This window comes from Streptosporangium sp. DT93 (assembly GCF_049844535.1).
In the GTDB taxonomy this organism is placed as follows: Bacteria; Actinomycetota; Actinomycetes; order Streptosporangiales; family Streptosporangiaceae; genus Streptosporangium.
In genome coordinates, this window is the sequence record NZ_JBNCLF010000034.1 from 1 (window position 1) to 41,639 (window position 41,639).

At 72.1% G+C, this 41,639-nt stretch carries 28 protein-coding genes; 15 read left to right on the forward strand and 13 right to left on the reverse strand.

All coding sequences use genetic code 11. The features are described from left to right. Window positions 1-163: 163 nt before the first annotated feature. From ACLQ2R_RS38460 to ACLQ2R_RS38470, 3 genes are all read left to right on the forward strand, one after another. Window positions 164-5,347 carry an SDR family NAD(P)-dependent oxidoreductase gene (locus ACLQ2R_RS38460; RefSeq protein ID WP_425966406.1) on the forward strand — a complete coding sequence of 1,728 codons (5,184 nt, stop codon included), beginning with the start codon at window positions 164-166 and terminating at the stop codon, window positions 5,345-5,347. 112 nt (window positions 5,348-5,459) lie between these two features. Then, window positions 5,460-7,013, forward strand: coding sequence for a phenylalanine aminomutase (D-beta-phenylalanine forming) (locus ACLQ2R_RS38465; RefSeq protein WP_425966358.1), 1,554 nt, complete (start codon window positions 5,460-5,462; stop codon window positions 7,011-7,013). A 267-nt stretch (window positions 7,014-7,280) separates the two neighbouring features. After that, window positions 7,281-8,198 (forward strand): helix-turn-helix domain-containing protein, encoded by a 918-nt coding sequence (locus ACLQ2R_RS38470; RefSeq protein ID WP_425966359.1) that lies wholly within the window; start codon window positions 7,281-7,283, stop codon window positions 8,196-8,198. 120 nt (window positions 8,199-8,318) lie between these two features. Here ACLQ2R_RS38470 and ACLQ2R_RS38475 read toward each other — a convergent pair whose 3' ends face one another. Both ACLQ2R_RS38475 and ACLQ2R_RS38480 read right to left on the reverse strand, forming a co-directional pair. Continuing rightward, window positions 8,319-8,975 carry a response regulator gene (locus tag ACLQ2R_RS38475; RefSeq protein ID WP_425966360.1) on the reverse strand — a complete coding sequence of 219 codons (657 nt, stop codon included), beginning with the start codon at window positions 8,973-8,975 and terminating at the stop codon, window positions 8,319-8,321. Beyond that, window positions 8,972-10,285: a sensor histidine kinase gene (locus tag ACLQ2R_RS38480; RefSeq protein ID WP_425966361.1), complete on the reverse strand. Its 1,314-nt coding sequence runs from the start codon at window positions 10,283-10,285 to the stop codon at window positions 8,972-8,974. The genes ACLQ2R_RS38475 and ACLQ2R_RS38480 overlap by 4 nt, the downstream gene beginning before the upstream one ends. Before the next feature lie 344 nt (window positions 10,286-10,629). Between ACLQ2R_RS38480 and lon the strand changes: the two genes are divergently transcribed. The 7 genes from lon to ACLQ2R_RS38515 all read left to right on the forward strand — a co-directional run bounded on the left by lon (window position 10,630) and on the right by ACLQ2R_RS38515 (window position 22,277). Then, a complete protein-coding gene (lon, locus tag ACLQ2R_RS38485; RefSeq protein WP_425966362.1) occupies window positions 10,630-13,044 on the forward strand; it encodes an endopeptidase La in 2,415 nt (804 codons plus the stop codon). A 384-nt stretch (window positions 13,045-13,428) separates the two neighbouring features. Further along, window positions 13,429-14,025 carry a hypothetical protein gene (locus ACLQ2R_RS38490; RefSeq protein WP_425966363.1) on the forward strand — a complete coding sequence of 199 codons (597 nt, stop codon included), beginning with the start codon at window positions 13,429-13,431 and terminating at the stop codon, window positions 14,023-14,025. Between the two features lie 212 nt (window positions 14,026-14,237). Then, on the forward strand, window positions 14,238-15,776 hold the full coding sequence (locus ACLQ2R_RS38495) for an acyl-CoA synthetase (protein ID WP_425966364.1): 1,539 nt from the start codon (window positions 14,238-14,240) through the stop codon (window positions 15,774-15,776). 216 nt (window positions 15,777-15,992) lie between these two features. Then, window positions 15,993-16,157, forward strand: coding sequence for a hypothetical protein (locus ACLQ2R_RS38500; protein ID WP_386237524.1), 165 nt, complete (start codon window positions 15,993-15,995; stop codon window positions 16,155-16,157). A 715-nt stretch (window positions 16,158-16,872) separates the two neighbouring features. Next, complete coding sequence (locus tag ACLQ2R_RS38505) at window positions 16,873-20,028, forward strand: DEAD/DEAH box helicase (protein ID WP_425966365.1); 3,156 nt, start codon at window positions 16,873-16,875, stop codon at window positions 20,026-20,028. Between the two features lie 743 nt (window positions 20,029-20,771). Then, entirely contained in the window at window positions 20,772-21,842 is a 1,071-nt protein-coding gene (locus ACLQ2R_RS38510) for a cellulose binding domain-containing protein (RefSeq protein ID WP_425966366.1), read from the forward strand. Window positions 21,843-22,139: 297 nt separating this feature from the next. After that, window positions 22,140-22,277, forward strand: coding sequence for a hypothetical protein (locus tag ACLQ2R_RS38515; protein WP_425966367.1), 138 nt, complete (start codon window positions 22,140-22,142; stop codon window positions 22,275-22,277). Between the two features lie 265 nt (window positions 22,278-22,542). On the opposite strand, the gene ACLQ2R_RS38520 is transcribed toward ACLQ2R_RS38515, so the two are convergent. Beyond that, on the reverse strand, window positions 22,543-23,085 hold the full coding sequence (locus ACLQ2R_RS38520; RefSeq protein WP_425966368.1) for a DUF664 domain-containing protein: 543 nt from the start codon (window positions 23,083-23,085) through the stop codon (window positions 22,543-22,545). 305 nt (window positions 23,086-23,390) lie between these two features. Between ACLQ2R_RS38520 and ACLQ2R_RS38525 the strand changes: the two genes are divergently transcribed. Further along, entirely contained in the window at window positions 23,391-24,788 is a 1,398-nt protein-coding gene (locus ACLQ2R_RS38525; protein WP_425966369.1) for a S1C family serine protease, read from the forward strand. A gap of 113 nt (window positions 24,789-24,901) precedes the next feature. Here ACLQ2R_RS38525 and cydC read toward each other — a convergent pair whose 3' ends face one another. From cydC to ACLQ2R_RS38545, 4 genes are read right to left on the reverse strand one after another with little or no spacing between them, the layout of a single operon-like run. Beyond that, window positions 24,902-26,620, reverse strand: a complete 1,719-nt coding sequence (gene cydC, locus ACLQ2R_RS38530) for a thiol reductant ABC exporter subunit CydC (RefSeq protein WP_425966370.1) — start codon at window positions 26,618-26,620, stop codon at window positions 24,902-24,904. After that, window positions 26,617-28,500 carry a thiol reductant ABC exporter subunit CydD gene (cydD, locus tag ACLQ2R_RS38535; RefSeq protein ID WP_425966371.1) on the reverse strand — a complete coding sequence of 628 codons (1,884 nt, stop codon included), beginning with the start codon at window positions 28,498-28,500 and terminating at the stop codon, window positions 26,617-26,619. Before cydD ends, cydC begins: the two co-directional genes overlap by 4 nt. A gap of 17 nt (window positions 28,501-28,517) precedes the next feature. Then, the gene (locus ACLQ2R_RS38540) at window positions 28,518-29,285 is read right to left on the reverse strand and encodes a cytochrome d ubiquinol oxidase subunit II (RefSeq protein ID WP_425966372.1); all 768 of its coding nucleotides are present in this window, start codon (window positions 29,283-29,285) and stop codon (window positions 28,518-28,520) included. An 11-nt stretch (window positions 29,286-29,296) separates the two neighbouring features. Further along, on the reverse strand, window positions 29,297-30,481 hold the full coding sequence (locus ACLQ2R_RS38545; protein WP_425966373.1) for a cytochrome ubiquinol oxidase subunit I: 1,185 nt from the start codon (window positions 30,479-30,481) through the stop codon (window positions 29,297-29,299). A 166-nt stretch (window positions 30,482-30,647) separates the two neighbouring features. Here ACLQ2R_RS38545 and ACLQ2R_RS38550 point away from each other — a divergent pair, with 166 nt between their 5' ends. Next, window positions 30,648-30,977 carry a PadR family transcriptional regulator gene (locus ACLQ2R_RS38550; protein WP_425966374.1) on the forward strand — a complete coding sequence of 110 codons (330 nt, stop codon included), beginning with the start codon at window positions 30,648-30,650 and terminating at the stop codon, window positions 30,975-30,977. A 30-nt stretch (window positions 30,978-31,007) separates the two neighbouring features. Here ACLQ2R_RS38550 and ACLQ2R_RS38555 read toward each other — a convergent pair whose 3' ends face one another. Beyond that, window positions 31,008-31,652: a TetR/AcrR family transcriptional regulator gene (locus ACLQ2R_RS38555; protein WP_425966375.1), complete on the reverse strand. Its 645-nt coding sequence runs from the start codon at window positions 31,650-31,652 to the stop codon at window positions 31,008-31,010. Window positions 31,653-31,718: 66 nt separating this feature from the next. On the opposite strand from ACLQ2R_RS38555, the gene ACLQ2R_RS38560 reads away from it, so the two are divergent. Then, window positions 31,719-32,483 (forward strand): SDR family NAD(P)-dependent oxidoreductase, encoded by a 765-nt coding sequence (locus tag ACLQ2R_RS38560; RefSeq protein WP_425966376.1) that lies wholly within the window; start codon window positions 31,719-31,721, stop codon window positions 32,481-32,483. A 102-nt stretch (window positions 32,484-32,585) separates the two neighbouring features. On the opposite strand, the gene ACLQ2R_RS38565 is transcribed toward ACLQ2R_RS38560, so the two are convergent. Next, a complete protein-coding gene (locus tag ACLQ2R_RS38565) occupies window positions 32,586-33,758 on the reverse strand; it encodes a macrolide family glycosyltransferase (protein WP_425966377.1) in 1,173 nt (390 codons plus the stop codon). Window positions 33,759-33,799: 41 nt separating this feature from the next. Between ACLQ2R_RS38565 and ACLQ2R_RS38570 the strand changes: the two genes are divergently transcribed. After that, a complete protein-coding gene (locus ACLQ2R_RS38570) occupies window positions 33,800-34,420 on the forward strand; it encodes a TetR/AcrR family transcriptional regulator (protein WP_425966378.1) in 621 nt (206 codons plus the stop codon). 89 nt (window positions 34,421-34,509) lie between these two features. Here ACLQ2R_RS38570 and ACLQ2R_RS38575 read toward each other — a convergent pair whose 3' ends face one another. From ACLQ2R_RS38575 to ACLQ2R_RS38590, 4 genes are all read right to left on the reverse strand, one after another. Beyond that, a complete protein-coding gene (locus tag ACLQ2R_RS38575) occupies window positions 34,510-35,910 on the reverse strand; it encodes a family 43 glycosylhydrolase (protein ID WP_425966379.1) in 1,401 nt (466 codons plus the stop codon). Window positions 35,911-36,250: 340 nt separating this feature from the next. Beyond that, window positions 36,251-37,078, reverse strand: coding sequence for a sugar nucleotide-binding protein (locus ACLQ2R_RS38580; RefSeq protein ID WP_425966380.1), 828 nt, complete (start codon window positions 37,076-37,078; stop codon window positions 36,251-36,253). A 76-nt stretch (window positions 37,079-37,154) separates the two neighbouring features. Continuing rightward, window positions 37,155-37,838 carry a permease prefix domain 1-containing protein gene (locus ACLQ2R_RS38585; protein ID WP_425966381.1) on the reverse strand — a complete coding sequence of 228 codons (684 nt, stop codon included), beginning with the start codon at window positions 37,836-37,838 and terminating at the stop codon, window positions 37,155-37,157. Further along, a complete protein-coding gene (locus ACLQ2R_RS38590; protein ID WP_425966382.1) occupies window positions 37,805-38,986 on the reverse strand; it encodes a pentapeptide repeat-containing protein in 1,182 nt (393 codons plus the stop codon). Before ACLQ2R_RS38590 ends, ACLQ2R_RS38585 begins: the two co-directional genes overlap by 34 nt. A gap of 163 nt (window positions 38,987-39,149) precedes the next feature. Between ACLQ2R_RS38590 and ACLQ2R_RS38595 the strand changes: the two genes are divergently transcribed. Next, window positions 39,150-41,519 (forward strand): ExeM/NucH family extracellular endonuclease, encoded by a 2,370-nt coding sequence (locus ACLQ2R_RS38595; protein ID WP_425966383.1) that lies wholly within the window; start codon window positions 39,150-39,152, stop codon window positions 41,517-41,519. Window positions 41,520-41,639 lie beyond the last annotated feature (120 nt).

A 41,639-nucleotide genomic window follows, 5' to 3' on the forward strand; every position in this document is an offset into this window, starting at 1 on the left:
GGTGTCGTTGGTGGATGTGGGGTTGTCGTTGGGGACGACTCGGTCGGTGTTTGAGCGGCGTGCTGTGGTGGTGGCGGGGGATCGTGTGGGTGGGGTGGCGGGGTTGGTGGAGTTGGCGTCGGGTGGTGGGGGTGTGGGGTCGGTGTGTGAGGGGTTGACGGCGGTGTTGTTTAGTGGTCAGGGGTCGCAGCGGGTGGGGATGGGTCGGGAGTTGTATGGGGCGTTTCCGGTGTTCGCGGCGGCGTTCGATGAGGTGTGTGCGGGGTTTGATCGTGCGGCTGCGTCGTTGAGTGGTGTGCTGGGTGGGGTGCTTGATGGTGCGGGGATGACCTCGGGTGCCGGTGCTGGGGTGAACGCGGGTGCGGGTGCGGGTGCGGGCGTGACCTCGGGTGTGGGTGTGGGTGAGGTGTTGCGGGAGGTGGTGTTCGGTGGTGAAAGTGTGCAGCAGCAGGGGGAGGGTGTGCAGGAGGGTGTGCTGGGGGAGACGGGGTGGGCTCAGCCGGGGTTGTTTGCTTTTGAGGTGGCGTTGTTTCGGTTGTTGGAGGGGTGGGGGTTGCGGCCTGATTTTGTGGGGGGTCATTCGTTGGGTGAGGTGGTGGCGGCGTATGTGGCGGGGGTGTTTTCGTTGGAGGATGCGTGTCGGGTGGTGTGGGGGCGGGCGTGGTTGATGCAGGGGTTGGGTGGGGGTGGGGTGATGGTGGCGGTGGAGGCGTCTGAGGGTGAGGTGGTGTCGTTGCTGGGTGATGGTGTGGGTGTGGGTGTGGGGGTTGCGGCGGTTAATGGTGGGCGGTCGGTGGTGGTGTCGGGTGAGGCGGCGGGGGTGGCTGCGGTGGTGGAGGGCCTGCAGGGCCTGGATGGTGTGGACGGCGTGGACGGGGATGGTGTTGGTGTGCAGGGTGTGGGTGGTGGGCGTCGGAGTCGGGTGTTGCGGGTGTCGCGTGCGTTTCATTCGCCGTTGATGGAGCCGATGTTGGCTGATTTTGGTGTGGTGTTGCAGCAGGTGGGTTTTGGTGAGCCGGTGGTGCCGTTGGTGTCGAATGTGTCGGGTGGGTTGGTGGGTGTGGGTGAGGTGGGTGTGGAGTATTGGGTGCGGCATGTGCGGGAGGGGGTGCGTTTTGCTGATGGGGTGCGGTGTTTGGTGGGTGAGGGGGTGCGGCGGTTTGTTGAGGTGGGGCCGGATGGGGTGTTGTCGGCGATGGTGGGCCAGGTGTTGGAGGAGATCGCCGCGGAAGCAGCCGGCGGGGCAGCGGTAGGGGCCGCCCCGGTAGTGGCCGCTCCGGTAGCGGAGGCGCGGTCGGCAACAGAAGCGAGCCCGGCAACGAGCCCGGCAACGAGCACGGCAACGAGTCCGGCAACGAGTTCGGCAGGAGTGGCGAACCCGGTGGAGGAAGCGAACCGGGTGGCGGAGCCGGTAGCAGGCTCGGGGACGACAGCGAAGCCGGCGACGGCCGGGCCGGCGGAGTGGGCACCGGGCTCGGTGCGATCGACGCGGGCGGAATCGCCGGTGAGTCCGGAAGGGATGCCAGGGACAACAGGATCAGCGACGGGGGGGTCGGTGGTGGTGGCGGTGCAGCGCAGGGATCGGGGTGAGGCGTCGGGGTTGATGGAGGCGCTGGGGCGGTTGTTCGTGGCGGGGGTGGAGATCGATTGGCGGGCGGTCTTCCCGGGGGCTCGGCGGGTGGATCTGCCGACGTATGCCTTTCAGCGGGAGCGGTATTGGGTGGATGCGGTGTCGGGTGTGGGGGATGTGGGGGCGGCGGGGTTGGAGGTGGTGGGGCATCCGTTGCTGGGGGCGGCGGTGTTCTCGCCGGATTCGGATGGGGTGGTGTTCACGGGGAGGTTGTCGGTTCAGGCGCAGCCGTGGCTGGCCGATCATGTGGTGCTGGGGCGGATGCTGTTTCCGGGGACGGGGTTCGTCGAGATGGTCGTTCGGGCGGCTGATGAGGTCGGTTGCGGGGTGCTTGAGGAGTTGACCCTGCACGCGCCGCTGGTCGTTGCCGAGGACGGCGTTCAGGTGCAGGTCATCGTCGGCGGAGCGGATCAGGAGGGGGCGCGAACGGTCAGCGTCTACTCCCGCGACGGGGAGGAGTGGATCCAGCACGCCGAGGGCGTCCTGGCCGACAGGAGTGCGGAGCCCGAGTTCGACCTGGTCGAATGGCCGCCACCGGGAGCCGCCGAGATGGACGTGACCGGGGCCTACGAGCGGATCGCCGACCGTGGTTACGGTTACGGGCCGGCGTTCCAAGGCCTGCGGAAGGCATGGCGGCGCGGTGACGAGATCTTCGCCGAGGTCGCTCTTCCCGAACGGCTACGGGCCGAGGCCAAGCGGTTCGGCATGCACCCGGCCCTGCTCGACGCCACGATGCACGCCGAGGTTCTCCTCGAAGAGGACGGCCGGACGTTGCTGCCCTACTCGTGGAGCGGAGTCACCCTGCACGCCACGGGAGCGACGAGGCTGCGAGTCGGCGTCCGCAGGCACGCCGACACCTCCACGATGCTGATCGCGGACGAGTCCGGCCGACCGGTACTGACCGTCGCGGCCCTGGTGGGGCGTCCGGCAGGCACCCTCACGACGGCCTCGGCCCTGGACCGGGAACTGTTCCGGGTCGCCTGGGAACCGCTGGAGTCGAAGCGGCCCGACGGGGACACCCGGGCGGTGCCGGGTGATGCCCCGGCCAGGACCGTCCTGTTGCCGGTCGTGCCCGACGCGAGCGGTGAGGTGCCCGGCGCGGTTCGGCGGGCGACCACCGAGGTGCTGGCCAGGGTCCAGGCGTGGCTCGCCGATCCGGAGTCCGCGGAGTCCCGGCTGGTCGTGCTGACCCAGGGCGCGGTGGCGCTGGACGGCGAGGACGTCACGGACCTCCCCGGAGCCGCGGTCTGGGGTCTGGTCCGGGCCGCGCAGGCGGAGAACCCCGGCCAGATCGTTCTGCTCGACACCGACGACCGGGACGCCGCGGCCGGGATGCTGGCGGCGATCACCGCGTCCGGCGAGCCGCAGGTCGTTGTCCGGGCCGGTGCCGCCCACGTGGCCAGGCTGAGACCCGCGAGGACGACGGCAAGCCTCGTTCCGCCGCGGGACGGGCACTGGAGGCTTCAGGCCACCGGCGGTGGCGGCGTGGACGACCTGGCCCTGGTGCCCTCCCCGGAATCGGCCGCGCCGCTGGCGGCCGGCGAGGTCCGGGTCGCGATCCGCGCGGCCGGCATGAACTTCCGCGACGTGCTGATCGTCCTGGGCCTGTATCCGGGGGGCGGGAAGATCGGTGGCGAAGGCGCCGGCGTCGTCCTCGAAGTCGGCGCCGACGTGACGGACATGCGGCCGGGCGACCCCGTGATGGGTATCTTCACCAACGCCTACGGACCGGTGGCGGTCGCCGACCACAGGTTGCTGGCCAAGGTTCCGGCGGGCTGGTCGTTCGAGCAGGCCGCGACGGTCCCGCTGGTGTTCCTCACCGCCTGGTACGGCCTGGTCGACCTGGGGCGGCTCCGCGCGGGACAGCGGGTCCTGATCCACGCGGCGGCGGGCGGCGTCGGCATGGCGGCGGTCGCCATCGCCCGGCACCTCGGCGCCGAGGTCTTCGGCACGGCGTCACCGGGCAAGTGGGACACGCTCACCGGCCTCGGTATCGACAGGTCGCACCTCGCCGGCTCCCGTACGCTCGACTTCGAGGCCGAGTTCCGTTCGGCGACCGGCGGGCACGGCATGGACGTCGTGCTGAACTCGCTGGCCCGTGAGTTCCTCGACGCCTCCCTGCGGCTGATGCCGCGCGGCGGCCGGTTCGTGGAGATGGGCATCACCGACGTCCGCGACGCGGGACAGGTCGCCGAGGAACACGAGGGGGTCGCCTACCAGGCGTTCGACCTGCTGGACGCCGGCCCGGACCGCATCAGGGAGATGTTCGCCGAACTGCTGGTCCTGTTCGGCACCGGCGCGCTGAAGCCGTTGCCGCTCAGGACATGGGACGTCCGCAGGGCGCCGGAGGCCTTCCGCCACATGAGTCAGGCGCAGCATGTGGGCAAGATCGCGCTCACCATGCCGCCGCGGCTCGACCCGGACGGCACGGTGCTCATCACCGGGGGCACGGGAGCGCTGGGCCGTCTGACGGCCAGGCATCTGGCCGGTGAGCACGGCGTGCGCAACCTGCTCCTGGTCAGCCGGCGCGGACGCGAGGCCGAAGGCGCCGAGGAGCTGGTGGCGGAGCTGGCCGCGTACGGCGCCACCGCGCGGATCGAGGCGTGTGACATCGCGGATCGTGCCGCCCTGGCCGCGCTGCTGGCCGGTGTGGAACAGCCGCTGACGGCGGTCGTGCACACCGCGGGCGTGCTCGACGACGCGGTGTTCTCCGCCTTGACGCCCGATCGGATCGACGCCGTGCTGCGTCCCAAGGTGGACGCGGCCTGGAACCTTCACGTGCTCACCCGGGACACGGACCTGGCCGCGTTCGTCCTGTTCTCCTCCAGCGCCGGGATCCTGGACGGCGCCGGGCAGGGCAACTACGCGGCCGCCAACACCTTCCTGGACGCGCTGGCCCAGCACCGGCGTGCCCGGGGCCTTCCCGCGCAGTCCCTCGCGTGGGGCCTGTGGGCGGGCGACGGGATGGGCGGCGGGCTCGGCGAGGGCGACCTGCAGCGGATGAGGGCCAAGGGCGCCAAGGCGCTGACCGCCGAACGGGGACTCGCGCTGCTCGACGCCGCCGGGAGCTTCGACGAACCGGTCCTGCTGCCGGTGCCGTTGGAGTTCGGGGCGCGGGACGCGGACGTGCCGCCGATGTTCCGCGGGCTGGTCCGCACGCGTGCCCGCAGGGTCGTCGAGAACGGGCCCGTGGCAGAGCGGTCCCTGACCGAGAGGCTGGCCGCGATGCCCGCGGAGCACCGCGCGCCGTTCGTTCTGGAGCTGGTCAGAACGGAGGCGGCGGCCGTCGTCGGGCACTCCGGCGCGGCCGCCGTCGAGCCGGACCGGGCCTTCAAGGATCTCGGCTTCGACTCGCTCACCACCATCGAGCTGCGCAACCGGCTGAGCGCCGCCACCGGTCTGCGGCTTCCCGCGACGCTGGTCTTCGACCATCCCGACCCGCAGTCGCTCGCCGCGCACCTGCTCGCCGAACTGCTTCCAGGGGTGGGCGCGTCCCCGGTCGTGGACCGCGAGGAGGCCGAGCTCCGCGAGACGATCACCGGAATCCCGATTTCCCGGATGCGTGAGGCGGGCCTGCTCGACGCGCTCCTCGAACTCGCCGGACGCGCCGAGCGGCCGGACGCGACGGAAACAGACAACGTCGACAAAACGGACAACATCAAGAACATGGGCCTGGCCGAGCTGCTCCAGATGGCGCAACGCACAGGACGCGACTGACGGCCGGAGGCCCTTCCTCCCGTCACCGGCGTACCGGTCCGACCGGCATCGGCCGAGCTCCGTCGTCGAACACATCTTCGTAACCGCAACCCAGGAAGTGGGGACCGACATCGTGACATTCACGCTCTCCGTGGACCAGCGCGTCAGGCTCGACGAGTTGGAGTCGGTGGTGAGGAACGCGTCTCCCGTCGCCCTCGACGCCTCCGTGCGCCAGCGGGTCACCACCTCGCGCCGGACGCTCGAGAAGCTCGTCGTCGACGAGCGGGTCATCTACGGCGTCAACACCAGCATGGGCGGTTTCGTCGACTGGCTCGTGCCGGTCACGATGGCGCAGCAGCTTCAGGAGAACCTCATCAACGCGGTGGCCACCAACGTCGGGCCCGTACTCGACGACACCACCGTGCGGGCGATCATGCTGTCCAGGATCGTGTCGCTCGCCCGCGGCAACTCCGCGATCTCGCTGGAGAACCTGGACAAGTACATCGAGATCCTGAACGCGGGCGTCGTGCCGTGCGTGCCGGAGAAGGGGTCGCTGGGCACCAGCGGCGACCTCGGCCCGCTCGCCGCGATCGCACTGGTGTGCATCGGCCAGGGGAAGGCCCGCTTCGGCGGCGAGACGCTGCCGGGCGGTGAGGCGCTGCGGCGTGCCGGTGTCGAGCCGATGACGCTCAGTTTCAAAGAAGGCCTCGCCATGATCAACGGGACGTCCGGCATGGTCGGGCTCGGCGGCATGGTCTTCGAGCGGGCCCGCCGGCTGCTGGACGCGTACATGCTGGTCTCGGCCCTGTCGGTGGAAGGGCTGCGCGGCATGACCAAGCCCTTCGACCCGCGCGTGCACCTGCTGAAGCCGCACCGCGGCCAGCGCGCGGTCGCCGCCAGGCTGTGGGACGCGCTGCACGACTCCCGGCTGGCGGTCAACGAGGGGGACACCGAGACGGTGCTCGCCGGAGAGATGGGGGAGGAGACCAGGCACGGCTCCCAGCCGATCGAGGACGCCTACTCCGTCCGGTGCACGCCCCAGATCCTCGGCCCGGTGCTGGACATCTTCACCTCGGTCGGCGCGACCCTCGAGGACGAGCTGAACTCCTCCAACGACAACCCGCTGATCCTTCCGGACGAGGTCGAGGTGTTCCACAACGGTCACTTCCACGGCCAGTACGTGGCGATGGCGATGGACCAGCTGATCCTGTCACTGGCCACGATCACGAACCTGGCGAACCGCCGGATCGACCGGTTCCTGGACGAGTCAAACAGCAACGGGCTGCCCGCGTTCCTGTGCCGGGAGGACCCGGGACTGCGGCTCGGCCTGATGGGCGGGCAGTTCATGACGGCGTCGGTGACCGCGGAGACCCGTACGCTGACGATCCCCATGTCGGTGCAGTCGCTGAGCACGACCGGCGACTTCCAGGACATCGTCTCGTTCGGTTTCGTCGCGGCCAGGCGCGCCCGCGAGGTGCTCACGAACGCCAGCCTGGTGGTGGCCTTCGAACTGCTCTGCGCCTGCCAGGCGGTGGACATCCGGGGCAGCGAGGGCCTGTCGACCGCCACCCGGCGGCTCTACGACCGCACCCGCCAGATCGTCCCGTATCTCGACCGCGACATCACGATCACCGACTACGTCGAGGCGATCGCCGCCGACCTGCTCGACCCGGTCGCGTCGCCCTGAACCCGGCCGGCCGGGTTCCGGAGCTCGTCCAGCGTTCCCGGGACCCGGCCGCCCGCCGGCACCTCCGTCACCCATCGAGGAGAAGCCGGATCGGCGATGGATCTCGCGCCCTGCCCGGTGCCGGCACCGGGCGTGTGGAAGCCGGCCCGCGGGCGGGGGAGAGGGCCGTCCGGCTCACCACATGACGCTCGGGTGCTCATCACACCATCGAGAACATGACCCCCTGGGCCTTGGTGCCGGACAGGGGGGAGACGGGGGTGGTCAGAAGTGGGGTCGGCGTGCGAACGGAGTTCCCTTCGCCCCAACGAGTTCGGGCTGCTGCTGCGGGCCCTCCGGGAGAATGCCTGCCTCACCCAGGAGGAACTGGCGGAACGGTCGGGCGTGAGCGTCCGGGCGATCTCCAACCTGGAGTGCGGCCGGACGGGAAGGCCGCACCGGAAGTCGGTGAACCTGCTGGCCGAGGCCCTGCGGATGCGGGACGACGCGTCGGAGAGATTCCGGCAGGTGGCCCGGCGCCCGGCGGTCGCCCCACCCGGGCCGGCACACCCGCTCGCGGGCCCGGAACCCCTCCCCTCGCAGACGTGTCACCGGGGCGAACCGTGGCGGGGGGGCAGGAGCGCGCTGATCGAATGGATGCGCCAGATCCTCGTCGAGGAGCCGGTCTGCTGCCGGGAGGAGGACCCCGGCTCGCATGGCTTCAAGGTGGTGCAGCTCATCAGTGACTCCGAGACCGAGAAGGCGGCGGTCGTGGTGCGGGCGTCCGCGTACTTCCACGAATACTTCCCGGACGGCCGGTTCTACGTCGACGTCGGAGGCGGCGCGCGCGGCCCGGCCGCCCTGGTCGACCGCCTGTCGCACCTTCTCGGCGTCGCCCCGGGACCCTGGCGCCCACTCGACCAGCAGGTCCTCGCCCTGCGCGACACGGTACGGTCACGCAGGGTGCTGCTGGTGCTGGACAACGTGGCGGACGCGGAACAGGTGCGCCCCTTGCTGCCGGTCGGCGGCGGGAGCGCGGCGATCGTGATCGCCTCCCGGGGACTCGACCTGTTCGAGGGCGTCTGGACGGTGGACGTCCGCTCCGGCCACCACGGCCTCACCACGTGCGGCTCTCGCGCGGCCGTGGGACCCGGCCGGCCGGAGGCGAACGGAGGACACCGGCTCGCGGAGGGTTCCCGGAGGATGTGAGCACATCGCGACCCGGACCGGCCGGGACGGACGTTCCACCGGGAGACCGGAGGCACGGGGCCCTGCCGGGGCGGCTTCCCGCCGCGTCTGGGTCCGGGCGGCGGTCAGGCCGCGGGGGTTTCACTCCCCCGGTCGGACCAGGCCCGTCTCGTAGGCGTACACGATCGCCTGGGCGCGGTCGCGCAGGTTCAGCTTGGCGAGGATCCGGCCCACGTGGGTCTTGACGGTCTGCTCCGACAGGACGAGGTCTCCCGCGATCTCCTGGTTGGACCTGCCCCGCGCGATGAGCGCGAGCACCTCGGTCTCACGTTCGGTGATGTCGTCCAGCCGGCCGCGCGGCCGGCGCGGGCCGACGCGGGCGAACTCCGCGATCAGCCGCCGTGTCACCGAGGGCGCCAGCAGCGCCTCCCCGGAGGCCACCACGCGGACCGCCTCGGCGAGCTGCTGGGCCGAGGCGTCCTTGAGCAGGAACCCGCTCGCCCCGGCCCGCAGCGCCTCGTAGACGTAGTCGTCGAGGTCGAACGTGGTCAGGATCAGCACCTTCGGCACGGGGCCGGCACCCTCCGTGATCTTCCGCGTCGCCTCCAGGCCGTCCATGACCGGCATCCGCACGTCCATCAGGACGACGTCGGGCCGCAGCTCGGCGGTCCGCGCCACGGCCTCGCTCCCGTCGGCGGCCTCTCCCACGACCTCGATGTCGGGTTGTGTACTCAGGAACACGGTGAAACCCGTCCGTACCATTCCCTGGTCGTCGGCGATGAGCACCCGGATCGTCATGTCTTCTCCATGATCGGCAGTATGGCGGTGACCGCGAACCCGTTGCCGACGGGCCCGATCCACAGGCTCCCGCCGAGCATGGACACGCGCTCGCGCATCCCGATCAGGCCGTGTCCCGTCGGTCCCGGCCGGTCGGAGGAGCGGTGCCCGGCGCTGTTCGCCACCTGGACGCGCAGCTCGGCACCGGACCGGACGATCTTGATCGAGACGGTGGACCCCGGGGCGTGCCGCATGGCGTTGCTGAGCGACTCCTGGGCGATGCGGTAGGCCGACAGGCTCACCGCCGTGGGCAGCCCGGTCAGGTCGCCCCCGAGGCCGAGGGTCACGGTCAGCCCGGCGGAGCGCGCGGTGCCGACCAGCTCCTCCAGGCGGCCGAGTCCCGGCTGCGGCGCGGTGTCTCCGTCGCCGTCGCCGTCCCTGAGCACGCCCAGCACGCGGCGCATCTCGGTCATGGCCGTGAGCGAGAGCGCGCGGATCTGCCCGAGCCCCTCCTCCAGGCGCGCGGCGTCCCCGGCCGCCTGCAGCGGGACGGCCTCGGCCTGGATGGCGATCACCGACATGTGGTGGGCCACGACGTCGTGCAGCTCCCTGGCGATCCTGGCCCGCTCCTCCAGGGCGGCCTGGGCCGCGAGGGCCCGCTCGCTGCGCCGTTCCTCCTGGGCCAGGAGCCCGGCGGCCAGCCGCCGGGCGCGCACGTTGTGGCCGAACAGGACGCTCGCCGTGACCAGTCCGGTGACGACGGCCATCGAGTCGGGGTGGATGATCCAGGCGCCGAGGGCCGTGACGACCCACGCGCCCACGGTGACGTGCCGTTCGGAGCGGACCGCGACCGTGTAGACCACGAGCGCGTACATGATCGAGGCGGCCGCGGTGTAGGGAACGCCGCCGATGAACTGCCGTGAGACGACCATCCCCAGGGGGACGAGCAGGAAGGCCGACCGCCAGGCGGCCAGCGGCCACCGGTCGCGCAGCGCGAGCGGCAGGGAGAAGGCCAGGGCGGCGAAAACGAGCGCCTCCCGGTCGAGGGGGGAGTGGGCCGCGACCGCCTGGGTCCGCAGGTAGGACAGGCCGGAGGTGAACAGGACGAAGGTCAGCACCAGGTCGCCCAGCAGCACCAGGTCGATCGTCCGGAACGGCAGCAGCCCCAGGGCGTGCGGCACGCGGGGGGCGAGGCGGCGTGACCGGGGCCTGGCGGGGTCGGGCACCCCGGTCACCAGCGCCTCGGTGAGCGGGAGGGTGAGCCGTACGAGGGTCTTCCACACCCGCCGCGCGCGCAGTGCGAGGAACTGTCGCGCGGGGCCGGAGGTCACCGGAACAGCCTAGACAGCGTTGATCCACCCCGCGTCCCACCGTGGGGTGACACCTCGGGGTCCCTCCAGGGGACCACCTCGGTCCGGAGGGCCGTCCGGTTCGGTCGGGAAGGCCGTCCGGACGCTCCCGCGGGCGCCGCGAGGCGCCGTCAAGGGGGGCGTGAGGGTGGTGTGAGGTGCCGGTGAGCGACAGGGGAGACCGGTGCGTCACGGGAGGGACCCGTAAGGATGACCGACGGGGCCGATTACATGATTACGATCGCCCACAGTGAACACGCTCAGCCTCGGGAACATTCTGAGGCTCCCATTAATTGAGTGTCTATAACTCAACCCTTGGAGTTCACATGAGTGAGAGCTTGATCCTTCCGGTCCTGCCGCTCGACGACGAGGTCGTGCTGCCGGGCATGGTGGTCCCGCTTGACCTGTCCGAGCCCGAGGTCCGGGCCGCGATCGACGCGGCGCAGGCTCTCACCGAGAACAAGCCCGAGGTGCTGCTCGTTCCCCGGATCGACGGCCGGTACGGGCCGGTGGGCGTGCGGGCGATCGTCGAGCAGGTGGGCAGGCTTCCCGGCGGCGAGCCCGCCGCTGTGGTCCGGGGTGCCGACCGGGTCCGGGTGGGCACCGGCACGACCGGCCCCGGTGCCGCGTTGTGGGTGGAGACCACGGTCATCCCCGTGATCGCGGCCGATGAGCGGGCCCACGAGCTCGCCAAGGAGTACAAGGCGCTGGCCACCACGATCCTGCAGAAGCGGGGCGCCTGGCAGGTCGTCGACGCGGTCAACCAGATGAGCGACCCGTCGGTGCTCGCCGACAACTCCGGCTACGCCCCCTGGCTGACCACCCCGCGCAAGGCCGAGATCCTCCAGACCGCCGACCCGGCCGAGCGCCTTGCGATGCTGGTCGAGTGGTCGCGCGAGCACCTGGCCGAGCTCGACGTGGCCGAGACGATCCGCAAGGACGTCCAGGAGGGCATGGAGAAGCAGCAGCGCGAGTTCCTGCTCCGCCAGCAGCTGTCGGCGGTCCGCAAGGAGCTCGCCGAGCTCAACGGCGACACCTCCGCCTCCGAGGAGGAGGACTACCGCGCCCGTGTCGAGGCCGCCGACCTGCCCGGCAAGGTGCGCGAGGCCGCCCTCAAGGAGGTCGACAAGCTGGAGCGGACCTCCGACCAGTCCCCCGAGACCGGCTGGATCCGCACCTGGCTCGACACCGTCCTCGACATCCCGTGGAACGAGCGGACCGAGGACTCCTACGACATCGCCGCGGCCCGCGCCGTCCTGGACGCCGACCACACCGGCCTCGACGACGTCAAGGACCGCATCATCGAGTACCTGGCCGTCCGCGGGCGCAGGGCCGAGAAGGGTCTGGGCGTGGTCGGCGGGCGCCGCAGCGGCGCCGTGCTCGCGCTGGCCGGTCCTCCCGGGGTCGGCAAGACCTCCCTCGGCGAGTCCGTGGCCCGCGCCATGGGCCGTACGTTCGTCCGCGTCGCCCTCGGCGGCGTCCGCGACGAGGCCGAGATCCGCGGTCACCGGCGCACCTACGTCGGCGCGCAGTCCGGCCGGATCGTCCGGGCCATCCGCGAGGCCGGGTCGATGAACCCGGTCGTGCTGCTCGACGAGATCGACAAGGTCGGCTCCGACTACCGGGGCGACCCGACCGCCGCGCTGCTGGAGGTGCTCGACCCGGCGCAGAACCACACCTTCCGCGACCACTACCTGGAGGTCGAGCTCGACCTGAGCGACGTGCTGTTCCTGGCGACCGCCAACGTGCTGGAGTCCGTCCCCGGCCCGCTGCTGGACCGCATGGAGATCGTCACGCTCGACGGCTACACCGAGGACGAGAAGGTCGCCATCGCCCGCGACCACCTGCTCCCGCGCCAGCTCGACAAGGCCGGCCTCACCGCCGACGACGTCACCGTCGGGGAGGACGCGCTGCGCTCGCTCGCCGGCGAGTACACCCGGGAGGCCGGGGTCCGCTCGCTGGAGCGCTCGATCGCCAGGATCCTGCGCAAGGTGACGGCCAACGTCGCCCTCGGCGAGGGCGAGCTGCCCGTGGAGGTGCACGACCTCGTGCCCTACCTGGGACGCCCGCGCCACGTGCCCGAGTCCTCGCTTCCCGAGTCCAGCCAGCGTACGGCGGTGCCCGGCGTGGCCACCGGCCTGGCGGTCACCGGGGCGGGCGGCGACGTCCTCTACGTGGAGGCGTCACTGGCCGACCCCGAGACCGGCGAGACCGGCCTGACCCTGACCGGCCAGCTCGGCGACGTCATGAAGGAGTCGGCGAGGATCGCCCTGTCCTACCTGCGTTCGCGCGGCGCGGAGCTGGAGCTGCCGGTCGGGTCCCTCAAGGACCGTTCGGTGCACGTCCACTTCCCGGCCGGAGCCGTCCCCAAGGACGGTCCGTCCGCGGGTGTCACGCTGATCACGGCCCTGGCCTCGCTGCTGTCCGGGCGGCAGGTCCGCGCCGACGTGGCCATGACCGGCGAGGTCTCCCTCACCGGCCGGGTGCTGCCGATCGGCGGGGTCAAGCAGAAGCTGCTGGCCGCCCACCGGGCGGGCATCACCACCGTGCTGATCCCGGCGCGCAACGAGCCCGACCTGGACGACGTGCCCCAGGCCGTGCGCGACGAGCTCACCGTGCACACGGTGAGCGACGTGCGCGAGGTCCTGGCCATCGCGCTCACCCCGGCCCGGACGAGCGGTGCGACCGGTACGGCCGATACGACCGGTACGGCCGGGACGTCGGGGCGCACCACCGCCTGACCCGCGGTCACCGTGACGGCCCGCCTCGGGAACGCGTTCGGCGCGATCCCGGGGCGGGCCGTTCGTCGTCGGTCCGCCGTCCGGCCTCCGCTCGGCTTCTTTCCGTCCGTCCGCCGTCCGCCGTCCGCCGTCCGCCTGCTGTCCGGCTTTTGTCCGTCCGGCCTCAGTCGTGGGGCACCGTCTTCCCCGGTCCTGCCGGCGGTCCGGGTTTCACGCCCCCTCCGGCGACTGGCTTTCTTCTGCCGATATTTCCTGATTTATCGTAGGAAGTAGAAAGTGATCAGCGGAGTGACCTCGGGATTCAAGCGAGGTGAAAGTAACGGGCAATCGGGACGTCATACAACAGGGGAGACAAAATCCTCACACCCGAGAGGAACCCCTCACATGCGATTCGTCACCCGAATCATGCTGGGCGCCGGTGCGGCGACCCTGCTCGCGACGGGCGCCCCGGCGATGGCCAACGCCGAGACCGCCGTCCCCGTCCAGACCGTCACCGCGACGACCCCCTACTTCGCCGACACCTGGGGGCCCTACACCTCCGGTGACGAGCGGGCCGAGGCCGAAGGCAAGGTCACGGTGGAGAAGAAGGCCGCGAAGCACTGGTACTGGAAGAAGTACTCCAAGGTCGTCAAGAAGTGCACCTGGCACCACGGCAAGAAGAAGTGCGACTGGGTGAAGAAGTGGTACAAGAAGCACGTGTGGAAGTGGACGCACGAGTACCACTACACCGTCGACAGCACGCTCACCAACCACAAGTGGTGGGGCAAGTCCCGGCACTCCTGCGCGTGGGAGACCTTCAAGGTCGTGGGCTTCGACGGCTCGACCGACTTCACCAGCTTCAAGAACTGCTCGAAGAAGCCCGCCCACTACTCCTTCGACGGTAAGAACGCCGAGCACATCTACGTCAAGGTGAGCCGCGGGCACCACGGCCACCCCAACGGCTACCAGAGCGGCTGGAAGCCCGTCTACCACCACGCCTGATCCTCGGGCGCGCGGAGCCCGGCCCTCACACGGGGGCCGGGTCCACGGCCGCCCGGCCGCTCAGGACGACGAGCAGGGGTCCGGCCTCCACGCGAGGACCGGGTCAAGGCCGTGCCGCTCAGGACGACAGGAGCCCGGCCCCCAGGTGGGGGCCGGGCTCCGTGGCGTGCGGGTCTTCTCACCGAACCCCTAACCGAGTAATGTTCGGTTTCATGCACCCGGGAGCCATCGCAGCAGTATCGCCGGACAAGCCCGCTGTGATCATGGCGGAATCCGGGCAGGTCGTCACCTACCGCGAGCTGGACGAACAGTCCAACCGCCTCGCCCACCTCTTTCGCGCCGCCGGGCTGCGGCCGGGTGACCACATCGCCTTCATGCTGGAGAACCACCCGCTGTTCCTGGTGGTCGCCTGGGCCGCGCACCGCTCCGGCCTCTACTACACCGCCATCAGCTCCAGGCTGAAGACCGAGGAACTCGCCTACATCGTCGACAACTGCGAGGCCCAGGTCTTCATCTCCTCGGCCTCGCTCGCGGACGTGGCCGCCTCCATCACCGACCTCACCCCCAAGGTCCGGCTCAGGCTCATGACGGACGGCACCGCGCCGGGCTTCGAGCCGTACGAGAAGGCGGTCGACGCCCGCCCCTCCACGCCCGTCGAGGACGAGTGCCAGGGCGCGGACATGCTCTACTCCTCCGGGACCACGGGCCGCCCCAAGGGCGTCAAGCCCGCGCTCTCCGCGACCCCGCTGGACACCCCGGGGCCGCTGCTCCAGCTCATCCAGTTCCTGTTCGCGCCCTCGGCCGACAGCGTCTACCTCTCCCCGGCGCCGCTCTACCACGCCGCCCCGCTGCGCTACTCCATGAGCTTCCAGCGGCTGGGCGCCACGATCGTGGTGATGGAGAGGTTCGACCCCGAGCAGGCGCTCGCGCTCATCGAGCGCCACCGCGTCACCCACTCCCAGTGGGTGCCGACCATGTTCATCAAGATGCTCAAACTGCCCGACGAGACCCGCACCCGTTACGACCTGTCGTCGCTGGCGTGCGCGATCCACGCCGCCGCCCCCTGCCCGATCCCGGTCAAGGAGCGGATGATCGACTGGTGGGGGCCGATCGTCCACGAGTACTACGCCGGGACCGAGGGCAACGGCTTCCTGTACGTCGGCTCGAAGGACTGGCTGGAGCACAAGGGCACCGTCGGCCGCCCGCTGCTCGGCGTCATCCACATCTGCGACGAGGAGGGCAACGAGCTGCCGCCGCGCGAGCACGGCACCGTCTACTTCTCCGAGGGGCCCCAGTTCGTCTACCACGGGGACGAGGCCAAGACGATGTCCTCCCGCGACCCGCTGGGCCGGGGCTGGACGACCCTGGGCGACATCGGCTACGTCGACGAGGAGGGGTTCCTCTACCTCACCGACCGCCGCTCGTACATGATCATCTCTGGCGGGGTCAACGTCTACCCGCAGGAGGCCGAGAACGTCCTGTCCGTCCACCCCAAGGTGGCGGACGTGGCCGTCTTCGGCGTACCCGACGAGGAGATGGGCGAGCAGGTCAAGGCCGTCGTCCAGCCCGCCTCGATGGACCTGGCCGGCCCGGAGCTGGAGGCCGAGCTGATCGAGTACTGCCAGGCCCACCTGGCGATCTACAAGTGCCCCCGGTCGGTGGACTTCCGCGACGCGCTGCCCCGGCACCCCACGGGCAAGCTCTACAAGCGCCTGCTGCGCGACGAGTACTGGCCCGCCACGCCGTCCTGACCTCGCCCGTACGGGCGGGAACGTGTCCCGGTACGGGCGGCCGATGCGCGTGCTCTCCGGCGGTCCAGACGTGGTTCCCGAAGAAACGCACACGAAAGTGTCCGGAAATCCGGTTCCGGACACATCCCGCAGGGAAGACGCCGTTCAACCGGATCCGGCCTGAGGCGTTCCGTCGCCGAGGGCCGGCGCGGCCGATCGTCTACGAAGGGATCTCGCATGACGCTGCCCCAGCCACTCATGTGCAGGACGTGCGGAGCGATGGTGGAACACCCCGGACGCCATCGGGAATGGCACGAGGCCCTCGAACGCCTGGTGCCGGGCCTGGGAGCCGAGTTGGAGAGAACCCAGGGGACCGGCACGGACAAGGGCTTCACCTTCTAGCGCCCCAGGTTCCGCGACCCGGACACGGGACGGCCCCTGGGCGAGTAAGTCCTGCAGAGGAGAGCCGGTACGGCTATCCGTACCGGCTGATGAGCCCGCCCCTGAGGCACCCCGGCAGCGGGCCGGGCGTTGCCCACCCGGGCTGCGCCCCAGGACAGACGAATCCGCCCTCGACTCCAGGGCGCAAGCGCGACGAGGGGTGTTGAGGATCGATGTGTGACGAACGACCTCAACGCCCTTCCGGCCGCGCCGTACGTCAGGATCGATGACCGGCTCACCTCCGCGAGCCGCCCTTCCTCTGCTGACCGGACCTCCTTGTCCAGGGTGATCACCAGATCTCCGGTGTGCGGGTTTTTTGGTCGTCGAACCCTGTACCGGAGATCTCTTTGCTCAGCGACCACGACACATCGCTACATACCGGACTTCTAGACAGGTCTAGACCCGCGACGACAGGCGAAGCGCCTCGGGCGGCCTGGCCGCCTCCGAGGCGAAAGCGCCAGTAATGCCACTATTCGCCATTTATCTACTTTATGGCCCAATATCTTATTTATAGTTATTTTCGTATTTTCAACTGTAGATATAGGTCATACCGGAATTGTGATCTCGGGTTTACCGGACATACCTGCGCGGCGCGATTAATCTGGTGATCCCTAGCGCCATGCGCGGTCCGGGGAGCCATCCGCCGAGGCTCCCGAGTCGATCTTCTGGGAGCAGTGTGTCCCCTCTCAACGACCAGCGTGCGCGCGTGGTCGGTTACTGGCGTGCCTGCGAGTTCTTCAGTCCGCAGAGCGTGCCCAAACCCAGTCCGCGTGACGCGCTGACGCCGGTGTTCGACGTGAGCGCCGGTCGCCCCCTCCCCTGGCAGCGAGGGCACGAACTGCGGGCCCGGACCATCCGGCCGGGGTTCACCTGGCGGCACACCCTTTATGGGGGCATCTTCAAGCGCGACCGGGTCCGCGCGTTCCTGGAGCACATGTTCGGAGCCGATCCCGAGGGTTTCGACGCGTCGTCGACCGATTCCAGCGCGCTGTTTTCCCTCACCATCCTCGACGAGGGCCGGGCGCTGTTCGGATCGGAGGTGTTCTCCAGTTGCGCGTGGGCGACGGAGCGCACGCTGCACCGGGGGCCGGCGCGGCACGACTGGCTGGACGGGTTCGAGGAGGCGTGCGACGCGGCGAGCGCGGAGCTGGAGAGTGCCATCCACGCCTACAAGAACGACGCGCGCGCCGCCGAGCTGCTGAAGAGGGGGCATCGCGTCAGCCGTACGCTGGACTACGGCGATCTGGCGGCGCTGCTCGACCTGGTGTCCGAGCGCATCGGCGCTGAGAAAGTCCTCAGTCCCGAGGGACTGATGGTCAAGAGCGTTCAGGTGTCGAAGAAACGGGAGTTCCTCCTCGACGACGGGGCGGACTTCCTCAACAGCTTCATCATCGGCGATCTCCGCCGGGTCTCGGACGCCATACGCGGCGGCCGGTACGGCGCCGCACTGGACGCGTACATGCGCACCGCAGAACCCGAGCGGATCGACGTGCGGAAGCGTCCCCAGGTCGTCTTCGACGGCGTGGCGCCGGACCTCGTGCCGCTCGGCCGGTGGCCGCAGGCCAAGGAGGTGCCGCTCGCCCTGAGCCAGCAGTTCGCGGTGAACAGCGTGATGGCCGGCCTCGCCCGCGGATCGGGAATGTTCGCGGTGAACGGCCCGCCCGGCACGGGGAAGACCACGATGCTCCGCGATCTGATCGCGGCCATCGTCGTCGAGCGCGCGCACAGGCTTTCCCGGCTCGCCGACCCTCGCCAGGCGTTCACCGGCACCCACCAATGGACGACCGGCGACTACAAGCGGGTGGTCCGCGCCTGGAGAGAGGACCTCACCGGTTTCGAGATCGTGGTCGCCTCCGCGAACAACGGCGCCGTGCAGAACGTCACCCTGGAGATTCCCGGCCGGGACGCCTTCCTACCACCCTGGCGCGACGGCACCGACTATTTCGCCGACATCGGCGGCCGGGTACTTGGCCAGCCGGCCTGGGGCCTCGGCGCCGCGCGCCTCGGGCGTAAGAGCTATCGCCAGGACTTCATCGACAAAGCCTGGTTCAGCCTGCCCGCCACCCCGCCCGCCACCGAGCCCACCCCCGAGCAACGCGGGCTCATGGACGTGCTGAAGCACTGGGAACAGGAGGCCCTGAAGAACGACACCGACGGGTGGGCCGAGGCCGTCGCGCGCTTCACCCGGGCCTACGGCAGAGCGCGCGAGCTCCAGGACGAACGTGCGGGGATCCTGCTCGACCAGCGCGCGATCTCCCGGCTGTCGCGCGAGATCGACGAGGCCGGCGGTGAGCTGCCGGGCCTCGAGGAGGATCTCGCGTTCGGCCGGCGGCGGCTCGCCGCCGCCGAGGCCGACTTCATGGCGGCACGACGAGAGATCGATCAGTGGCTGCACAAGCGGCAGAAGCACCAGACGTTCCAGCCGAGCCTGATCACCGCGATCTTCACCCTGGGCAAGGCGACGCGGGTGTGGCATGAGCAGGACCGGATCCTGGCGCAGGGCGTGGACGCGGCGGAGGAGAAGGCCGGTCAGGTGGGCGAGATGGCCATGGCGATCCAGCGGCAGATCGCCGGTGTCTCCGCCCGCCTGGACGCGGTCCACGCCACGCTGGCCCGGCTTCGCGATGACGTCGAGAAAAGGCGCCGCCGGCTCGCACCGCTGCTCGACGCCCTGGGCGGCTTCGTCCCGGGCGACGACTGGTGGGCCGACGACTCCGTGCGAGAGTACAGCGCGCCATGGATAGACCCGCGGTGGAACGCCGTCCGCACGGATCTGTTCGCCGAGGCGCTGCGATTGCACCAGGCGTTCCTGCGCGCCCAGGCCGGGACGATGCGCAGGAACCTGCAAGGCGCGATGGACGTCCTTGCCGGCGCGGTTCCGAAACAGGTCGAACAGAACGCCATCCGGGCCGCGTGGCAGAGTTTCTTCTTCGTCGTCCCGGTGGTCTCGACGACGTTCTCCTCCATCGATCGCATGTTCCCCCAGCTCACCCAGGAGGCCCTGGGATGGCTGTTCATCGACGAGGCGGGTCAGGCGACGCCACAGGCGGCGGCCGGGGCGATCTGGCGTTCCCGCCGGGTCGTCGTGGTGGGCGACCCGCTTCAGCTCGAACCCGTCGTCCCGCTGCCCTTCACCGCGCTGGAGGCGCTGCGCCGGGCCTTCCAGGTGCCGGAGAGCCGCTGGGTACCCGGCCTGACATCGGTGCAGCAACTGGCCGACCACACCAACGTCTACGGGACGTACGTGCCCACCGACGGGGAGCCCAGCTGGGTCGGAGCCCCCCTGCGCGTGCACCGGCGATGCGACCAGCCGATGTTCGGCATCTCCAACAAGATCGCCTACGACGGTCTCATGGTGTACGGGAAGCGGCCCGGCGAGCCGCTGGAATGGCCCACCAGCGCGTGGATCGACGTGAGCGGCGCCGACGCGGAGGGGCACTGGATCCCCCAGGAGGGCAAGGCGCTGGCCTGGGTGTTGAACGGCCTGGTCAACGTCTACGGCGTGGATCCCGGGCAGATCATGGTGATCGCCCCCTTCCGCGAGGTGGTCCAGGGCGCGGTACGGCACGCGGCCCCCCACCGAAATGTCCGGGTCGGGACCGTGCACACCGCTCAGGGCAAGGAGGCCGATGTCGTCATCCTGATCCTCGGCGGCGACCCGGATAGGCCGGGCGCCAAGAACTGGGCGGCGCGACGCCCCAACCTGCTCAATGTGGCGGTCAGCCGTGCCAGGCGGCGGTTGTACGTCATCGGCGACCGCGCCGAATGGAGCCGGCGGCGCCATTTCGACGTTCTCGCCGCGAACCTGGAGACTCGCCCCTACTCACAATGACCGCATGGCCTCCTGTCGCTCAGGCGCCGGCCGCGGCACGGCCGGGCCCTGGGCGCGAGCCGTCTTGATGCGGCGACCTCGTGACTCGTCGTCATGGCGGCCAGGAGTCTCGCCGGGGCGGGGCCGGTCAGGTGCGCGCCGAGCCCGGGGTCGACCACCAGGAGCTCGGGCGTGGCGACGGCGCGCGTGGTCGCGTCGGAGGACCGGGCGGGAACGCGCCGGATGACGTACGCCAGGCCGAGTGGAACTCACAGCCGAGTACGGCGCGCCGACAAGCCGGAGCAGGACCCCGAGGACCTGGGCGTCAACGCCCACGTCACCTCTTCGGGGGATCGGGCGGCGGTCCGCGTTCCCGATGGAAACTTTCATTCCTCCGGTGACGCCGCGACGGCTCCGACCTGTCCCGATGGGAATGGGGTCTCACGGGTGCTGGACCGCGCCGCCCGGCGGACGCAGCATCGTGGTAGGCGGCGACACCGCGCCGTCCCGCTCGGGGGAGTCATGCGACGACCAGCCGCCGGGCCGGTGCGCGCTCGTGGGGGACCGCTTCGGTGCCCGGTGGCCGGTCGGCGTCATCGTCGTCGTGCGCGTCCGACAGCAGCACCTTCCCCCGGCCGGTATGTCACGGCCAGGTCCGCCCGGTCCCGGCCGCCCGACGAGAGAGGCAGACGATGCTCTTATCCCGTCCCCGTGGGGCCGCCTCGCGCGGACTTCTGCTCGGATGCTGCGCGGCCGCCGCCGCGGTGGCAGTGCTCGGCGCCGGATCGGCACCCGCCTCGGGCGCGGTCTCGGGCGCGGTCTCCGGCGCGGTCCGGGCGGGTGTGACCGTCGCCGACACCACACCGCCCAGCACGCCCGAGGCTCTCACCCCACGGAACGTCTATCTGAACGGTGTGGCGGGCCTGTCCTGGACGGCGTCGACCGATGACGTCGCGGTCGTCGGGTACGAGGTGTACGCCTGGTCGTACGGCAATCCGACGGTCGCCTCCTTCGGTCGCGTTCCCGCGCGCATCACACCCTCGGCGACCGAGGTCACCGCCGAGGTGTCCGGCCTCACGCCCGGCCGTGACTACCTGTTCTACGTCCGCGCCGTGGACGCCACCGGCAACAGGAGCGTGCCCAGCCTCCTGGCCCGGAACAGGGCCATGGCCGAGCCGCCGATCCCGGGCCCGTCCCCGGGGCCGGCGGCCCCGGCGAGCCCCTACGACCTGCGCCTCCACAACGGGCCCGCCCCGGAGTACGTGGGGCTGTCCTGGACGACCGCGGGGGGCACGACCCAGGACCTCATCGACGTCTTCCGCCGCTCCTCCTCCGAGTGGAGCTACGCGGGATACAGCCGGCTTCCGCGCACCATGGTGCAGATCGGTGACGAGGCCTCCTACACCTTCCAGGTGGTGGGGGTCGGCGAGACCGGTGTCCTGAGCCGGCCGTCCAACGCCGCCACCTACCGGCGCCCCTCGCCGACCGCGACGCCGACGGTGACGCCGGTGCCCACGACCTGCGCGGTCACCTACGCGGCGAAGAGCCGGCGGACCGGCTTCACCGCGAACGTCACCGTGAAGAACACCGGCACGACCCCGATCGACGGGTGGCGTCTGGAGTTCGGCCTCCCCCTCACCGCCCAGCGTCTCGCCTCGGGCTGGTCCGCCACCTGGATCCAGTCGGGCACGTCCGTCACCGCGACCAACCTGGCCTGGAACAAGACCATCCAGCCCGGCCGGTCCAGGACGATCGGCTTCAACGGCACGCACTCGGGCGACAACCCCTCGCCCCTGGCCTTCACGCTGAACGGCGGCCGCTGCACCCCGGGGTGACCGCCGCACGACCCGGCCCGGCGCCCCGGCGGAGCGGGGACCGTGCCGGCAGCAGCCCGGCCACCGGCGCGATCAGGGCCGGCGGCGGCAGTGGGCCCGGCCCGCGTGGCCGTGGCCCGTCATCGATCGCTCGGCTGGTCCTGGTCGGGCCGCGACCGAGGGGCGCCCGCCGTGTCCCGTACGGGATCCGGGCAGGGGGCGGGATCGCCGTAGAGGATCGACGTCCACGCGTTGGCGAGGGTCGCGACAACGGCGGGCCGGGCGCCGCCGCCGGCTCACCGGCCGGCCGCCCTGGAGGTGACCTTCACCGAGGACGAGCTGGGCGCCCTCGACCGGGCGAGCGCCGTCGGGCCCGGTTTCCCGCAGGACCTCCTGAAGCCTCCGATGACGCGCCACGTGACGTCCGACGGTGCCGAGATCGAGCCCGGGTGGTAGCCCGCCGGGCGTCCGGCCCGGTCCCGCACCGGATGTGGGTCCGTGACGACCTGGGCGGCAGGCTGTACTTCTTCCGCGCCCCGTTCCTGCGGATTCATGGTGGTCGTCCCGCTGCTCTCCGGCGTCGGCGCCCTGGGAAGCGGGCGGGGATGAAGTACGGGGCGTCGAGATCGAGCCGGCTGTCCTTTCGTGCCCGCCGTCTACCGGAGATCTCTTCGCTTGGCGACCGCGATACATCGCTACACACCGAACTTCGAAACAGACCCTAGACCGGCTGGGGCGGGTCCTCGCCCACCAGGCCGTCGATCGCCTCGCGGAACAGGTCCGCGTGACCGACGTGCCGGGCGTACTCGTCGTGGAGGTCGACCAGGACGCGGCGCACGTTGGGTGATCGGCCGTCCTCGGTGACGGTGAACCCGGCGGGCCGGTCGAGGCCGCCGTCGGCCCGCACCCTGGCCACGGCGGCCCGGGTGCGGGCGACGGCCTCGCGCCAGCGGGTGTAGAGCTCGCCGGGCGTGTCGTCGGCGGCGGATTTCCATTCCCAGCCGTGTCCGGCGGTGTCCCAGGGCGGGGTGGGCCGCTCCCCGAACAGGCGCCAGGCCGCCGTCTCCTCCTCGACCCGGGTCAGGTGCTTGATCAACCCGGCCAGGGTCATCGCGCTCGGCGGGTGCGGCCGGTTCAGGGCGCCGGCGTCCAGGCCGCCGGTCTTCCAGGCGAACGTGGCACGGGAACGGTCGAGCGCGAACAGCAGCATCTCGACCTCGCCGGCGGTCAGGGACGGCTCGTTGATGACGGTGTCGTCGGCCATGGTCCGAATGCTAGGGCAGGCTCCGGCGCCCCCGTGCTTGTGCCCGTGCCGCGCGTGCCCGCCCACGCCCGTGCCGACCGGCTCGGCCACCGGTCCCGGGCATGTCCCCCAAGAATTTTCCAGGCGGATTCTCCGCCCTCGGCAGGGGCTCCGAGCACGGCTGATAAAGCCGTTGTCAGGAGAAGGCGATCACTCGGATCATGGGCTTAACCAGGTCTTACACGCTACCGGGCATGCTTTTCATCAACCGGTGGACACCGGTTTCCGCCCCGAGGAACCGGGGGGATGTGGACGTGGGGGAAGACATGGACCCGACAAGGAACGAGCAGCAGACCGCATCGACCGAGGCGACCCCCGGGAACGACGGCTGGACCCAGTTCGGCAAGGTACCGCCGCGTACGGGGACCTACCGCACCGGTTCCGGCGACACCGCGCCGCAGCCGACGCTGATCCACCCGGTGCCGGAGCGCCTCGGTGCCGGGGCGCCCGGGGGAACCGGTGGAAGCGGTGGGAGCGGCGGCGGGTACGGGGCCTGGGGCGCACCCGGCACGCCCGCCGCGGTTCCGGCACCGCGCGGCCGGCTGAGCGCGGGGCAGAAGCTGGGGGCCGGGCTCGCGCTGGCGGCCATGGCCGTCGGGGGTGGGGTCGCAGGGGCCTTCGCCGCCACGGCCCTGAACGAGCCCGTCGTGACGGTCTCGTCCTCGGCGCCGGTCGTCAGCCAGGTCGGCAACGCGACGACCGTCGCCGACATCGCCCAGGCCGTCCAGCCCTCAGTGGTGTCCATCGAGGTCAAGACCGCCGCGGGCGGGGGTGAGGGGTCCGGGGTGGTGCTCTCGTCCGACGGCCTGATCCTGACCAACAACCACGTGGTGGCGGCCGGGGGGCAGAGCGCCGAGGGAAACCAGGTGACGGTCAGGTTCAGTGACGGCAAGAGCGCGACCGCCAAGGTCGTCGGCACCGACCCGGCCACCGACCTCGCGGTCATCAGGGCGGAGGGCGTCTCCGGGCTCACCAAGGCCTCGATCGGCGACAGCGACCGGCTCAAGGTGGGCGACTCCGTCCTCGCCATCGGCAGCCCGCTGGGGCTGTCCGGCTCGGTGACCGCCGGGATCGTCAGCGCGCTGAACCGCACGCTGACCGTCGGCGGGGAGCAGGGACGGCAGCAGCTCCCGCCGGGCTGGGGCGGGCCGGGCCAGGTGCAGGGCGGGGGCGGCGGCAGCACCACCATCGGTGGCGCCATCCAGACCGACGCGGCGATCAACCCCGGCAACTCGGGCGGCGCGCTGGTCAACGCCGCCGGGCAGGTGGTGGGCATCAACACCGCCATCGCCACCAACGGCGGCGAGGGCAGCATCGGTGTCGGCTTCGCCATCCCCATCACCACCGCCAACCAGGTCGCCCAGGAACTGATCGCGGACGGTACGGTCTCCCACGCCTTCCTCGGGGTCAGCGTGACCGACGCCACCGGGGACGCGGGCGGTGCCCTGGTCGGCCAGATCACCCAGGGCAGCCCGGCCGACAAGGCGGGCATCAAGCAGGGCGACCTGATCACCAAGATCGACGACACGGTCGTGGACGAGGCCGCCACCGTGGTCGGCGCGGTCCGCGGTTTCAAGCCGGGACAGCAGGTGACCATCGCCTACGTCCGGGACGGGCAGGCGCAGACGGCCACCGTGACCCTCGCCGAGAAGACCGCCGAGTAAAGGTCCGCGCGTACGGGGCGCCGCCGGGATCGTCACGACCCCGGCGGCGCCTTCCGCGTGGGCCCCTCCGCGCGGACCCTCCCGGTTCTCCGGCGATCAGTGCCTCCCGGCGATCAGTGCCTCCCGGCGGTCAGCGCCTCCGACCGCCACAGATCGCGGTAGTAGCCGGGGGAGGAGACCAGCTCCTCGTGGGTGCCCCGCTGCGTCACCGTCCCGTTCTCCAGCACAACGATCTCGTCCATCGGCTCCAGCCCGCGCAGCCGGTGGGTGACCAGCAGCGTCGTACGGCCGTGGGTGGCGTCCAGCAGGTCGGCCATGAGGGCGTCCGCCGCCGTCTCGTCCAGGGCCTCCGCCGGCTCGTCCAGCAGCAGCACCGGCGGATCGTGCAGCAGCGCCCTGGCCAGGGCCAGCCGCTGGAGCTGGCCTCCGGAGAGCGTCCGCCCGTCCTCGCCGAGCACGGTGTCCCAGCCGGTCCGCTCCACCCACCCGTCCAGGCGCGCCCGCCGCAGGGCCTCGTGCAGCTCGGCCTCGTCCGCCTCCGGCCCGGCCAGCCGCAGGTTGTCGCGCACCGACGTCTGGAACACGTACGGGTCCTGGGTCAGCCCGGTCATCACCCGCCGGACGTCGTCCCCGGCCAGCTCGCGGACGTCCACCCCGTTCACCCGGATGGTGCCCGACGCGGGCTCGACCAGGCGCATCAGGGCCGACAGCAGGGTGCTCTTGCCGGCGCCGCTGGGGCCTACCAGGGCGACCCTCCTGCCGGGGGTGAGGGTCAGATCGACCCCGTTCAGGGCGGGGGCGCGGCTCGCGTCGTGCCGGACCACCAGGTCCCTCACCTCGACGGTCGGCGGTCCGGCGGGGACCTTCGCCGGAGCGTCCGGCTCGGTCACCGCCGGAGGGGCCGCGCCCACCTCACGCAGCCTGCGCAGGGCGGCGAGCACCCCGGTCAGCCGCTCCCCGGCCCCCGCCATCGGAAGCACGGGCTCGAAGGAGACCAGCGAGGTCAGGGCGAGCACCGCGATGGTCACGGAGCCGGCCCCCGCGCCCTGGGCGGTCAGCACGACCGCCGCCACGGTCAGGCCCTGGACCAGCACGCCGAGAGCCGAGGCGGCGGCGTTCGCCCTCGCCTGCCGTCGTTCCAGCCCGGCCAGCCGGGCGTCGGCCTCTCCGGCGGCGGCCAGGGCCCGCCCCCCGGCCCCGTAGGCGGCCAGGTCGGCCGCGCCGTGCACCAGGTCGGCGACCCGGGCCGCGAGGTCCGCCCGCGCCGGGGCGATCCGCGCCGCCCAGCGCCGCGCGGCGGCGGCCGTCGCGGCCGGGATCAGCACCCCGGCCACCAGCAGCCCGGCCAGCAGCACCAGCGCCGCGACCGGGAGCAGGAAGAGCCCGACCGTCACCGCGGCCACGCCGGTGACCAGCGCCGCGGCGGCCGGGAGCAGGCAGCGGACGAGCAGGTCCTGTACGGCGTCGGTGTCGTCGACCATCCGGCTGAGCAGGTCGGCGCCCCGCCGGTCCGCCGATCCCGCCGGGATGAGCGCCCGGTAGAGCCGTTCCCTGGTGGTGGCCTGGGCGCGCAGCGCCACGTCGTGCCCGGCGAGGCGTTCGCCGTAGCGGAAGACGCCCTTGGTGGTCGCGAACGCCCTGACCCCGACGATGGCCACGCTCAGCGCCGCCAGCGGCGGCTGCTCGGCGGCCCTGGTGATCAGCCAGGCGGCGGACGCGATCAGGCCCAGCCCGGCCAGCTCCGCCGCGGCGCCCGCCGCCGCCGCGAGCAGGGGCCGCCCGCCCGCCCGGCCCGCCGCCCTGCCCACGGGGACGCCCATGAGGTCGATCATGACGAGGCTCCTCCCGCGCGCACCACGGCCGCCGGTCTCTCCGCGCCTTTCGCGTCGGGTTCCCCCGTGGCGACCACCCGGCCGTCGGCGATCCGGATCACCCGGTCGGCCAGCTCGATCATCGCGGGCCGGTGGGCGACGATCACGGCGGTACGGCCCCCGGCCAGGTCGCGGGTCGCGCTCACGACCGCGCCCTCGCTGCGGCCGTCCAGCCGCGCGGTCGGCTCGTCCAGCAGGAGCAGGCCGGCCCCGGGGCGGCAGAACGCGCGGGCGAGGGCCACCCGCTGCCGCTGCCCGGCGGAGAGGTTCGCCCCGCGCTCGCCGACCACGGTGTCGTAGCCCCGCGGCAGCGCCGTGACGAACTCCTCGGCCTGCGCGGCCCGCGCCGCCTCCCTGATCTCGTCGATCGTCACGCCGGGGGCACCGAGCGCGATGTTCTCGGCCACGGAGGTGGCGAACAGGTGCGGGCGCTGGGGCACGAAGGCCAGCCTGGCGCGCCAGGCGTCGAGGTCGCCGATCTCGGCGCCGTCCACCAGCACCCGTCCCTCGGACGGGCTGACGAAGCCGAGCAGCAGATGCAGCAGGGTGCTCTTGCCCGCCCCGCTCTCGCCCACCAGCGCCACCCGCTCGCCGGGCGCGATCACCAGCGAGACGTCCTCCAGCGCCGCGTCCCGCCGGTCGGGATAGCGCACCGTGACGTGCTCCAGACGGATCTCCGGAGCACGTCCCGCGACTCCTGCGACCCGGCCGGTTCCGCCGGACCCACCGACCTCGCGGTCATCACCGGAACCCGACCCACCCGAACCAGACTCGCCGTCACCGGCCTCACCGGAACCGGCCTCACCGGAACCAGACTCGCCGTCACCGGCCTCACCGGAACCGGACGCGCCGGAACCGGTCCCACCGGCCTCGTCGGAACCGATCCCGGACGCCCCCGCCCCGGCCCCGGTCTTCCCGTCCAGGACGGCGAACGCCTCGTCGGCCGCGGCGACGCCCTCCATCGCGGCGTGGAACCGGCTCCCCATCATGCGCAGCGGCAGGTACGCCTCCGGCGCGAGCAGCAGCACCAGCAGCGCGGTCGACAGGTCCAGCGAGCCGGACAGCAGCCGCAGGCCCACCGGGACCGCGACGAGCGCCAGGGAGAGCGACGCGGCCAGCTCCAGCACCAGCGAGGACAGGAACGCCACCCGGAGCGTGCGCATCGTCGCGCTCCGGTGGGCGTCGGCGACCCGCTGGATCACCTCGGCCTGGTAGCGGGCCCTGCCGAAGGCGCGCAGCGTGGGAAGGCCGCGGACCACGTCCAGGAAGTGCCCGCCCAGGCGCGACAGGGCCCGCCACTGGCGCTCGGTGACGGCCCTGGTGTGCATCCCGACCAGCGCCCCGAAGATCGGGATGAGCGGGAGCGTGACCAGCACGATCAGGGCGCTGGGCAGGTCGGCGGCGAACAGCCGCACCAGCACCGCCACCGGCACGACAGCCGCGACCGCCACGGCCGGCAGGTACCCCGACAGGTAGGGGTCGAGGGCGTCCAGGCCGCGGCCGGTCAGCGTCACCAGCTCCCCCGAGCGCTGGGAGGCGGGCCTGACGGGGCCGCTCTCCTGCAGCCGCGCCAGCAGGCGGTGCCGCAGGGCGGACTTCACGCCGGTGACCATCCGCCCGGCGGCGGCGCCCTGCGCCAGGACGAGCAGCGCCCGGACGCCGACGACCAGCGCCAGCAGGATCAGGGCGGAGGCCGCGAAGCGCCCGGACAACACCCCGGCGAGCAGCTCGGCCTGGAGCAGGACGAGCAGCCCGGCCAGGACGGCGGCGGCCAGGCAGACCACCAGGTGCAGGCGGACCGCCCGCTCGCCCAGCGCCAGCCGTACCAGATCCTTGTGCATGTCGACCTTAGAAGATCTCAGAAGAACGACGGAACCCGATCGGCGGCCCGTCCGGGACCGAACGTCCGCCATGTCCATACTTGCGCACCCACCATGACCGGCGCGAAGGGCAGGATGATGACACTCAACACACCCAGCGCCCCGGCCGAGGCCGTACGGTCCAGCAGCCACGGGGCGAGCGCGGCCAGCAGCACCGCGGCGGGCGCGGCGGCGGCGGCGCCGGAGGCCACCAGCGCCCACCCGCCGCGCCGGACGCGGGTCGCCCGGCCGGGCAGCCGCCAGGCCAGGAACGTCCGGCCGTGGAAGGCGAGCAGGGCGGCCACCAGCAGGCCGCCCGCCAGGCCGGGCAGGCCGATCAGCGGCGCGTCCAGCCCGCGGGCCATCGCGACCAGGGCCGTGCCCCAGCTCAGGGCGAGCCCCCAGGAGCCCGCGCAGACGGCCGCGTTCCAGCCCTCGCGCCACGCGCCCCCGTCGGCGCGGCGCCGGAACCAGAGCCCGGCGTCGCGGATGATCCACGACACCAGCAGGGAGACCACCAGCGGGTAGAGGCCGAACAGCACCTCTCCCTCGGCCGCGGGGAAGGCGCCGAACAGCACGCCCGCCACGGCGACCAGCCAGACCTCGCCCGCCAGGACGAACGGCGCCATGGCGGCGACGATCTCGTCGCGGTCGCGCCGGGTCCTGCCGGGCGCGAAGAGCAGCATGCCCGTCCCGATGCCGGGGCCCTCCAGGGCGAAGTAGCCGACCACCAGGACGGCGAACACGCAGAGCCACAGGATGTCCACGGTCTCTCCTCCTAGTGACTGAGCGCGTGCGCGCGCTCGTGGGGGTCGGCCGGGGCGGGCTCGCCCAGGGTGACGGCGGCGGGCCCGCGCCGCACGGTACGGGCGATCAGCACGTAGTCGACGATCGCGAGCAGGCCGAGCAGCCCGGCGAAGGCGACGAGCGAGCCGGTGACCATGGCGGGGGTGAGCCCGGGGGACATGGCGTCGGCGACGGTCAGCCTGCCGTTGATCATCCAGGGTTGCCGGCCGTTCTCCCTGGCCAGCCAGCCCAGGATCGCCGCGACGAAGGGCAGCGGGGTGATCGCCATCAGCACCGGCTGCGCCCAGCGCCAGCGGGGCAGCCAGTACACCAGCGGCGCCAGTACGAACGTGACGAGAAGCTGGAGCAGCTGGCCGATGAGGATCATGAAGCCCAGGCCCAGCCCGGCCGGCCCTCCGCCGTCGAACTTGCCCGGCTGGATCTCGCCGATCGCGCCGAACTGGGCGTAGCCGAAACCGACCGTGATCAGCGACCCGGCCAGGGAGACGATCACCCCGGTGCGGAGCGAGCCGGTGAAGAACTCCCGCTCGGGGGTGCGCCGGAACAGCTGGTACGCGCTGGCCCCCATCACCACGAAACCGCCGGTCCACAGGCCCGCGCCCAGGACGTGCGGCAGCGCCATGGTCAGGGCCGGGTTGGTGAGCAGCGCGCCGGGATCGGTCAGCACCAGGTGCCCGTCCCGCGCCACGGCACCCACCGGGTTCTGCAGGAACGAGTTGGCCATCATGATCCACAGGGCGGAGGCGTAGGCGGTCAGCGTCACCACCCAGATGCACGCCACGTGCAGCCAGGTGGGCAACCGGTGCCAGCCGAAGATCCACAGGCCCAGGAAGGTGGACTCCAGGAAGAACGCGCCGAGCGTCTCGATCGCCAGCGGCGCGCCGAAGACGTCTCCGGCGTAGTGCGACAGGCCGCTCCAGTTCATGCCGAACTGGAACTCCATCACGAGGCCGGTGAGGATGCCGAGCGCGTAGTTGATCACATAGATCTGGCCCCAGAAGCGGGTCGCCCGCTCGTGGATCTGTTTGCCGGTGACGGCGTAACGAGTGTGCATGATCGCGATCAGGGGGGCCAGGCCCAGTGTCAGGACGACGAACAGGAAATGAAGACTCCCCGTCACGGCGAACTGCGTCCGGGCCAGGTCGAGCACGTCCACGATCTCACCTCCAATGTCATGTCTGTCTACGTATAGACACTCTACATGTAGATGGCCTACATGTAGAGTGTCTATACGAGAGGTAGGCTGACCAGGTGAGTGATCGAAGCGGGCGGACCGGTGAGCCCGGTGGCCCCGGGGCCGGCCGGCGGGAAGAGGGAACGACATGAACACCGACGCGCTCCGCGGCCACATGGACGCCCTGCTGCTCTCCGTGCTGGAGCAGGAGCCGCTGCACGGCTACGCGATCATCGAGGCGCTCCAGACGCGGAGCGGGGGAGCGCTGACCGTGCCGACCGGCACGGTCTATCCGGCGCTGCGGCGGCTGGAGCAGGCGGGATATCTCACCGGCGAGTGGGCCACGGTGGGCGGGCGCAAGCGGCGCACCTACCGGCTGACCTCCGCGGGCCACGCGGCCCTGGCGGGGGAGCGCTCGGCCTGGCGGGAGTTCACCGGCGCCATCGGCAGCGTCCTGGAGCCCCGCCCGGCCCGCTGACGCCCTCCCCCCCGGGGGATCGTTTTTCGATCAGGCCCGCGGAAGGTCCGGCGGCCGTTCGATCATGTCGTCGCCGAAGGCGGCGGCGAGCGCCTTCGCGATCAGGTCGGGGAGCTCGCTGCGGCCGTCGTCCTCGGCCCAGCTCACCAGTGCCGTGTGCAGGGCGGCCAGGCAGGCGCTGGCCGTCGCCCGGGCGCGGAACGCCGCGTCGGGATCGGCGGCGTCGTCGCCCAGGGCGTCGACGATCGCCTGCTGAAGGGCGTACTGGTTGTCCAGGTGCCTGGCCCGCAGGGCCGGGGTCGAGATCATGAGCTGGAGGCGGGCGAGCAGGAACCGCCTGCCCGTCGTCGACTCGTCCTCGTGGCCGCCGCCGGTCAGCGTCGCGGCCGAGTCGACGAGCGCGCGGCCGATGCGGCGGACCAGGGGCTGCGCGGCGGAGGACGCGGCGATCCGCCCGGCGACGAGCCGGCCGTGCTGGTCGACCAGCACGAGGTCCTCCTTGGTGGGGAAGTGCCGGTACACGGTCATGGGCGACACCCCCGCGGCCTCGGCGACGTCGGCCACGGTCGTGGCGTCGTACCCGTGCTCGACGAACAGCCGTATCGCGTGCGCCTGGATCGCGCGCTGGGTCTCGGCCCGTCGGTGCGCCCTCAGTGTCGATTGCCGGTCGGACATGTGATAGACACTACCATCGTGTTAGTGACTACCAGATTGGTAGTCACTAACGGAAAGGTGGTCGACATGGGTGATCTGACCGGCAGGACGGCCCTCGTGACCGGAGCGTCGCGCGGCATCGGGCAGGCGATCGCGACCCGGCTGGCGGCGAAGGGGGCGACGGTCATCGTGCACTACGGCACGGACGAGGAGGGTGCGACGGCGACGGTCGACGAGATCGGGCGTGCCGGTGGGACCGCGTTCGCCGTGCGGGCGGAGCTGGGCGTGGACGGCGACGTCGAGACGCTCTTCGCGGGGGTCGAGGCCGGCCTGGCCGGGCGGCCGCTCGACATCCTCGTCAACAACGCGGCGGCGCCGCCCGCCGGCCCGCTCGGGGTCACGACCCGGGCGGAGTTCGACCACCTCTTCGCGGTCAACGTGCGAGCGCCGTACTTCGTCATCCAGCGGGCGTCGCCACTGCTGCGCGCCGGTGGCCGCGTCATCACGATCTCGTCCGTGGCGACCCGGATGGCCAACCCCGCCCAGACGTCCTTCGCCATGACGAAGGGCGCGATCGAGACGATGAGCATGACCCTGGCCAACGAGTTCGGGGTCCGGGGGATCACGGTGAACGCGGTCGCTCCCGGCGCCACCCGGACGGCGACCAACGGAGCGGTCTTCGACACGCCGGGCCTGAGCGAGTTCATCGCCGGCACGACGGCGCTCGACCGCCTGGGCGGGCCCGGCGACGTCGCCGACGTGGTCGCCTTCCTCGCCTCCGACGCCGCGCGCTGGATCACCGGTCAGGTCCTCGACGCGAGCGGAGGCCTGTTCCTCGGGCCGCGCGCCTGATCGCGGGTCACGGGGACGCGCCGCCGTCGGCGGGCGGACATCCGCCGGGGGTCGCCCTGCGTACGCCGCGTGCTCGGCGTGCCCTGCGTGCGCCGGGCCGTGTCAGCGGCGGGCGAGGACCTCCTCCACCGCGTCGGCCGCCGCCGGGGCCCCGCCCGCGTCGGTCATCTCCCGCCGCATCCACGTCAGCCGTTCGCGGACGCGCTCGTCACCGGCCACGTCCTCCACGGCCCGCCACAGCGCCCCGGGAGTGATCTCGCCCGGGGGCAGCACCGTGCCGAGACCCAGCTCGGCGATGCGGTCGGCGTTGGCCCGCTGCTCGGCCATCTGCGGCACCGCCACCATCGGCACCTCGAAGTGCAGGCCCTCCATGGTGCCGCCCATCCCGGCGTGCGTGACGAACGCCTTCGCGTGCCGCAGCACGGCCGTCTGCGGCGCGTGCCCGTGCACCTCCACGTTGGGCGGCACCGCTCCCAGCGCCGCACGGTCCGTCTCACCCACGGCCAGCACGACCTGCCAGGGCCGGTCGGCGGCCGCGCGCAGCACGGTGCGGTAGAAGTCGGGCCGGTCGTTGTAGCCGGTGCCCAGCGAGACCAGCACCACCGGGAGATCGCCGGAGGGTTTCCAGCCGCCCTGGTAGGCGCGCTCGGAGATGCCGGGCCCGGTGAAGACGTACCGGTCGGTGAAGGTCTCCCCGGCGTACTGGAAGGCGCGCGGCAGCGTCACCAGCCTGAGCGCGGCCTCGTCGCCCCGCATGAACGCCTGCAGGTCACGGAACCCCTCCGCCCGCAGGAAGCGGCTCAGCCGGACGGCCATGAGCAGGAAGCGCGGGCTCAGCGGGTTGAACGTCGTGTACTTCGTGCTCATCGACCAGTGCTCGTTGCTGACCAGGTTCGGCCAGGTCTCCACCGCGCGGACCCCCCACCGGCCGGCCAGGATGCGGCCCCACCAGCACAGCGGCCCGTCGTGGACCACCAGATCGGGACGCTCGCTCCCCTCCAGTTGCGCGAGCATCGCCCTGGTCTCGTCGAGCAGCAGGCCCATGGCCCGGACGAGCTCCCTGCCGTGCATCTGCGGCACCTCGATGTCGTCGCGCCCCTCCCAGGTGGAGGTGACCGGGACGACCTCGGCGCCGGTCTCGGCGACGCGCTCGGCGTACGCCGCCGTGGTGGCGTAGGTGACCCTGTGACCACGCCGTACGAGCTCGGCGGCGAGGGCCAGCGTGGGATTGACGTGCCCCGAACCGGAGGGGGCGAAGAATGCGACGGTTGCCATACCTGTGTATTTTAATACCTACGTATGGGATAGGGGAAGTCATGCCGAAGAAGGTCGACCACGACGAACGGCGCCGGCACATCACCGAGGCCGTGCTGAGCATCGCGGGCCGCCACGGCCTCGACCGCGCCACGCTGCGCGACATCGCCGTCGAGGCGGGCATCTCGCTCGGGGCCGTGCAGCACTACTTCCGCAGCAAGGACGAGCTGCTCCGGCACGTGATAGCCCACACGGGCGACCAGGTGACCGCACGGATCATGGCCGAGTTCACCGGCCCCGGCGGGCCCGGAGGCCCCGGCGGTACGGCCTCCGTGCGGGCCTTCCTGCAGGTGATGGCCGCCGAGATGCTGCCCCTGGACGCCGGCCGCCGGGCCGAACGCCGCGTCCTGCAGGCGTTCGGCGTCCGTGCCGCGGACACCCCCCACCTGGGGGAGTCCCTGCGGGAGGGCTACCACTGGCTGCACGACCGGGTCGCCGAACTGATCGGCGAGGCCCAGCGGGCCGGCGAGCTACGGCCCGAACTGGACGCCGGGCACGAGTCGATCGCGCTGCTCGCCATGATCGAGGGGCTGGCCTCCGACATCCTGATCGGCGTGCGCGACCCCGGCCAGGCCATGGCGAGCGTGCGCTACCACCTGGACCGGCTGGAGCGCGCCGGGTGACGCCCGCGGGAACCCGCGGCGGGGCGAGGTCGGATCCGCCGGTGGTGGTGCCGATCACCGACGCCCGCGGGGCCCCGCGGGGGAACGGCTCAGAGGGTGGGCACGATCGAGCGGATCATGCCGTTCGCGTCGAACTCCATCCGGTCGACGGCCACCTCCCGGTTGGTGCCGTTCCCCGCCGGTACGGCGAACCGGTGGTAGACGACGTACCACGTGTCGGTGCCGGGGGTCCGGACGACCGAGTGGTGGCCGGTGCCCTTGATCCCGGCCTCCAGCCGCTTCTGCAGCACGACGCCACGTCTGGTCCACGGCCCCATCGGGCTGGTCCCCGTGGCGTACGCCACCCGGTAGTCCTCGCTGCGGGTGTCGTTCTCCGACCACATGAGGTAGTAGGTCCCGTTGCGCTTGAACACGAACGGCGCCTCGTTGTAGCCCGACGGGGTGATCACGCGCACCTGCGCGGGATCGAAGGAGGTCATGTCGGCGTTCAGCGGCACGACGCGAGCGGCGCCCTGCCCCCAGTACAGGTAGGAGCGGCCGTCGTCGTCGGTGAAGACCATCGGGTCGATCGCCTGGCCGGAGTACCGTCCGGCGGCGATCAGCGGGCGGCCGAGCGCGTCCCGGAACGGGCCCGTGGGCGAGTCGGACACCGCGACCCCCAGCTGCTTGGCGGTGTTCCCCGAGGCCGCGCCGCCGCTGAAGTACAGGTAGTACCTGCCGCCCGCCGCCGCGACCGCCGGAGCCCAGGCCGAGTCGTCGGCCCACGACACGTCCGGGCCGTGGTCCAGGACCACGCCGTGGTCGGTCCAGTTGACCATGTCGGCCGAGGAGAACGCCTTGTAGTACGTGCCGCCCCAGCCCGCGTAGCCGTCGGTCGTCGCGTACAGGTGGTAGCGGCCGTTCGCGACGATGACGTGCGGGTCGGCGAACAGGCCGGGGATCACCGGGTTGCGGCTCGTCCTGGGCGCCCACGGCGCGGCGATCCTGAACGAGCTGTCCGCGCGGAACGCCGCGGTGTCCTGGTAGGCGTCCAGCCAGAGCCCGAAGTCGCGGTGCCTGATCCGCCGGCTCGGATAGTTGTAGGAGACCAGGGACGCCGAGCCGGCGACCGACCCGTCCACGGCGCAGAACGTGGCGTCGGCGCGGAAGGTCGCGTCACCGGTGTTGGCGTCGACGCGCAGCCGCCAGTCGTAGTGCCGCAGGAACAGGCCGTCCTTGGTCTGGAAGGAGTAGCACGACGGCGAGGCCAGGCCGTTGACCACGGTGAACGTGGCGTCCAGCCGGGTCTGGGCCGGGCTGGCGGAGGTCACCGGGTCGAGGCGGCCGAGCCCGCCGGTGTGCCGGACGTAGTGGCCGGAGTAGTTGACCGCCTCCAGCGACCGGGCGCCGGTCGGCAGCGTCGCGGCGTACACCGGAGCGGCCGTCGCCACCAGGGCGGAGCCCGCGAGCACGAGCGCGGCCGTCCCGGCCGTCCATCTGCCGCCTGTCATGCGGGCCCCTTCCCGTACACGGGGATGTTTGCGTTAACATTCGTCGGCCCAGGACTCCCGGACGAGGTTCGGAGACCACCGACACGTGGAGCACGCCGTCCGCGACCACCGTGAGGCGGCAAGGCGGGGCAGCGCCCCATCAGTGTCCGCGCTGACATCCGATCGGTCAAGACCGTCAAACCCGGCGAAACCGCGCCCCGGAGCTCCCGTGCCCTGCCGCGTTCGACGCCCTTTCCGTCGGGCTCGCTCGTCACCGGTCAGGGCGCGGGAACGCGCGGGTGCACCAGGCGGCGGCCACGCGCGCGGACGGCGGCCGCGACGCGCGCGGCCCCGTCGGCGGTCACCGCCCGGGGCGCAGGAACTCACGGGCCCCGCGAAGCCGTGTGTTCAGGCGCTCCTGGGTGCGGGTGCCGTCCAGGCGCACGTCCAGCGCGGCCGCACCCGTCCGCGCGCGGCGGCCGTGGGGGAGGGCGCCCGGGTCGTACCCGTCGCGGCGGGCGATCAGCATGCCGAGCTCGTGCCGGCTGAGCGCGTCGGCGCCCGCGAGGTGGACGATCCCGGTGTGGTCGCCGGCCGCCACCTCCAGCAGGGCGGCCGCGAGGTCCCCGGCGTACACCGGGCAGCGGATGTCGTCGGTGAACAGCATGCCCCGGCGTCGTCCTGTGGCCAGCGCGCGGACGAGCTCCTCGTGCGCGGAGTCGCCGTCACCGATGATCAGGGACGTCCGGGCCACGGCGGCCGACGGGTCCAGTGCCCGGACCGCCGTCTCGGCCGCCGCCTTGGCGGCACCGTAGGGCGTGATCGGATCCGGCAGGCTGTCCTCGTCGTAGCGGACGCTCGTACCGGAGAAGACGGCGTCGCTGGAGACGTGCACCAACCGGCGGCCACGTGCGCGGGCGGCGGCCGCGACGCGTGCGGCCCCGTCGGCGGTCACCGCCCAGTCGGCCCCTCCGGACGAGGCGTTGATCACGACAGCGGGCCGGACGGTGTCGACGGCCTCGGCGATCCGGCCGGGAACCCGCAGGTCGACCGGCAGCCATTGGACCCCGTCGCCGTCGGGGGGACGGCGGGTGGCGTAGGTGGCCGTGACGGTGTGCCCGCCGGCGCGCGCGAGCCGGACGAGCCACCCGCCCAGATGGCCGCTACCGCCCACGATCAGGATGTCCACGAGGAACCACGACAGGCAGGAACCTCGACGTGCGACGCTCGCGAGCCGTTCGGCCGAGGCTCCTCGCGGTGAACGTTCAGGCGGCGGCGGGGGTGTGGCGGGTGGCGGTCAGGCAGCGTAAGGCGCCGTAGAGTTGCGCGGTCCAGGCCGCGTAGCTCACCAGCGACGCCGCCATCCCCGGCGGGTAGTCGCCGAAGCCGAACGAGCCCCCCGAGCCCACCATCAGGGCCCCGCACAGCAGGGCCATCACCGGGAACGCGCCCCAGACGAACAGCGCCAGGCAGCGGATGACCAGCCGGGGCCTTCTGATCCTGCGCAGCCCCCGGCCGAGGACGAGCAGCGTGACGCCGCCCATCAGGCCGATGAACAGCTGCAGCATGTCCACGCCGCGGGCGACCGGGACGAACCAGGCGGGCGTGCTCTCGTACACGGTCCCGGCGGTGGGGAAGACCTTCCATATCATGCTCCAGACGAGCGTGGTGAGCGGCACGCCGACGAACAGCATGGCGGCCAGCCTGCGGCCCGCCGCGACGCCGAGCCGTTCCTGGTAGTCCGGCGCGATCTCGCGGATCGGCCCGAACTCCTCGACCGCGGCGCGCTCGGCCGCCTCGCGCTCCAGGCCGGCGTCCTGCATCGCCTCGGCGGTGTCGAGCAGGCCGTCGCGGGCCTCGGCGACCATGTCGAGCCTCAGGCTCCTGGGGCCCCGCAGGGCGCGGTTCAGCCCGGTCACGTAGTCGTCGATGACCCCGGCGCCCGCCATGTGCTCTCCACTCGCCCGTTCCGCGTCCGGGACACGTGATCCCCGTCCCGGTTCCCCGCCCGCACCATCTTGGTCCCGCTCCGTGGGGGAAGCATCCGGGACCACCCTGAGAAGACCCTGAATCCTCGCCCCCGCGCCCGGTCGCGCCGCTCGGAGGGGAGCGCGCAGCCGCTCAGCCTGAGCCCCTCGGGGTGGCGGAGCCCGGTCAGGGGGCAGGCGCTCAGGTCCAGGTCGGCCAGTTCCAGGTCCCCGGCGTCCAGCTCGCACAGCGAGACCAGCCGGGCGCCCGCCCGGCCCCTGACCGTGGCCGGGCCGCGCAGGACGGCCCCGGTCAGGTCCGCCCCGGCGCCGTCGAGCCGTACGGTCAGCCGCCCGCACACCTCCAGCCCCCTCAGGTCCACCGGGCACCCGCCCGCGGTCACGGCGAGGTCCCTGCCCGCCCACGCCCCGGCGAGGCTCAGGTGGCGGCGGACGAGGACCGGCGCCAGGTGGCCGCCCGCGAAGAAGCGCGCCCCGCCGAACCCGGCCAGGCCGCCGAAACGCGTGCCGCGCAGGGAGACGGTGCGGCGGAACCGGCAGCCCCGCAGGCTCGCGTCCCCGGCGAAGGCGGCGCCGTCGAAGGCGGCGAACCCCTGGAAGTCGGCGTTCTCGAAGGACGCGTCCCGGCCGAAGAGCGCCCCGCCGAACAGCGCGTCCCCGCCGACGCGCATCCCGTCGAAGGCCGCGTGCCCGTCGAAGACGGCGCCGTGCAGGGACAGCTCCCTGGCGAACCGCGCCTCCCGGAAGGAGACGTTGCCGGCGAACCGGACGCCGAAGAACGAGGCGAGGTGCCGGAAGCGGGCGTGGTCGAACGAGGCGTCCCCGCGGAACACGAGATCGCCCAGGCGCGCGCCGTCGGGGAAGACGGCCCAGTCGAACCGGGCGCGTCCCGGCCGGCCCCGGGTCGCGGCGACGATCCGTTCCAGCAGGCGCGCGCCGACGGAGGTGGCCCGCAGGTCGATCGCGGAGCCGGGGGAGAGGTCCGCCAGGACCTCGTCGAGGTCGGCGGCGTCCAGGTGGGCCAGGCACCGCCCGTAGGGGCGCCGCGCCGAACCGGCGCACTCGGGGGAGGCGGCGCAGGTGACCCACCCCACGTCCAGGGCTCTCATGAGAACGTCATACCCGCATGCGCCGGGGCAAGTGATTTCCAGGTCAAGGAAAGCCATATCTGGCGGACCCGGATAGACATGAAGTGTCAATATTCCATGATTTCACCTCCTATCAAGGTGCAAGTCGGTGTCCTTTGATCCACCGGCCTCTACGCTCCGGGTCATGCGTGCTTTATCCCGGGCGTTCGCCGCCCTCGCGGCCGCCGGTCTCGCCGCCACCGGCGTCGCGGCCCTCACCTCAGCCCCGGCCCTCGCGGCGCCGGGCACCGTCGTCATCGGCCAGGTCTACGGCGGTGGCGGCAACGCCGGAGCGCCGTTCGCCAACGACTACGTCGAACTGTTCAACCGCGGGGCCGCGCCGGTCTCCCTGGACGGCTGGTCCGTCCAGTACGCCAGCGCCACCGGCACCGGAAACTTCGGCGCCAACCCGGTCGTCCCCCTGACGGGCACCCTCGACCCCGGCCGGTACCACCTCCTCCAGCTCGCCGGCGGCACCAACGGCTCCCCGCTGCCCGCGCCGGACGGCACCGGGACGATCAACCTGAGCGGGACGTCGGGCAAGGTGGCCCTGGTCCGCTCGGCCGAGGGCCTGGCGTGCAACGGCGGCTCGACCCCCTGCGCGCCCGAGCAGACGGCCCTGGTCGCCGACCTGGTGGGCTACGGCACCGCCACCTACTCCGAGGGCACCCCCGCCCCGGCGCTCTCGGCCACCCTGGCGGGACTGCGCAGGGACCACGGCTGCGCCGACACCGACGACAACGGCGCCGACGTGGAGGCCGCGGCCCCCGCGCCGCGCAACGGGGCCGTCGCCGCCGCTCCCTGCGGCGCCGTCGAGCCCACCCCCACGCCCACCCCCACGGTGGAGCCCACGCCCACCCCGACCCCGACCCCGCCGGGGGAGCCGTGCCAGACCCCGGCGACCCACCGGATCGCCCAGGTGCAGGGCAACGGTGAGACGAGCCCGCTGGCGGGCCAGACGGTCCGCGTCGAGGGCGTCGTGACCGCCGACCTCCAGCAGAGCACCCAGCTCGGCGGCTTCTTCCTGCAGGACCCGACCCCGGACGCCGACCCCGCCACCTCCGAGGGCCTGTTCGCCTTCGCCCGCGACTCCTTCAAGGACGTCAAGGTCGGCGACCGCGTCCTGGTCACCGGCCGGGCCGTGGAGTTCAACGGCTGGACCGAGCTCTCACCGGTCACCGCGGTCGACGTCTGCGGCACCGGCACGATCAAGCCCGCCAAGCAGAGCCTGCCCCGCGCCGAGGGGGCGACCTTCGAGCCCGTCGAGAACATGCTCGTCACCTTCCCCGAGCCGCTCAGCCTCAGCGACCACTACAACCTGGGCCGCTACGGCGAGATCACCGTCGCCTCCGAGGGACGCGTGTTCCAGCCGACCGACCGGCCGGGCGTGGACGCCGCCAAGAACGCGCGGCGCACCCTGCTCGTGGACGACGGCTCCGGCGTGGAGAACCCGCCGGCCATCCCCTACACCGACCCGCGCACCGTCCGCCTGGGCGACACCGCGTTCGGCGTCACCGGCGTGATGGGGTACGGCTTCGGCAAGTACCGCCTCCAGCCGACCAAGAAGATCGACTTCCTCCGGCTCAACCTGCGCCTCCCCGCCCCGTTCCCGGTGATCGGCAACGTCAAGGTGGCCAGCTTCAACACGCTCAACTGGTTCACCACCCTCGGCTCGCGCGGCGCGAGCAACGCCGACGAGCAGCAGCGCCAGCTCACCAAGCTGGTCGCCGCGCTCAAGGGCATGAACGCCGACGTCGTCGGTCTCATGGAGGTGCAGAACAACGGCCAGACCGCGGTGCAGGCGCTGGTCGACGCCCTCAACGCCAAGGTCGGCGCGGGCACCTACGCGGCGCTCGCCCACCCCTACCCCGGCACCGACCTGATCCACGTGGCGATGATCTACAAGCCGGGCAGGGTCCAGCCGGTGGGGGCCGCGCGCTCCTCCACCGACCCGGTCTTCCGGCGCCCCCCGCTGATCCAGACCTTCCGCAGGGCCCAGGGCGGCGAGTCGTTCACCGTGCTGGTCAACCACTTCAAGTCCAAGGGCTGTGACGAGCAGGCCGTCGGCCCCGACGCCGACCAGGGCGACGGGCAGAGCTGCTACAACGGCGAGCGCGTCCGCCAGTCGCAGGCGACGCTGGGCCTGATCGACACCCTGAAGCTGACCAACCCGCTGGTGCTCGGCGACCTCAACGCCTACGGCGCGGAGGACCCGATCGACACCCTGGAGCAGGCCGGCCTGACCAGCGTGACCAAGAGGTTCGTCCCGGCCCCGCTGCGCTACAGCTACCTCTTCGACGGCCTGGTCGGCGAGCTGGACCACGCCCTGGTCGGCCGGGACCTGCTCAGGCGGGTGACCAGCGCGACGATCTGGCACATCAACGCCGACGAGAGCCGGATCACCGACTACAACACCGAGTTCAACCCGCCGGGCCTGTACCGGCCCGACGCGTTCCGCTCCTCCGACCACGACCCGGTGGTCATCGGCCTCACCCTGCCGGGCGCCCGCCGCTGATCCACGGCGCGGGACACCGGTGAGGAGTCCGGCGCGGGGGGCGGGGCCGGGGGCCGCCGCCCTGGCGCCCCCGCTCGGCACCCTCTACCGGCCGGCCATCACCCCCGACCACCCCTGGGC

Coding starts and splice junctions, on each gene's coding strand:
- ACLQ2R_RS38475 (WP_425966360.1), bottom strand. CDS start 8,975: ATGACGATCCGGGTGCTCATCGCCGACGACCAGGGAATGGTACGGACG.
- lon (WP_425966362.1), top strand. CDS start 10,630: ATGAGTGAGAGCTTGATCCTTCCGGTCCTGCCGCTCGACGACGAGGTC.
- ACLQ2R_RS38490 (WP_425966363.1), top strand. CDS start 13,429: ATGCGATTCGTCACCCGAATCATGCTGGGCGCCGGTGCGGCGACCCTG.
- ACLQ2R_RS38495 (WP_425966364.1), top strand. CDS start 14,238: ATGCACCCGGGAGCCATCGCAGCAGTATCGCCGGACAAGCCCGCTGTG.
- ACLQ2R_RS38500 (WP_386237524.1), top strand. CDS start 15,993: ATGACGCTGCCCCAGCCACTCATGTGCAGGACGTGCGGAGCGATGGTG.
- ACLQ2R_RS38520 (WP_425966368.1), bottom strand. CDS start 23,085: ATGGCCGACGACACCGTCATCAACGAGCCGTCCCTGACCGCCGGCGAG.
- ACLQ2R_RS38525 (WP_425966369.1), top strand. CDS start 23,391: ATGGACCCGACAAGGAACGAGCAGCAGACCGCATCGACCGAGGCGACC.
- cydC (WP_425966370.1), bottom strand. CDS start 26,620: ATGATCGACCTCATGGGCGTCCCCGTGGGCAGGGCGGCGGGCCGGGCG.
- cydD (WP_425966371.1), bottom strand. CDS start 28,500: ATGCACAAGGATCTGGTACGGCTGGCGCTGGGCGAGCGGGCGGTCCGC.
- ACLQ2R_RS38550 (WP_425966374.1), top strand. CDS start 30,648: ATGAACACCGACGCGCTCCGCGGCCACATGGACGCCCTGCTGCTCTCC.
- ACLQ2R_RS38555 (WP_425966375.1), bottom strand. CDS start 31,652: ATGTCCGACCGGCAATCGACACTGAGGGCGCACCGACGGGCCGAGACC.
- ACLQ2R_RS38560 (WP_425966376.1), top strand. CDS start 31,719: ATGGGTGATCTGACCGGCAGGACGGCCCTCGTGACCGGAGCGTCGCGC.
- ACLQ2R_RS38565 (WP_425966377.1), bottom strand. CDS start 33,758: ATGGCAACCGTCGCATTCTTCGCCCCCTCCGGTTCGGGGCACGTCAAT.
- ACLQ2R_RS38570 (WP_425966378.1), top strand. CDS start 33,800: ATGCCGAAGAAGGTCGACCACGACGAACGGCGCCGGCACATCACCGAG.
- ACLQ2R_RS38575 (WP_425966379.1), bottom strand. CDS start 35,910: ATGACAGGCGGCAGATGGACGGCCGGGACGGCCGCGCTCGTGCTCGCG.
- ACLQ2R_RS38585 (WP_425966381.1), bottom strand. CDS start 37,838: ATGGCGGGCGCCGGGGTCATCGACGACTACGTGACCGGGCTGAACCGC.
- ACLQ2R_RS38590 (WP_425966382.1), bottom strand. CDS start 38,986: ATGAGAGCCCTGGACGTGGGGTGGGTCACCTGCGCCGCCTCCCCCGAG.
- ACLQ2R_RS38595 (WP_425966383.1), top strand. CDS start 39,150: ATGCGTGCTTTATCCCGGGCGTTCGCCGCCCTCGCGGCCGCCGGTCTC.